The organism is Phycisphaerae bacterium (assembly GCA_018003015.1).
Classification (GTDB): domain Bacteria; phylum Planctomycetota; class Phycisphaerae; order UBA1845; family PWPN01; genus JAGNEZ01.
Window position 1 is genome coordinate 1 of sequence record JAGNEZ010000014.1, and the last position, 57,671, is coordinate 57,671.

Consider the following 57,671-nt stretch of genomic DNA (forward strand, 5'->3'; position numbering starts at 1 on the left):
TAGCCCTGCGGTTCGCGAACCTCACCGCCGGTGAACTCCGGGAGCAACGGCCGCCGGGCACGATTCGCCCGGCCGGGCCGTGCAATTCGGCACCTTCGTGCTGGCTTTTATGCAACTGGGGGGTCTATTGTCCACAATCAAGGCCGCGCGTCAAGCCCAAAGTCGCGAAGCAAACAAAGCGGGAGCAGAATGCGTCGGCCGGGTCCGGATCGGCGTGAACGGATGGTCTCGCCCGCCCGGCGGAGACGGTGGCCCGGGCGGCGGAGCGACCCGCCTTTCGAGCGAGTATCAGACCTAAGATACTGGAGCACAAAAGTTTACGTCCATCCGGGAGCTAATGCGCTTATCCCAGGTGGGCGGGTCGGGGCCTGGAATTGGCCGGGGCTCCTGGTGGGTGTCTGTAGCTCAAGGGATGGCGCGCCCAGCCGGACCTAGCGATACAGTCTGGGGTTTTGGCGCCAGTCCTTGTCCTTGTCGTGGCCCATGGTTGTCACCCGTGGCCGGCGTTCGCGGAGCCGGACGGACTCCAAGCCCAGCCCCCAGCTTTCGGAGGCGATGTTCTTGCCCACGCATTCCAGGCGTAAGGTGTAGTTGCCGGGCTCAGGCCAGAAGTCGAGGAGGTGAAATTCACTGCTGTCGATCTGGGCGGCGTAGAAGTCGAGGGCTTTGCCCAGTTTCACGCCGTTGAGCGAGGCCTGGTAACGGCCGAAGTCGGGGGCGGAGGTTGCGTTGAGCAGTAGCCGCACGGGTTCCTTCTTGATCACCTTGAAGGGTATCTCGAGCCAGCCGTCCTCGATGGTAGCGGGTTTGAAGAGCAGCTGTGCTTCCTTGTACAAGCTGGGCATGGGTTGCGGTCGGGCCTCGCCGGGCCCGTGATAGCGGGCGTCGGTAAAGTCCTTGGCGAAGACAATCGCCTGGTCCAGGTTTGGCAGGCGGCGTTCGCGGGCCTCCGGGGCGCGGGCGGTGAAGGTCGGGGTGCCGGTCTGATACCAGTAGGCCACGCTGGCGTAATCGTCCTCCCGCTCGTTCCAGCTCATGGCCTTGTAGTTAGCGTTCTCATCCTCCGACATCCAGCCCCAGTGCTCGATGGTGACTTTGATTCCCTTGGTGAACACAATGGGGTCGTTGATGTGCCAGCGATAGGAGCTGGTGTAGGTGCCCACGCCCCGCTGCTTGAAGTAAGGCACGCCGAAGTAAGGCGTCTTGCAGGGCTTCAAGCCCCAGGCGGAGAGGAAGTAGTCCTCGGTGCCGGTTCCCCAGATTGAGGGCTTTTCCTCGCCGTCGATGTAGATCTTCTCGTCACCTTCGCCGAACCAGGCGGGGCTGCGCATGCGGACGGCCAGGACGGTGCCCACGTAGTGACCTTTGCCCTGGGTTTCGAGGAGGACGTAGTCCTTGCCGTTCTCGACGGGGTACTCCTGGCGGTACTGGGCGTAGAAATAGGGGGTATCATCGGGCAGTGAATCGAGCTTGATCCAGTCGATGTTGTGATACAACCCGCGGAGCGGCTTGTCGCTCTGGTTGATGACCTCGATCCTGGCTGACTTTCGGAAGGGCATTCGCCAGTAGCAGTTGTACGAATCGGCGTCCTCGACGATGACCGGCAGGCTGATGACTTCGCTGCGAAAGCCGAAGGCGTTGGCGAAGAAGTCGCCCATAGGGGCCTCGACGGCGGGTTTGTCCTGGTCGTCCCAGTACATGCGCAACAGCATTTCCTGGTGATTGGCCGCTCCGTGGGGGGCACTTGGCAGGGCGGGTTCGGGACCTCGGAAGGTGAACCAGATGTGGGTGATGATGCCCGGCCCATTCGCGTCGAGGACGACTTGGGTCTGGCCCGGGGGCACATCGCGGGCATCGCGGTTGCTGAGCGGCTCGGTGGTACCGAGCAGTTCGGCCTTGGGGTCGTAGGTACCGTCGGGGCCTTTGCGGAACGCCGAGGTGGAGCGCATGCTGCGACCCTGGCTGGGGCGGGCCAAGCCGTCGAGTGGCCCTTGCTGGGCGGGTGCGGGGCTTTCGAAGATCAGCGCCGCAAGGCAGGCAGCCATCGTGCATGCGATCTTCCGTGCGGGTCTAGACCTTTCGTGTCTTCGGTTCATGTTCGGTCTCCTTCTCGTCTATGGCAAGTCATCCACAATGCAACACTCCGCCCATTTCGACATCGGTTACTCGGTCCGGCCCCGGTCGTCAGGACGGCCTGGTTCTCCGAGGATGGAGCAGGCCGAACCCGTCGTTTTCTCTTCGACTGATTCATCACGGTCGGGCCTTGGGTGATTCCGGGCGCAGGTCAAGCGGTGCTGGGCGGCTGGCCGGCTGTGTCGCGCCCCCACCGTCGCCTCTGCAGGGTTCACCAAGCACCGGCCACCCGGCCTGATCCCAGGTCAGCGGCCGGATCTGAAGCGTCGGCACGCCGAACATGTCGGCGTCATAGTAGTGATGTACCAGCCAGTGCTCGTCACCGTTTACCAGGACGGAGTTGTGTCCTGGGCCCCGGACGTGGCCTCGGCTGTCCAGGACCAGGGTTCCGCCGCCGTCGAGCATCGGCTTGCCGTCGCGATCGACATAGGGCCCGGTGACGGCCTTGGATCGGCCGACCATGATCTTGTAGGTACTCTCGACGCCCCGGCCGCAGTAGTCGAAGGAGACGAACAGGTAGTAGTAGGCTCCTCGCCGAACGATGCAAGGGGCCTCGACCGCCCCGGGCGAGGATCGAGCGGCCAGCGAATACAGGTGCGTGTCCGAGTGCAGCTTGCCGGTTGACCAGTCCAGGCGGCGCAGCTTGATGCCGCTCCAGAACGATCCGAAGGCCAGCCAGGGTTTCCCGCGCTCGTCGAGTACGAGGTTGGCGTCGATGGCGTTCCAGTTGTCCCGACCGGGCAGGGACTCGATCACTTTGCCATGATCGACCCACTTGTACTCAGGGCTGGCGGGATCCAGGGTCTCGTTGATCGCCAAGCCTATGCATGAGCGGTTCCGTCCCCAGGTGGAGGCGGAGTAGTACAGGTGATAGCGTCCGTTGAAGAAGGAGATGTCCGGCGCCCAGAGGCCGCGCAGGCCGGGGACCTCGTCCCGAGCCCAGCCGGGGGTTTCGTTGAAGACGGTGCCGATCCGCTCCCAGCGAACCAGGTCTCTGGACCTGCGGATGGGTATGCGGGCGCCGGTGGAGAAGATGTAGTAGATGCCTTCAGCGGCGATGATGTGCGGGTCATGGACACGGCGGATGTCCCCTTGCTGGGCGATGGCCGAGCCGGCCACCCCCAGAAGGGTGGCCAGGGCCGCCGTCCAGGTTGCACCGTGCGGTACGCGGAAGCGAGGGAGCGGAACTCGAGAGCCGCTCCAGGTAGCTCGCGGGTGGCTGTTCCTGGAGACTCCTGGCGATGATCTCTGAGCGTCGGCAACCGGCGTGACCGGTGTCTGGATCCGCACGCTACCCGGAAGTCTGGCTGGACGGATGCTATGTTCTGTGGTGGTGATGGTGCGGTCGACCAGCGGGCGGATGGGGGCGGGGGCGGGGGTGACATGGCTTCTGGGGACAACCTTCATTATCTGCTCCGACTGATGCGGAGGATACCCCGACCGGGCCTGGGTCCGCAACAACCGGGAGGAAGTGTGCGGACTTGGAGAGCCGATGGTGCGGAACGAACGAGGCACGGGAAGTGGAGAACGGGATTTCGATGTTGGGGCAGTGACTCGAACCAGCGTATCGTTCCTCAGGGACACACCGCGGCGAGGATCCCTTGTTGCTGTCGAGGATCCTGGCCGCGGATCATGGGTGTGATGGGCTTTGGGTGAGCCGCCTCCGCGATCGGCCTACTGACTGGAGTCCGGGCTGATGGGGAAGGGTTCGCTCACCACCACGCCGGAGAAGAGGTTGGACGGCACATCGCTGGGCTTGACCTGCTCCCTATAGAGCTCGCGCATCTTGACCGGGCTGGGCCCCTGCATGTAGCGGAGGGTGATGCGACGCGGATTCGGCCCGGCGGTCTCGGTTTCCTCGCCGGCACGAGCCAGCTCGGGAATTGGTGCCTGGGCGATTTCGAGGGTCCCGCCCGGGTCAACGGTTTTGAGGCGATCGAGCCGGAACGTTCCGGCCGCGGGATCGGGATCGGGCTGCCAGCGTCGGGTGTTCTCCTGGGTGCCGATGGTGATATCCCACACGAGCTGTGCGTGCCGGGAGCTGTCCGGTCCGAAGTTGAGATTGAGGGACAGAGGGCGATCCCAGGTGTTGTGTACTTCTGCCACGAGGTGGTGGTTCTGGCGTTTGAGCTGGAGATGGAGGGGTCGTTCTGCCATGCGGATGTCATCGGGTGCGGAGCGGGTCACCTCGACTGTGACCGGCTCGCTGGTGACCCGTCCGAAACCGGCCTCGGTCCAGGACTCGTCCTCCCACTGGGGCTGGTACTCGAAGCGAATGGTGTGCTTACCGGCGGCGAGCATAGGATATCGGGACCAGCCGCGGTTGAATTCCGGGATGCGGAGTTGGGCGTGACTTCCCGGTGTGATGGTGTGCGCGGGCGGTTTTTTGCCCGCCCGGAGATCGACGGCCTGGCGGATGTCGGCATCGCCGTCGATCGAGTCGATGCGCAGCTCCAACGGCTGGTGGTCGGGCCCTGTGACCCTGAGCCAATCGGCGGCGTCGAGCATTCGGCCGACCTGATCGGCGTCGGGTGAAGCCGGCCGGGTGGTGGGTGTTTTGGTCGCATCGGGCCAGGGGACCCGCATGGGTCCCTGGCCAGGGTTGTGGGCGTGAAGGATGAGGGTGAACGGTTCGTTCCAGGCCACGCGTGCTGGAACGACCTCGAGACGGACGCGGCCGCCGAGCATGATGGCCGCCTGGAGTTCGTTGAGCAGGGTTCGGGCGGAGAGGGCGGCCTCGAGGTCGTTTCCCTGGGCGGCGGTGTGCAATTCGGGGAAGGTGATTGGTCCCCAGGCGGCGAGTTGCCGGATTGCCTCGCGGCGTTTGGCGGGTGACGGATGCTTGAGTTGCCTGACGGCCTGGCGGATCTCTGCGGCGGACGGTTTGGCGGGGGCCGATGCCGTGGTGGTTGCGGTTCGGGAGGCGGTCCGGTTCGCGGTCTGGGCGACCGCTGTCGTGCCACCGCAGGTCAGCGACCAGGCCATTGCGGCGATCACGCACCGACACGCCGGGGACGTTCTGCTCATACGTTGTTCTCCCGGGTTTGGCCCCGGCGGCGCTGACGAGAGGGCTGCCTATTGGATGGGGTTTGGCCACTGTCCTTCTGGAGGCTCATGAGTTCACTTCGCTTGTGTTGCGGGGCGCGGTCTGGGGGCCGGCGATGCCCAATCTCGACCGAAGGAACTGCCCGGTGTAGCTGTTTTCGTTGCGGGCCACGTCCTCGGGGCGGCCCTCGACCACGATCCGGCCCCCGCGTTCACCGCCTTCGGGTCCCAGATCGATAATCCAGTCGGCCATTTTGATGACGTCGAGGTTGTGTTCGATGACCAGGATGGTATGTCCTTTATCTGCGAGGCGGTTCAGCACTCGAAGGAGGTTGTGCACGTCGGCGAAGTGCAGGCCGGTGGTTGGCTCGTCCAGCACGTACAGTGTATGGCCGGTGGGTGTCTTAGCCAATTCGGCGGCCAGTTTGACCCGCTGGGCCTCTCCGCCGGACAGGGTCGTCGACGGCTGGCCGAGCTTCATATAGGACAGGCCGACGTCATCCAGGGCCAGGACGATCTGGCGGATGTTGGCGAAGCTCTCGAAGAACGAGATGCTCTCATCGACGGTGAGGTCGAGCACATCGGCGATGTTTCGGCCGCGGTAGCGGACTTCGAGGGTTTCGCGGTTGTAGCGGGTTCCCTTACAGACATCGCAGGCCACGTAGACATCCGGGAGGAAGTGCATTTCGATGCGTTTGGTGCCCTGGCCCTGGCAGGCCTCGCATCGTCCGCCCTCGACGTTGAAGCTGAACCGTCCGGGGCTGTAGCCGCGGATTTTGGACTCGCGGGTTTTGGCGAACAACTGGCGGACGAGGTCGAAGGCCCCGGTGTAGGTGCAGGGGTTACTGCGTGGCGTTCGGCCGATGGGGGACTGATCGATTTCGATGACCCGGTCCAGGCGTGAGACGCCGATGATCTGTTCGAACTTACCTGGTCGTTCACGGGAGTTATACAAGCGGCGGCGGACGGCCTTGAGGAAGACCTCGTTGACCAGGGTGCTCTTGCCGCTGCCGGAGACTCCGGTCACGCAGATGATGCCGCCGAGGGGGAACCTGACGTCGATGGACTTGAGGTTGTTTTCCGCGGCGCCCTTGATCTCGATGGACTGGGCGAGGACGATTTTGCGGCGTTTCTGGGGGACGGGGATCTGGATCTCGCCGCGGAGGTACCTAGCGGTCAAGGAATCGGGATGGGCGAGAACCTGCTCGAGGCGACCCTGGGCGACGATGAGTCCGCCGTGGGTACCTGCTCCCGGGCCCATGTCGATGAGGTGGTCGGCTGCTCGGATGGTTTCCTCGTCGTGCTCGACGACGATGGCGGTATTGCCCGCTTGGACCAGTTGGCGGAGGGTATCGACCAGCTGGCTGCTGTCGCGGGGGTGGAGGCCGATGGTGGGCTCGTCGAGGACGTAGCAGACGCCGACCATGCCGCTGCCGACCTGGGTAGCCAGGCGGATGCGTTGGGCCTCCCCGCCGGAGAGGGTGGCACTGGCCCGGTCGAGGGTGAGGTAGCCCACGCCGACGTTGATCATGAAGCGGAGCCGGTCGGTCACGGCGTGGAGAATCGGGGTGGCGATGGTGGCCTTTTCGCCGCTCAGGGAAATGGTGGCGAGGAATGCGGCGGCCTGCTCGATTGACAGGCTCGCGACCTGGGCGATGTTTTTGTTGGCGACCTGGACGGCGAGGGGTTCCGCCCGCAGGCGGGCCCGGTGACAGGTTTCGCAGGGTCGCTCGCTGAGATAGGCGTGCAGTCGCTGCTTGAGTGATTCGCTTTCGGTCGATGCCCAGCGGCGTTTCAGGTTGGGCAGGACGCCTTCGAAGCTGGTGCCGTATTGGGCCTTGCTCTCCGGGGTGGTGCCGTTCATGAGGATCTCGCGGCGATCTGCGGGCAGCTTGTCGAACGGCACGTCGGGCGGCACGTGGAATCGCAGGCAGAACTCGTCCAAGAGGTTGCGGTAGACGACGTTCATGCGTTTGCCGCTGTGCCGCCAGGCGGTGATGGCGCCGTCGGCCAGGGACAGCGTGGGATCGGGCACCACCAAGTCGGGGTCGAATTCGAGGATATTGCCCAGGCCGTCGCAGCCGGGGCAGGCCCCGTGGGGGGAGTTGAAACTGAACATGACCGGAGACAGAGCGGGGATGCTGACCTCGGGGTGCAGTGGGCAGGCGAAGGTGGTGCTGAAGAGGTGATCCCTCCATTTGCCATCTGGCTGCTCTTCGGCGATGAAGACGGTCTGGCCGCCGAGGTTGAGTCCGAGGGTGATACTCTCGGCCAGGCGGCTTCGGACGTCGGGTTTCACCGCCAATCGGTCGACGACCAGGTCGATGATGTTCTTGCGGCCTTTGCGTAGGGCGGGCACGTCGCGGAGATCGCAGAGGGTGCCGTTGACGCGGACGCGTACGAAGCCCTGCTTCTGAATGCGGTTGAGCACCTCCTGAGCTGCTGCGGCCGGGCTCTTGGCTTCACCGGCGGCGGGGATTGGAGATTGGCCTTTGCGGGTTCGTTTCGCGTGAATTGCGGTGATCGGGGAACCCGGGGCGATGCCGGGGCCGTGCCGGCCGAGGAGGGGTGCGAGGATCATGATGCGAGTGCCGCCCGGCCAGGCCAGGACCTGGTCGACGATCTGGGACGGCTCCTGGCGATCGATCCGACGGCCGCACACCCAGCAGTGGGGTTCGCCCACGCGGGCGTAGAGCAGGCGGAGGTAGTCGTAGACCTCGGTGGTTGTGGCCACGGTTGAGCGGGGGCTGCTGCTGCCGGCCCGCTGCTCGATGGCGATGGTTGGCGGGAGGCCCTCGATGTGCTCGAGGTCGGGTTTCTGCATTTGCTCGACGAACTGTCGGGCGTAGGCACTGAGCGTCTCGATGTATTTCCGCCGGCCCTCGGCGTGGAGGGTGTCGAAAGCGAGGGAGCTTTTGCCCGAGCCGCTCAGGCCGGTGATGACCACCAGCTGGTCGCGGGGGATGTCCAGGGAGATGGCCCGCAGATTGTGCTGTCTGGCCCCCCGGATTCGGATGTAGCGATCGGTGTCCATATCCGGAACCTGCGGAGACAGGCCCATTCACTCGCCGGGCCAGAAGCCAGAAAACCGCCAGGGTACCAGCTTAGGACCCCGGGTTCGGAAAGGCAATACCTCGGTTCCGTCGTCTCGGACCGCGACGACGAGTCAAGAAATGAGGATAGAGAATCGAGAAAGCCCATGGTCGGTATCGGAACTCCTTGGGCACTATTAACCTCTTTTAGACTCTTATTTTCCCGCGTTGCGGAAAGTGGGGCGGCGGCGGTCGATCGGGTTGGGATCAGTGTCCGCACAAGGGGTCGCTGGGGGCGCCGCCGGTCCAGCATTGCTGGAAGATGCCGAAGTCGGTCTGATCCGCATCGGCGTCGTCGTCCAAGGAAATGCCGACGCAATCGGGCGGCACCGGCAGGTCGGGCCCGGCCGCGCAGCGCAGGAAGTGCCGCAGATCGTCGGAATCGACATCACAGTCCTGGTCATAGTCGCCGGCGGAGAAGCCGGCTGTCAGCAGGTTCGAGACCACAAACGGGCCGAGGTGGGTGACGCCGCCGGCGGCGTGTTCTCCGTTGTGTGAGACCAAGTGCAGGTGCCATCGGCCGGGACTGCTGGCGGTCAGGGAAAGCACGCCACCGGCCCAGACGGTGGGTGTTTCGCCGGTCGGCATCGCGTCGTTGGTGGTGTCCCAGAGGTAGTGATAATGGTTGACGCCGCCGGGACCGAAGACCGGCGTGCTGGTGAAAGTGAATTCCTGACCGGGGAGGGTGGCCGGGCAGTGGGTCGGCTTGCTGGGGGTCACCGCCGGGGATACGGGCCGTGTCCACTTGGTGGCGGAGACGAAGGCGGTCACCTTGCCGTCACCGTTGCGGCTTTGACCGGTGAAGGTATAGGGCGTGTTGGCGACCAGGGGGGAAGAAGGCCAGTAGTTGTTGGTCTGCACCCAGCCGGAGGTGGCGGCGGCGGTTTGATTCCGCCAATTCAAGCCGGAGATGCCGGCCGTCAGGTTGGCAGGTGTGTTGACCGATCGGACCTCGATCTGGTCAGTTGCCGCTGGGCCAAACTCCAGGGCGGCGACAGGTTCGATCGCCGTGTAGACGGTGGCCGCAGTGCTGGGATCGCTTTCACCGGCGCCGTTGTATGCGTGGACGTGCCGGCGGTAGGCGGTGTTGGCGGACAGGCCCGACTCGGTGGAGCTGGTCGCATTCACCCCGACCGTCCACCTCGGGGCATGAGCGTCGTCCTGACCCCGGAAGCCGTCCTCGTTATCCGACATGTCCAGCCAGGTCCAGGTGATGCTGTCGATTGTGCTGTTGCTGTGGCCGAAGCCGGACGGGGCCCGGGGCGGCGACGGCAGCCCACAGAGGGTGAACCGCACATTGGGCACGTTGGTGCTGCCCAGCACGGTAGGCAGGTTGGTTCCCACCCAGAGGAGGGGATCGCCATAGCGGCTGTCGGAGTAGGCGCACGCGGTCCGCACGCCGCCCGGGATGGAGGCGGTGCAATAGCCGCTGGTTGAGAAGCTGGTGTTGTTATGGCTGAAATCGACCATCAGGTTGCTGGTGCCGTTGTAGTTGAACGGCGTGGTGAAGGTGAAGGTGCGCCAGCCGGGTTCGCCGGGTGGCTCGGTGTTCTGATAGACGATCGTCCAGCCGGTGTTCTCGAGGGTGGCCTTGGTGTAGGCGTTCAGGGGGGTGTGCTTGATGCGGATGGTCCAGGCGTTGAGAGTCTGTCCGGGCACCTGGGTGACATCCAGAGCCAGGGCCGTGATCTGCCCGGCCGGCCCCAATTCGCTTGCCAGGTAGATGACCTGGATTCGACTATCGTGGCGGTAGGTATACATGGGGTAGTGCCACGTGGTTTGGTCGGTGCCCACGGTGACCGGTGCGCAGTGGGCGGCGTTGATGCTCACGGTGGCGAGGTTGGAATTGCCGCCGGTGGGCGGACTGCCCCCGTCGTTGGCGGTGAAGGTAAAACCATCCGAGCCGGCGGAGGAAGCGGTGTAGATGACCTGGTTGGCGCCGTTGGCCAAGGTATGAGGCGGGCTCGAGATCACGCCGGCTGCCGGGTCGCTCAACGAGCCAAGGGCAGGCAGTGACTGGATGATGTAGCTCAGGGTTGCGGGCGGATCGGGCAGACCCTCATCGACTGCCTGGAGGGTGATCGTGACGGGTGTGCCGATCACGACGTCGGCGCTGACGTCCTGCGCGGTCGGAGGGGCCTCGGAGGAAACGAAGTCGACCGGCCAGCGATTGCCCGAGTTGTTGCCGTAATCGGCGGAGGTCCCGGTGGTGACGTTCTGCTTGAAGAACGCCCGGCCGGGGTAAGACACAGACACGGTGTAGGCTGACGCGGACGAGAGTTTTGCCAGGGCGTAGATCCCACGGCTGTCGGTCGTGTCGATGCAGGCGGCGCCGCCGGTCTTCTGCCCGGTCACTGTTGCTCCGCTAATCGGGGCACCGGTCGTATCCAGCACTCGACCGCTAATGATCTCGCCGGAACCGCTGACGTAGACGTTGTAGACGCACTTGTAGACCGAGGTGAACGCCGGCGAGCTGTCGACGTCGGGCAGGTTGTACCAGGCGTCGGAGGAACCGCCCCAACCCATGTTGAGATGATGATACAGCGTGGAGGCGTTGTAGCCATACCCGTCGGCGACAATAGCGTGGCCGCCAGAAGTGCTGGTGATGCCGAGGATCACGGGGTATCCGGCGTCCAGGTTGGGGTTGATCATGCCGACCAGTCCCGGCCCGATGTCATTCTGGTTGTTGTAGCCCCGGACGGCGTTGCTGTAGCCGAACGTGGAGACGAGGCTGGTTTTGGCCTGCAGTGCGTCTGCCGACGAACCATCGGAACGATAGTCCATGCCGACCGACAGGCCCGCGTCGTAGGACAGAGCCCCGATGGCCTCGCGCTGAACGACGGTTGTGCTGCAGTTCGGGTCCGGGGTCATGTTCGCCCAGGCGTACGCCCCGCCGGCCCCGTCGCCTCCGCGGGTCGTGGCGGTGGTGGTGAAGCCGTCGACGGACAGGGTGAAAGAATGGGTGCCAATGCCCGCGATCGGATACTGATGAAAGCGCATGAGTTGAGCCATGGCGGTGGCCACGCAGCCGCACGGATACGCTTGGGGTGTATAGTAGTTGTAGCAGGGGCTGCCGCACTCGTCCTGCTGGTTCCATTTGCTCTGGAGCAGAGGGCTGATCCGGATGTCAGAGACGTTGGACAAGCCCGCTGCCCTTTCCGTGTCGGCGAGCTGCTCGAACCGGGCCCACTTGCGGTTGGCGGCTTGTGCCCGGGGATCAGCTGCGGCTGGAGTGAGCGTCTGGGACCGGCGGGCGGCATCGAGCCTCGCGGGCACATCGCTGGTGACGAGTGCGCCGAGCGGGTTGGCCGGTGACGGGTCGTAGTTGCCGTTCTCGACGAACGCGATCACCGGTTCAATCCGGTCGTCTGCGGGCACGATTACGAAGCCGGTGGTCTGGAGTGCGACCACGTGGTACTGCATCCGGCCGTCGGCATCGCGGAAGGTCTCCACATGGGAGACCGGTCGTCCGAGGGCCGCGTCCAGGGGGGCGGCGTTGCTGCTGAGCCAGCCGGCGGCCACCCGGCGAGCCCGATGGGGGTCGGCGGTTGCCGCCTGAACCGGAAGAGCCAGCGTTGCGCCGAGCAGGCCGAGCCACGCGCCGACGGCAAGCAGAGGGTGGATTCGTTTCGTATCCAGGAAGGTACGCTCCTCTCCGCCCAACGATGGCTGACCTCCATCCGCCGCCCGGCGGTCCAGGGAGGATCCCGCGTGGCAGGCGGCTGACCGCTGCAGCGATCGACTCATCGCCGCGACCGGCCGCCCCGTGCTCGTCTTCTCCGGCCTGGCCCGATCAGGCTTTCCTGACCGGCATGCGCACGATGGTCTTGAGTTTCTCCGGGGCCACGCGCCGGGGATCATTGAGGTAGATCTCATGCGCCGGGCCCAGGAGACGCAATTTGTTCTCCTTCGCGTACGCCTCCATCTGGCGGTAGATCAGCCCGACCTGATCATAGGGGCCGACGTGCAGAGTCTGAATTGCCCGGTCCTCCTTCCACCGGATGCGTTTGACCGCGCGGGTGTCAAGTCCTTTTCGCTCCATGAGGGTCTTGCGGGTCTTGGTGAGGTGGCCCGCGGTGACGGTCTCGGGCACGCGGAGGAGGAAGCGCCATTGCCACTGGTCGATGGCCGTCTTGTCCGGGGTGGAGAGATAGAGGCACTCGAGTCTCGGGATCTTGAAGTCCACCACGCCGTCGTACTTGAGCATGAACTTGGTGGTGTACGCGGCCGCGAACAGCTGGCCGATGGCCTGCTGGAAAGCGTCGCCGCCGGGTGTGCCGCGGCCTTGGACGGTGAAGAACGTGCCGGCCCCGGCCTCGACCTCCTGGATGCATTGTCTGGCGGTGTACAGGTGCTTGAGTTTCTTGCCGAAATCGATGGTTTGCATGTCGGATCTCTCCTGCCGCGGTGACCGGTTACGGAGGGATACCCACCTGGGCTCTCTCCTGTCATTATGTCGATGCCGCTCGAGCATCGCAAGCGCCGGAGGCAGTGGAGGAGCGCCCCCCCTCGTGGATCGGCTGGCCGAGGGCAAGTGAACGTGTGATCCAACGTTTGAGGAACTGGTTGAAGTTACCTGGGTTGGCGGCGACAATAGTACACGGTCTGGAGAGTGAGGGTCCTTCCAGGAGCGGAGACATGAGCTGGCGACTCGGGGATCTGGTGATCGGCGGCGAGATCATCAACACGAAGAACTACTCGACCCACGGCTACATCGCCCTGCGCGGGCTGGAGCAACCCATCCTGCTGCAGCTGACCGGGAACTGCGAACCTGATCTTGTCGGGCGGCATATGCGTTTCGAGGTCCGGTCGCGGGAGGGCCAGGGGAAGGGCTCTACCCAGGCCGCGGCCGGAGAAGACGAGGCGAGTCCGTGCGACTTGAACGGTCTGGCTCGTCGGCAGATCGGGCCGACCGGTATGATGACGACCAACCACAGGGTGAAGGAAGCCGGCTGCTCGATTCACGAGTTGATCATGCGCTGCAAGCTTGGCGAGCCGCCGCCGGTGCAGTGGAGGCGATGCCTGTACCTCGAGTGGTTCAGTCAGAACGGGCGGGTTCTGATCGAGATTCCCGATCCGATCATCGAATTTGTCGGCGAGGACGAGCCTGAGCCGCAGGAGGCCGAGTTGCCGGTGGACGCGCATGATTCGGACGGCTGGGAGGGCGGGGCTGATACCGACGATTCCGCCGCCGGTCCGAGCATCACCGAGGTCTGGCTCGACGCGGACGGCAGCGCGGATGTCCGGGAGGTGGCACCGGACGAGATGCAGGGGTGCGACGATTCACGCGACTGCCGGTGCGACTGCGGCGACCCCTACGGTCTGATCTCCGATGATCTTCAGCGGCAGCTGGATGCCCAGAGCAGGGAACTCGATCGGGCGATTCGCGGCGACACGGAGGATGCCGATGACGCGGACTTCACCCGGGACCTCGAGCTGATGGACGAGTGCATCGCCCGAGGCGAAGGTGAACCGGTGGGTAATCTGTTTGATCTACCGATCAAGATGCCGCTGCCCGACCAGCTGGCCGACGATGAGATCGAGTCGCACTTGAAAGCGCTGCTCGGACAGATGGCTCTGCACGGTGTGGCTCTGGACGTCTGCGAGCACTTCACCCCGCGGGACTGCTACCGGTTGCTGATCGAGGAGATCTGCAGGAACCAGAACGCCTACGCCGAGCTTCGCGGGACGCGGTGGGTGCAGCATTTCATGACTTCCGAGTACTGCGAGGCTTGCGAAGAGGAGATGCGCCGGCAATCGGAGGAAGACCGCCTCAAGGGCGGGCAGCCGCCGGAAGAGGGCGACGAGCGCGGGTAGTTGAGCCGGCGGTTTTGGACGCAGGCTCCATTTCGGTCGTGGTCGGCATGATGTCCGACTTCGGCGGCCGCCCCTCAATCGGCCGGCGGGGACGAGGGGGACTGTTCTTGGGGCTCCGGCTGGTGCCGCTGTTCGTCGACGACCATGAATGTCGCGGCCAGGAGGCAGAGGACGATTCCTGCTCCCTCGATCTGCCTGGGCAGGCGTTGCTCGATGGCCAGGGTGATGATGACGGTCAGCAGCGGGGAGGCATTCCCCAGCGGAGCCACGATCAAGGCCTTGCCGTACTTGAAGGCCAGGACGTAGGTCACGAAGCCGATCGCGTTGAGCGACTGAACGATGGCTGCCAGATACGGGCCGTGGAATCCCCAGTTGATCGGCTGGTCGAAGTCGGTCATCCACAACGTCAGGGGAATCAGGAGCACGGCCGTGACCGTATTGTAGAAGCACACGCTGGCGGAGTTCATGTGGTTGTTGGCCACTTTCATGAAGTAGGCCTGCACGCCCCAGGCCAGGAGGATACCGAGGGATGCAATGAGCCAGAGCGGGCCTTGGGCCGCCTCGCCGCCCTGCTGCTGCTGCGCGATGGTGAGCACGACGATGCTGACCAGGGCGAGGGTGACGCCGACGGCCCCGAGCTTGCCGGTTCGTTCGCCGAGCAGCAGGAACGACAGGATGACGGTAATGAGGGGTGCCAGGGCCAGGATCGGGAACACCAGATAAGGCGGGCCGCCGATGGCGATCACCTTGAACAGGGCCACCTGGCCGCCGCAGCCGGTCAGGCCGACGAGGGCGCCGTAGAGGATTGCCTTTCTGTGGGTAGCGATTCTGAATCTGTCGGCGGCCAGGATTCCCACGGCGGGCGGGATGGTCATGATCGCCCAGACCACATAGCTGAGGGTCTCGGGAAAGCCGTGCTCGGTGGGCTTGCCGAGAAATGCGCCCCAGATTCCCCAAAGAACGAACGTCGCGAAAGCGTACGTCAACCACATCGTGTGACACCCTTTCCGCCGGCCCGTTCGCCTGGCGGCCAAGTCGACACCAGTACCACGGGGCACCGGGGGCCGGGGCATGCGCCTTTCGTAGAGGTGGCTTCCCTTACCTGAAGGCCGCAGACACCGGCCCGGCCCCTTCACTGTAATCCGCAACGATCATTTGTGGAACCTCGGATCGAGATGATGGGAGTGGCAGGAGCACATCAGGAGCTGTTGCACTCCTGTCCGGGGCCGAGGAGCACGCGGCCGGTGGCGGCTTGGCGTGCCGCCTACGGTGTCTCGGCCAGTGGCTCGATGAAGACTGGGAACGGTGTCAGCCGAATGGCCAGGCGCCCGCCGGGCGAGGCCAGAATCTGAACGTCGGGCTCGGTCTGATCGACGCCGGTGATGCTATGGGTCACACGTACGCGGTCGGCGCCGACGGGCAGAATGGCCGTTCCCGAGCCGGTCTCCTGATCATGGTTGCGGGCGATGTGGTCGTCGTAGAAAGCGACGAGAACGCGACGGCCGCCCTGAACGGTGCACTGGTAGGCGTAGATGTAATCCGGGGTGGGCATCCGGCGGCAGGCGGTGATGCCCTGCAGCTTCTCGATCAGCTGTTTGTAGGTGAAGGCGGCGGGCCAGAGCTGGTTGAGCGTCCTGCTCTTGTATCCGCCGACATGCAGCGGGTAAGGGATGAGTGGTGCCTGGGCGTCGAGCACCCAGCCGTTCATCAGCTTCCTGGCACCGGCGTTCAAGCCGACCATGCAGCATTTCACGACCATGGCGGCCTGCATGCCGCGATACCAGCGGTTGACCTCTTTGAACTGCTTGTCGCGCGGGTCGCGCAGGATGCGGATGTAATCCAGGCTGCGTGAAGGCGTCGGGTAGGGATGGAGGGTGGTCATGGGCAAGATCATCGCGTCCAGGAGGGGATGAGCGGTGTAGATCTCCGCGCTCCAGATCGGTACCGTGGCTCGGCCGGCGCGGCGCAGTTCCTCCTGGCAACGGGCCACGACGCCGTAGTACGACCAGCGGGCGTCGAGGATATCGTAATCCGGCAGCTTGACGGAGTCGTGGGAGAACTTATCGGCGCGATCCAAAAAAGGGCGCATTCTCGAAGCGACCTTGGGCAACTGACCCTGGACGTAGTTTCGGGTACGGGCGTCCATCTCCTTGTCATAGAAGCCGTCGAGGTGATTGAAGCAGATGCCGGCGAGGATGATTTTCACGTCTTTGCTGGCTTGGCGAGCAGCCTGGGCCACTTCTTTCAGATGGGCGCCGTATTCCTCTACCGTACCGGCCCAGAACAACTCGTTGTAGGCCTCATTGCAGACCTGGTAGTGCAGGATGGGAAACAGCAGGCCGCGCATGTCGTCCACGCCGTCCCCGTCGTAGCGTTCGACCAGGGCTTGGACGAACTCCCGGAGATCCTGTCGGTGCTCGGGTTTGGGGACGTAGTCGCCCGCGCCGCGGGGGATTGCCGCGAGCATTCCGCCGAGATAGGTGAACTGTTCCCCGCTGGGCTTGGCGTTGGCCCACTGCGAGACGAACCGGAGGGACATCATGATATGGACGCCGTACTGCTGCCACTGGCGCACGGCCTCGTCGAGCGCGGTCCAACTGTACGCGTGGCGGCCGTCCTTGGGCGCGTTCGGCTCCAGGTCACCCCAGTTGATGCGGGAGAAGTTGGCCCAGCGCACCCCGACGAAGCCTCCGAGCTGCCTGACCAGTTCGGGCTTGCGGAATTCCCGGTCGAGGGCGAAGACGTAGTCCAGGCCGAAGGGGGAGTCCCGGCCTTCTGCGACGTAGCGATTGAAGTCCGAGCCACCAACCGGAGGCACGACGGACGGTTGGCCGGCACCGGTCTCGGCCGGGCAGATCACCGGTGAGAGGGTTCCGATCGAAAGGACGGCGCAAAGGGCAGTCTTCATGGTACGTCCTCCGTAGGATAATACGCGGTCTCCTGGCGCGAGGTTACACCTTGGGCGGGACAGTAGTCTCCGCCGGCTGTCGCGTTGGGTATTCAGCCGGCAGCTGTGGCGAGGGGTGGCCCGTGTTTGGAGTCCGGGCGGGAGGTGCGTGGGGGCGTCCGAGGCAATGGGTCTTGCCGGCAGCGTTGACGGCCGCCATCGTCGCCCGGTCGGCAGTGCTCAGGCATCGTCGGAGTGCAGGCAAGCCCGGTTCGAGCGGGCGTTTGCCGGCAGCGGAGGCGTTTCGCCGTTGAACCGTCGGCCGGGTCGGTTCTGGGCTCATTTGCCCGCGTCAGGCGGGTGGCAAGCCCATTGCTCGGCGCCAGGTGCTGATCTGACCGAGGTGAACCTGGGTATGGCCGATCATGTAGAAGTTCAGAGCCATGCCGATCTTGGGGAACAGATCGCGGAGGCGGCCCTCGGCGGGATTAGGAGCGTCGAAGGCTTCATCGGCGGTTGACTCGATGGCCGCGATGGCCGCCCGGTAGCTTCCGAAGAAGAAGGTCTTCATCTTCTCGAGGGGCGGGTACACCGTGCCGGCGGGGTCGTTTTGGCATTCGGCCCCGAACTTGAACAAGGGTTCGTAACTGGCGGGAAGGGCCGTTAGGCCCTCCGGCAGCTTGAGGTACTGCATGGTGCGCACCGGGTAGAGCGACAGGTGCCCGAGCACGAACGCGGGGTGGTTGGATTTGACCACCACGCCGCCGGGGCTGGCGAACCGGGCGTAGTTTTCCTGGGTCACCTGGTCAAGCAGCCGCTCCGCGTACATCTGACTGAGCTTGGCTCCGGCGGCGATGATCGATCCGACTCGTCCCATGATTACTGCTCCCAAGCAGCGCCGGCCTCGGCTCGAGCGAACGATCCGAGAGGGTTCCGAAGACAGGCGGCCAGACGACCGTTCGACCGGCACGGTTCCCGTTGCACACGACCCGGGCGGGCGTTGCGGAGCTGAGTATACGCCCGATGCGGGGGGCCGCAACATGGGGTGGTAGGAATTGACCGAGGTGACGCTCCTGGTCCAGTTCCGACGCCGGAATCCGACGGTGCTCAAGCGGGACCACATGCTGTTTGGCGAGGTCGAGGGTGCCGGGGCGTTGATCGGTGGCGTCATCGGCGTGCGGCCGCTGCGGGGCGGCTGGTGGGGTGAGGGCGAGGTCAAGTTGCACCTCGACGGCGATGAGAAGTCCCCGATGATCGGCGGCGCCGGCGTCGAAGACTGCTTCTGGGCCGTCTGGGGCATGGCATGTTATCAGAAGCCCTGGCGCGGGTGCACCCTGGGTGGCTAACCACAGGAGCAAGAGCGGCGTTCGATTCCCACCACGGTCATGTCGTCGTCGGGGGCGATGCTGCCCTCGGTGTGTTCCACCTGGGCGGACAGGGTAGCGATGCAGGTTTCGATGGGCATACGTACCAGCTCGCGGAAGGATTCGGTGTACTGGACAGTGCCCTGGGTTCGGTCCCGGTGAGCGATGATCGAATCCTCGATCCCATCGCTGTAGATGATGAACTTCTCGCCGGGTTTGAGTACGAGGCTGGTGCTGGGAAAGGTCTCTTCGGTGAAGACGCCGAGGAGGCCGCCCACGGTGAGGACCTCGTTGCACTGTCCGTCGGCGGTCACGTGGATTGGATGAGGATGCCCGCCGCGGGCGAAGGTGAGCTGGTTGTCGCGCGTATCGATGATGCCGTACAGGGCGGTGACGAACTGGCAGTTGGGCAGTTCCTGGCGGGCCAGATCGACATTCAGGTTGGCCAGCACCTCGCTGGGGGACGTCAAGGTGTAGCTGTTGCGATCGATGCGTTTGCCGACCACGTCCTGCTTGATGAACATGGTCAGGAGTCCGGCGGCGATGCCGTGCCCGACGGCGTCAGCGAGGTAGAAGCCCAAGTGGGTTTCATCCAGCCGCGCCACGTCGTACATGTCGCCGGACACCCAGGCTGCCGGCTGGTACATAGCCGCGAAACGAATATCGCCGACCTCGGGGAAGGTTTTGGGCAGGAAATCGCGTTGGAGGCGACTGGCCAGCCGGAGTTCCTGGTCGACGGCGACGAACTGTTGATTGAGCCGCTTGCCCAGTCGCTGCATGTTGGCCACCTGTTGCTCGAACTGGCTGAATAGGGGCCGGTACTGGCGGATGGTGGCCACGCGTCCCCAGAGTTCATCGGCGGGGACATCGGGCGGAACGAGGAGGAACGCGCCTTCGTCGAGGCGTTGCTGGCCGGTCGCGCCCTCGGAGAGGACGACCCCGGTCAACCGATGGGCCAGAAGGGCATCCCCGAGGAGTTCCAGCGAGGCTCGCCGGGCTTCGGTGAGGTTTGCGTTTGCGTGGCCGGGCGGATCACTGGCCGGATCGCAGACCACGACTGCATCGGTCATGGAGAGCAGCGACGGATCGCAGGCCTGATGGACGCTCGTGGCTTTGAGCACGGTGATGTCACGGGTGGCGAGCAGTTCGCGCAGGGCCAGCGGCCACTCCTCGGACTCACTCAAGACAAGCAGGCGCAGGGGTCCAGTTGCGGTCGACCTGATCTGTTCCGATAACGTGGCCAGTGGCGTATCCTCTAGGTGCAGAAACGGGACCGCGGGCGGCACCCCTTCGGGCCGCCGCGGCTTACCGGATTCTCCCAGAGTGAGTTCGACCTTTCAGGGCGAGGCCTTGAGAATGGAGTCGGAGATTTCGACCTTGTCGCCGCGGGTGATGCCGAGTTCTGCCAGCCGGCCGGCTCGGACCTCGAGGGCGAAGCGGGCGGGTTCCACCGACGGGTAGAGTCGCGTCTCGAGGGGGGCCATGGTGTGGGTTTTGACGATTGTGCCGTCCTCGCGGATGTAGGCGATATCCAGCGGAATGATCGTGTTTCGCATCCAGAAGGAGCGCGGCAGGTCCTCATCGAACACGAAGAGCATGCCTCGATCGGCCCCGTTGGGGATTCCGGCGGCGGTATCCGGCGGGATCGCGGCGAGCTCGTCCTGCTGGACCTGCATGAGCCCCAGTTCCTGCTCGGCCGGCGAGAAGGCCAGCCAGACCTTGAACGTATGTCCCTTGATCTGAATCTGGCCAGTCTGCATGGACTCCAGCTTGTTCTTCATGGTCGAGTCCTGGGAGCCGCAGCCGGCCATGCAGGTTGCCCCTAACACAAAAGCCAGCGTCGCGAAGTCACGCCGCCGGCCGATCGCTGCCCTTGCTTCCCTTTTCTTCATCGGAGCGAGTATACCTTCATTTCGTTGGATGGGGAAGGCTCGCGTTCGTCGCCGCGGCCAGAAGGGTTCGCGCAGTGCCGATGCCAAGGGTCGGAGAGGGACCTGACCGCGCCGGGCGCTGTCGAAACCGATCCCTGATCCGACCTTCATCAACGTGTCAAGGCAACGAGACGCAGCCAACAGGCTGTGAGCCGACCAGGGCGACCGGGACGTCACTGTTTGCCGTCCGGTGGTCAATCGGCCAGGACGGGTTGATCAGCAGTGAGACCCTCTTGCCGCACCAGGTGGCGCGAAACAGTGTCTTGATGGTCTCGAGTACGCCGAGCTCCTGTTGCTCGGCGGTTCGCATGATACTGGCGTTCGAAATAAATGGACCTGTCCCGGTATTCGAGCTTAGAGCCGTTTCAGGCGGATGTTCCGCAGGGCCGCGCCGGTATCCCAGGCAGCGATTCCCAGCGGCCGGGCCGGTTCCTGCTCCCACCAGACGGAGAACTTGTGCTCGCCGCGTTCGAGGTCGATCATCTGCTTGTCATCGATCCAGGCATCGATTCGCGAGGTCGTGACCCGAAGGCGGATCTTGTACCAACGGTTGTTCTCGAAAGTCATCCCCTGGGTGGTCACGTTCTCGACGGCCGCGTCATTGTCAACGTTCGACAATCCGACCACGGACCCGCCCCAGCCGCCGATGATCCAGGTGCAAGGCTCATTGCCGACCGGGAAGGTCAATCCGCAGAAGAAATCGTTGCCATCGGTGCGCATCGCCTCGAGCGAGACCTCATAGTCGTCGCGCGGTACCTGGCCGTTCCAGCCGACGCCGGTCTGGAGCGAACCCCGTTCGAGCACGATGGTGCCGTCTTTGACCCTTACTTGCCCATGGTGTTCGAAGGCCCCGTCTTTGAGTACGCGCCAGCCGGCCAGCGACTGTCCATCGAACAACGGGGTGGTCTCGCCGGGCCCGGGCGCGGGGATTGGGCTGGCGCGGGTCGTCTTGTCCTGGGGAGTCGAGGCACAGCCGGCCAAGCCGGCGACCAAGAACATGGCGACGAGCCGCCCGCTGCAGCGATTCAAGCAGGTTCGGTTCATGCGTTGGCTCCGTTCAGCAGTGGGGCATTGTGCCACATTCGCGGTACAATGCCAACCCGGCGGCTTTCGGAGTACTGCATCAAGAACAGGAACAGCATGCTCATGACTGCGACGGACAAGAACCAGGATCAGCAGCGGGCCGAGAGCCTGGGCATCGTGCCGGCCGTTCGGCGGCCGATCAAGATCGTTTTCCTCGGGGCGGGCAGCTTCTTCTTCCAGCGGCTGCTGACGGACGTGCTGGGCATTCCCGGCGCCGATCGCGGCGAGATCGCCCTGGTGGACGTGGATGCCGAGCGACTGGAGCTGGCCGACCGGCTGGGCCGCCTGATCGTCGACAAGATGGGCAAGGCCTGGGTGGTGACTGCGTGCGCCGACCGCCGCCGGGTGCTGGCCGGTGCCGACTACGTGATCAACTGCATTGAAGTCAGCGGCGTTGAATGTGTGCGGTTCGACAACGACATCCCTGCGAGGTACGGCATTGATCAGTGCATTGGGGACACCATCGGGCCCGGGGGGCTCTTCAAGGCCCTGCGTACCACGCCGGTCTTCCTGGAGGTGCTGAAGGATGTCGAGAACCTGTGCCCCGGCGCCTGGGTGCTGAACTACACCAACCCGATGAGCATCCTTTGCCTGGCGGCCGCCCGGTCGAGCAAGGCGAAGGTCGTCGGGCTGTGCCACAGCGTCCAGGGCACCAGCCACGACCTGGCCCGCTACGCCGGCGTGCCGTATCACGAGATGCGCTGGGCCTGTGGCGGCATCAACCACCTGGCGTGGTTCACCGAGCTGAGCCGTGACGGCCGCGATCTCTATCCTGTGCTCCGCGACAAGGTCCTCAGCGACCCAGCCCTCTACGAGCAGGACCCGGTCCGATTCGATATGATGCTTCACTTCGGCCACTTCATCACCGAGTCGAGCGGGCATCTCAGCGAGTACCTGCCGTATTACCGCAAGCGTCCCGAGCTGATCCGCAAGTACTGCCGCGACGGCTACAAGGGCGGCAGCGGCTTTTACGCGGACAAATGGCCGACGTGGCGCCACGAGTGCGACGAGAAGCGCCGCAAGCTGGTCACCGGGCAGGAGGATCTGGTCATCGATCGGAGCTGGGAGTACGCGAGCTACATCATCCAGGCCATGGAGACCCATCAGCCGTTCGTCGCACACGCCAACGTGCCCAACACCGGGCTGATTGAGAACCTGCCCGGGGACGGCGTGGTTGAGGTTGCCTGTCTGGTGGATCGCAACGGCGTGCATCCGACGCACTTTGGCCCGCTGCCGCCGCAGTGTGCCGCGGTCTGCGACTGGAACATGCGGATGTACGAACTCGCGGTCATCGCGTGCATCGAGCAATCGCGGGAGGCGGCGGTGCACGCGCTGATGCTCGATCCGCTGACCGCGGCGGTCTGCTGTCCCGCGGAGATTCGCAAGATGGCGGAGGAGCTTCTCGCCGCCGAGGCCGCATTCCTGCCGAGGTTCTGACACGGTCGACGACTCGTTCGGTCTCAGTCAGGTATCGGCCGCACGGAGACTACTGCCTGGTCTCCCGCCAGGCCATCGGCCGACGCCTCAAGGGTGATGCTGCCGGGCTGGCCGGTGGGGCGCAGGATGGCGAGGCATCGGCCACGGAACGTGGTGCGAACCGGTGCCCGGAAGCTGGCCGCATCCGAGGGATTGCCGCTGCCGACGGCGGCAAGTTCCCCTGGCCCGCGGACCATGAAGTGGACCGGCACGGCGGCATGCGGGACGAGCTTCCCGGTCTCGTCGATGACCTCCACGGTAACGAAGGCAAGGTCATTGCGATCGTTGCCGAGGGTGTGGCGGTCGGGGGACAGACGCAGCCCTTTGGGCGGGCCGGCGGAACGGAACGACAGGGTTGCGGCGGGCTGACCCTTGACCAGCCCCACCGCCCGAAGCTCACCCGGAGCGTGGGGGACCTCGAACCGGGCGGTCAGTTTGGTGTCGGCCGATACCAGCTTTGTACCGACGGTCTGGCCGTTGAGTTCGAGGCGGACGGCTTCGAGGCTTGAGTACACGGTCACCTGCATCGGCTTGCCTTCCTGGCCGGGCCAAGTCCAACTCCGCTGCTCGTCGGGCCAACCCCAGTCGCTGACCTTTTCGGTGCGGCCTTGCGGGATCGGGGCGTGGACAGCCATCTCCAGCGTGCTTCGGCCCCAGACCACATCACGGAAGTACGACTGCGGCTTCTTGAAGCCACAGACATCGATGTCGCCGCAGTAGGCGTTGAACCATGGCCAGGGCCTCAGGAAGCTCTGCTTCTCGTTGTCGAGCACGGCGTGGCCGATGCCGGCCTCGCCGAAGTAGTCCATTCCGGTCCAGACGAAATCGCCGATCACGCAGGGGTTCTTGAGTACGGCCTGCCAGTTCTCGAATGCCTCCCTGGGGTACGATTCGGTACCGGCGATGATCCGTTGAGGGAACTGCTGATGATCGGGCTCGTACTGTTGCCACTTGTAGTTGTAGCCGCCGACGTCAAGTACTTCGAAGGCCTTGTGGGTATCCGACCACGGGCGTCCGGCATGATCCCAGAAATGGCAAATGGCCGCGGTCACCGGCCGGGTGGGATCCATGCGATGGACCGCTTCGGCCAGTCGCCGGCCGATCTCGATGCCGGACGGGTCGGCCCGCTCGTTGATCTCGTTCCCGATGCTCCAGAGGATGACGCTGGGGTGGTTGCGGTCGCGGAGGACCATGGCCGCCAGATCGCGATCCGAGCACTCCTTGAAGAACCGGGCGTAATCCTGGGGTTTCTTGGGGCGCTCCCACATGTCGAACGCTTCATCGATCACGAGCATACCCAGACGATCGCAAGCGTCGAGGAACGCGGGCGACGGGGGATTGTGGCTGGTGCGGATGGCGTTGAAGCCGTTTGCCTTCATGATCTCGATTCGTCGCTCCTCGGCCCGATCGATGGCTGCCGATCCCAGCGGGCCGTTGTCATGATGCAGGCATCCGCCCTTCAGCTTGACGGGTTTGCCATTGAGCTTGAAACCGGTGACTGCATCGAAATGAATGGTGCGTATGCCGAACGTGGTTTCGGCCTGGTCCACGCGCTTTCCGTCGATGAGCACCTCCACGGCCGCGCCATAGAGCGTGGGCGTCTCCGGTGACCACAGCTTGGGCGACGCGATCTCGATATCCTGCTCCGTTTCGGTTTTGCCGTTTGCGGGAATGACCACGGTGGCGTCCGCGGACTTGAGGGTGGAGTTTCCACGGTCGGCCAGCCGAACGCGGACGATGGCGGCGATCTCATCGCTGCGCGAGTTCTGGATGGTTGTGGCCACGTTGACCGTGGCGGTTTCCTGCGTGATCTTCGGCGTCGTGACCGCGATTCCCCACTCCGCCACGCGTACGGTATCCGTGACGATCAGCCAGGTGTGCCTGTAGATCCCGGAGCCGGAATACCAGCGGCTGTTCTGTCCCAGGTTGCGAACGCGCACCGCCAGCAGGTTGGACTCGCCGATCGGCTTGAGCCACCTGGTCAACTCGAATGAGAAGGGGGTGTATCCGTACGGATGGCCGCCCAGGTGATGACCGTTGATCCAGACATCCGAATCCATGTACACGCCGTCGAAGCGGATGGAGACGATCTTGCCGCGGTCGGCCTCGTTGATCTTGAAGTGTTTGCGGTACCAACCGATGCCGCCGAGGACGTGGCCGGTGGACTCGGCCCCGGGGCTCTCGCGGGGTGCGAACGGCCCGACTCGGATCGCCGGCAGGTCGTCACCCTTGCCGTCGGGGCCGGCACCCGCCGGCTGGCTGGCGGGCGTGGGCGGGAGGTCCTCGATGCTCCAGTCGTGGGGCACATCCAGGGTCCGCCAGCCGGAATCGTCGAAGTCTGGTTTCTCCGCCCCCGGCGAATCAGCTCTCAGGAACCGCCAGTCGTCGTCAAAGCGGCGGTCGCGCAGATCCCGAGCCATTCCGGTGGACGCCGCCAGAAGCAGCACGAGTGAAGGGATCATCCGAGCCATGCCATACCTCCTTTCCACGTGTTCGAGGACATATCCAGCGGGAGTCCGCGAGGACACGTGATCCGCCCCGGCACCTCTCATCATGGTCCCCGACCGTGGCGAACACCATGGGCCTGTTCTACGCATTCTTCCAGGGAATTCAAGCATAGCGTTGGCCGCAACCGCACCGTTTCTGGGGCGAGGGCCGGCGTGAAGTCGTCGATCACCGGGCTGGTGGTGCCTTGCGGCAACTGGATGACACCCTCGTCGAGTTCGATTATGGTGAGTCGGCTGGCGGTGTCATCTGAAGGCACGCCTTGGCGGCGTGAACGCCTCCGAAAACCACAGCGGCCCTACTCCGAAACAGGATGAGAACACATGATCCGGAGAATGGTGGCGATCATCTCCCTGACGGTCCTGAGTCCCCTGGCCGCGATGGGCGAACCGACCGCGGTCGTCTCGCTGAACGGTGAGGACTGGCTCTTGGCCCCGGATCCGCAGAATATCGGGCGCGACCAGTCCTGGTTCAACGCGGCCCGGCCGGAGGCAAAGCGAACCCAGGTTCCCTGGATCATTCAGGATGCCTTTCCCGGCTACCACGGGGTGGCCTGGTATTGGCACGACTTCACCGCCCCGTCCAATCCTCGCCGGGGCGGACGATATCTGCTGCGTTTCTGGCAGGTGGACTACATGGCCGAGGTCTGGCTCAACGGCCAGCCGGTGGGCGGGCACGAGGGCGGCGAATCGTGCTTCCTTCTCGACGTCACCAAGACGGTCAAACCCGGCGCCGTCAACCGCCTGGCCGTGCGGGTGCTGAACCCGACGAACGAACCCATCGACGGCATCGTGTTGAGCGAGACGCCACACCGCAACAAGGCCCTGCCCTATGGGCCCGGTTCCGCGTGGGATCAGGGCGGCATCATTGACGATGTCGAGTTGCTGGTCACTGCTCCGGTCCGGGTGGCCGATGTGTTCGTCAGGCCGGACTGGAAAACGGGGGTGGTTCGTATCGAGGCCACGATCCAGAACGCGGGTGCTGCGATTGCCGGCCATCTGAATTTCACGCTCGGGCCAGCTGCGGGAGGCGGGACAGTGCTTTCCGCCCGGATTGACCGGGCACTGCCGAGCGGCGAGACGCTGATCGAAACGCAGCTGCAGGTTGAGAAGCCGCGGCTGTGGGAGTTAAAGGAGCCGTTCCTGTATCGGCTGACCACGCGGGTGAACGCTGAGGACTCGGAGTCGTTTGACGAGCACTCTGTCCGCTTTGGCTTCCGCGACTTCCGGGTCGAAAACGGCGCGTTCCGTCTCAACGGCAAGCGGGTATACCTGCGTTCGTCGCACACCGGCAACTGCACCCCGATCGGCCTGGAGATGCCCCACGATCCCGACTACCTGCGTCGCGATCTGATCAACGCGAAATTCATGGGTTTCAACATGATCCGGTTTATCTCGGGCGTGGCCAAGCGTTACCAGTTGGATCTGTGCGACGAGATTGGGCTGATGGTCTACGAGGAGGCCTACGGGGGCTGGTGCATGGCCTACTCGCCCAAGTTCGCGGAGCGGTACAACGAGTCGATTCTGGGCATGATCCGCCGCGACCGGAATCATCCGAGCATCACCATTTTTGGTCTGCTCAACGAGACGGGCGACGGCCCGGTGTTCCGTCACGCCGTGGCCCTGCTGCCGCAGGTGCGGGCCCTGGACGACACGCGGCTCATCCTGCTCAACAGCGGGTCGTGGAACGTCGGCGGCAGCGTGGCCGGCATCGAAGCCTGGCACAACGAGGGCCGTGCCGACCCGTGCGTCACCTACAACGGCACGAAGGAGGTCATCAAGGCACTGGGCATCACCTGGTCACCGGGTCAGTTGGCCTTTCACCCTGGCCGCGACGGTGAATATGCGGTTGTCCGCTGGACCGCACCGGCCGACGACCAAGTCGATCTCTCGGCCGTCTTCACCAGTATCGCCGAACACGCCACCACCGACGTTCATGTACTGCTCAACGGTCAACCGCTGTACGAAGGGTTCATCCATGTCAAGGATGCCGGGCCGAAGCAGTCCTTCACCTCGCGTGTCGCGGTGAAGGCGGGCGACACCCTCGACTGGGTGTGTGGCTACGGCAACGGCGACTATGGTGCGGATACGACCGCCTTAGCCGTGACGCTGCAGACCGGAGGTGGAAAGGCCTACGACGCCGGGGGCGACTTCTCTGTCAAGGCGAATCCCAGCGGCGCCTGGAGCTACGGGCAGATGTCGCCCGGCCCGGCCCCTGCGGCCGCATCGTTTGTCCGCTTTCCCGTTGGCCAGGTGGAAGCACGCCAGGGGATGGTCAGCAATCCCGGCTCGGACCAGTGGCAGGCCCTTCTCGACGACCAACACCCGTATCAGCGTGTTCCGCACACTGCCGGCATCATCCACGCGCTGCGTACCCTCCACGGCAAGGGGCTGCCGCTGTTCATTTCGGAATACGGCATTGGCAGTGGCTGCGACCTGGTGCGACTGGTCCGCCTCTACGAGCAGGCCGGCAAGCCGGAGGTCGAGGATGGCAAGCTCTACCGGTCTTTCCGGGATCAGTTTCTGGTCGACTGGGAGCGATGGAAGATGGCCGAGGCGTTCGGACGGCCGGAGGATTTCTTTGCCCAGAGCAACGCCCGCATGGCCGGGCAGCGGCTCCTGGGCATCAACGCGATCCGTTCCAATCCGTCGGTCATCGGCTACAGTCTGACCGGGACGCTCGACCAGGGCATGACCGCGGAGGGTCTCTGGACTACGTTCCGTGAGCTCAAGCCGGGGACAGCCGATGCGGTGTTCGACGGCTTCGCGCCGCTCCGCTGGTGTTTGTTCGCCGAGCCGGTCAATGTGTACCGCAAGGCGCCGGTGCGTCTGGAGGCGGTGCTGGCGAACGAGGACGTTCTGGCGGCGGGTGGGTACCCGGTCAAGTACGAGGTCTTTGGTCCGGACGGTGTCCGGGTCTTCGAGAAGACCGTGACGGTGAGTATTCCATCCCGCACCGCCGATCGCGAGCCGCCGATGGTCATACCGGTCTTCGCCGAGGACGTGGTCCTCGACGGGCCGGCCGGTCGGTATCGCTTCACGGCCACTTTTCAGCGCGGGGCGGCTGCGGCCGGCGAGTCGATCGAATTCTATGTCGACGACGCGGCTGGCATGCCGGGCGTGGAAGCAGACGTGGCCCTGTGGGGCGAGGACCCCGACCTCGCCAAGTGGCTGACCGAGCATGGTGTTCGCAGTCACCCGTTCGTCGTGACGGCCCCGGGCAAGAGCGAGGTGATCCTCTCCGGCGCCAGGGCGCCGGGCCCGGACGCGGCGGCCGCGTTCCGCGAACTCACCGAGCGGGTCGAAGCCGGATCGGCCGCGGTGTTCCTCTGCCCGGAGGTCTTCTCGGACGGCAAGAACAGCACCGCCTTCCTTCCGCTGGCCAACAAGGGTGGGGTCGCCGGGCTGCCCTCGTGGTTGTATCACAAGGAGGAATGGTGCAAGCGGCATCCGATCTTTGACGGTCTGCCCGCCGGCGGGCTGATGGACTACACCTTCTATCGGGAGGTGATCCCGGACATGGCCTTCGTGGGGCTGGATCCGCCTCGGGAAGCTGTCGCCGCGGGCACCAACACCTCTCAGGGCTATTCCGCCGGCCTGTTTGTGGCGGTCTACCCACTGGACAAGGGGCTGATCGTCATCAACACGCTGAACGTGCGCGGCAACCTCGGTCGCGATCCGGTTGCGGAACGCTTGCTGCGCAACATGTTGCGGTATGCGGCCGGCAAGTCCGGCAAGTCGTAGGAGAGGGCACGCTGGCGACACGAAGCCCTGGGGTTGAGAAGTGATCGCCGGGCCCTGGCGGTGCGGGCCGGGAAAGGCCCGGGACGACTGTCAGCGCGGGTGAGTGTCCATCGCCCCCCGCGGCGTCACTCGTCAGCCGGCACTGCCGGAAAGGACACGTGCGTCTGGTGAATCCGCCACTCGTTGCCCCGGCGGACCATGACGGCCGTGAACCGACCGCGGAATCCGACATCCTCGCCGCCGACCTTGACCGATCCGGCGCAGACCGCGCGGCACCAGGCTACCGAGCCTTCCCCGAAGATCTCCAGATCCTCGGCGTTGGCCTCGACATAGCAGTACTGCTCGAACGCTTCCTCATGCCACTTGGCGATCGCACGGGGACCGGTGTAGTACTCGTGAGCCTCCGACCCAATGGCGGTGATATCGTGATCTTCCGCGTAGGTGGACATCACCATCTCCCAGTCGCCCCGCCTGAAGCCGTCCAGGTAGCGGCAAAGAGTCGCCTTGACCCCTTCGACGATATCCGGGGCGGTGCCGACCGGATGTGGACGTTGCGAGTTATGGTAATGACCGCATTCGCAGTTCACACATGTTCCGCTATGTGCTTCGCTGATCGTCATCGTGTTACCTTCGCATTCCTCAGCCGGCGAACTGCCCAAGGCGGCCGCGAGATCGACCACGATCTCCCCCGGCTCATCTTGTTTGAACATGATGCTGCCCGCCGGGATGCGGCCCTTTCTGCCCTCGGTGGGCGTATGCTGTGTCCATGCCAAGCATACGATACGTGTTCTTGGGTTGCGTGCCGCAACGAAGGGGATTCGAGAGTGGCTGGTGGAGAACCACGCCCGATAAATGCCGGCTCCGGATTGCTCTTCCGCGGGCGAGTGGAAGGTGAGGCGTGAGCGTCTTCCTGAGCGGGAGGACCAGGGGATGGGCATGCCTCGATGCCCGTCAACGCCGACGGTCCATGCCGCGTGGCCACGGGCCTCTGGGACGGTCAGATCACGGCTTCATTGGCTCAACTGCCGGTCAGAGCGAGTGCGTGGCGGCGGCACTCCGAGCGACAGCGGTCCGGTGACCTTCTTTCGCCGTCTTTGCCTGTCGGTGTGTCGCTTCGCGGCGTTGTCCCGCGGAACGTCAGAGGCTCACCTGCTTTCCTCGGCCTTGGCGGGCTTCTTATCCGCCGGCGGAGGCAACTCTGCCACTCGGATGTTGCGGAAGCTCAGGTTGGTCGTGGGATCGTGACCTTGCAGGCTGATGCAGCCCTTGCCGAGCCGGCTGCCGTTGCGGGCACTTTCGGCCGGGGGTTTGGTGTCGACGAAGTCGGCGGTCTGGTATCCGTTGACCCAGGTGGCCGAGCGAGGTCCAGCGACGATGAGTGTCATCGTGAACCACTCGTTGTCGTTGGACACGACTTTTCTGGAAGGCTGACGGTTGTAGATCCCGCCGGTGCCGTAATCGACAGGCTTGGTCCGATCCTCGTTCTTCTCGTCACGAGCCTTACCCTTCACGTAACCCTTCCACTCGTTGCGGATCTGGGCCTCGTAGCCTTGCCAGAACTGACCCGGTAGTGCGCGATAGAAGACGCCGCTGTTGAGGTGCTCGCCGTACGAGATGATATCGAGCTGAAGGATGAAATCGGCCCACTGGTCCTCGGTCTGGATCTCGCCCCCACCGTCCTTGATGTTGAGCTCGCCCTTGTCGGTCACCGAGAACTTCGACGGGTTCCCCGGTACGGGCTTCCAGCCCGTCAGGTCCTTCCCGTTGAACAGCGACTTGGTGCCGAGTGGCTTGAGGTAGACGTTGCGCAGCCCCAGGGTTTCGCCGTCCGCGTTCCTGAAGCCGATCGGTGTGCGGCTGGTTCCTGTTCCGGTTGTGGTATTGACGGACGAAGCCTCTTGGCCCTTGGCCGACATGTTGACCTTGCCGTCGGTACCCACCGTGACCTTGTACTGTGTCCAGCTTTTTCCGCTCGGACCGGGCACGGTGAGGTTCAACGGCTTGCCGTTGAGGATGACCGAGGCCCCCTTGGGGCCACTTCCCTGGAACTGAAGCTCGAAGTCGCCGAACTCGGTCGTTGTGGTTGCCGAGGCCGTCTTCTCGCCGCCGACCAGGAGCGTGCCGTCCTTGATCTTCACGTCACCTTCCGTCTTCCAGCCAAACGGTGTCTCGCCGTCAAAGAGCATGATCCAGCCTTCCTCGATCTGGGTCCTGCTCAGCGCGTTCGGCTTGCTCGGAGCAGCGTCATCGGCACCCGTCGCCGGGGCCGCCAGGATGGCCACCACTACCGCCACCCCCATCAGCGTTCGGACACATCGCATGGTCGTACCCTTCCGTCGTTTGACCTGTCGTTTCGTTGCCCGCCGCGGCACTCCGCAGCCCCTGCGGGCTCTCTCATGGTACCCTGGCCGACAGGTCGACGAAAGCTCCCGGTCTTTTCCCTGATGTAAAAAGGTCGGGATTGCGTCTACGCGTGGAATGGCAGTACGGGTATAGTGTCTTAAAGACCCGGGGGTGGCTTTTCGAGAGGAGGACTGTCATGGGCCTGTGGGACAAACTCAAGGGCGAACTCGTCGACATTGTGGAATGGCTGGACAGTAGTCACGACACCATGGTCTACCGGTTCCAGCGTTACCAGAATGAGATCAAGTACGGTGCTCAGCTGATTGTGCGCGAGTCTCAGGTGGCGGTCTTCGTCAACGAGGGTCAGCTCGCGGACGTGTTCCTTCCTGGCACCTACACGCTGGAGACGCAGAACCTGCCCATCCTGAGCACGCTGCGGGGCTGGAAGTTCGGCTTCAACAGCCCCTTCAAGGCCGAGGTTTACTTTGTGTCCACCCGGACGTTCACCGACCGGAAGTGGGGCACCAAGAACCCGGTCATGCTTCGCGATCCGGAGTTTGGGCCGGTGCGGTTGCGGGCCTTCGGCACCTTCGCCGTTCGGGTCAAGGACGCTGGGGCGTTCATTCGCCAGATCGTCGGCACCAACAGCCGCTTCACGGTCGACGAGATCGGCGACCAGTTGCGCGATTTACTCATCTCCCGTTTCGCCGATGTGCTCGGGGAGAGCAAGCTGCCGGTTCTGGACATGGCCAGCAACTACGACGAGATGGGCAAGTTCATCACCGGGCGGATTCAGCCCGATTTCGAGCGTTTCGGGCTGGACATCGTCATGGTGCTGGTCGAGAACGTCTCCTTGCCGCCGGAGGTGGAGCAGGCCCTGGACAAGCGTACCAGCATGGGGGTGATCGGCAACATGCAGGCGTACACCCAGTTCCAGGCAGCCAACGCCATCACCGATGCGGCCAAGACACCTGGGGGCTTGGCCGGTGCGGGTGTCGGCATGGGGATGGGGCTGGCCATGGGTGGCCAGGTCGCTCAGACGCTGGGCGCGGGTGCTCAGGCTGGCGGCCCGGCGGTTCCACCCCCGTTGCCGGGCGCGGTGTCGTTCTATCTGGGGCTGGACGGCAAGCAAGCCGGCCCGTTTGATCAGCCAGGTCTTCAGGCTCAGGTTGCCGCCGGGCGACTGACCGCTGGGACGCTGGCCTGGAAGGCGGGGATGGCTCAGTGGGCCCCCGCCGCCCAGATTCCCGAATTGGCCGCCATGCTCGCCAGCGTGCCCCCGCCGCTGCCTGGGAATACCGGGAAGTGAGCGATTAGAAGTGAGACCCTAGGGGAGGATCTACCTGGGCTCCCCGGTATCCGAGTATCTCGGCGTTGTGGCGTGGACGCCTGGTTCGAGACTTCCGCCCTGGGTAGCCTCCCTGGTTCGGTGTTTTGACGCTTTGGTCTTTCGGAGTTTCGCCTCCCGCGTTTCGGCTTTTGGCGTTAGGCGTTTCCGGCGGAGGAGCCCAACCAGCGATGGATCCCACCACCAGCGAGCCCACCATCCAGCGTGAGTTCCCCTGTGTCCAGTGCGGTGCCCATCTGGTTTTCGCCCCCGGCACTGCGGAGCTGGCCTGTCCCCATTGTGGCACGCGGAACCGGATCGCGGAGGACACCGCGGCCATCGAGGAGTGTGACTATGGCGCGGCCCTGGCGGAGTTGGCCGCGGGCGAGCCCTTGCAGGAAACGCTGGCGGTGAAGTGCTCCCGCTGCGGGGCAGAGAGCACCCTTCCGCCGAACGTGACCGCGGACAAGTGCCCCTTCTGCGGGTCTGCCATTGTGGCGGAGGCCGCCTCGCGCAAGCTGATCCGCCCGGGGAGCGTGCTGCCCTTTCACATCACCCACGAGCAGGCCCAGGACGCCTTTCGCCAGTGGATCGCTTCGCTGTGGTTCGCGCCCTCTGCCCTGCGCCGGGTGGCCGACACCGAAAACATATCGGGCATCTACATGCCCGCCTGGACCTACAACAGCGACACCACCAGCCGCTACAACGGCCAGCGCGGCGACGACTACTGGGAGACCGAGACCTACTGGGACACCGATTTCTACACGGAGAATCTGAACGGCCAGAGTGTCACCCGCACGCGGCAGGTGCAGAAAACACGCCAAGTGCGCAAGACCCGCTGGACCTCGGTCCGCGGCCAGGTCGCCCAGTCTTTCCTCGACCTTCTCGTGCGGGCCAGCGAATCTCTCCCCGAGCAGTACTTTGACGCCATGCAACCCTGGGACTTGAACAACCTCGTCCCCTACAAGGACGAGTACCTAGCCGGCTTCGTCACCGAGAGTTACCAGGTCGACCTGCCCACCGGCTTCGAGCGGGCCAAGGAGGACATGCAGGAGCCGATCCGCCAGACGATTTGCGCCGACATCGGCGGCGATCACCAACGGATCAGCAGCGTCTCGACCCGCTACTTCAACATCACCTTCAAGCATCTCCTGCTGCCGCTATGGCTGAGTGCCTACGCCTACGGCGACAGGAGCTACCGTTTCATGGTCAACGCCCGCACCGGTGAGGTCCAAGGCGAGCGGCCGTACAGCTATTGGAAGATCGCGTTCACCGTGCTGGTGGCCATCGCCGCGGTTGCCACGACGGCGATTCTGATGAACATGCCGAGGTAAACGCGGGCGACTGGCAAAGTGGTTCCGCGATTATCGCAACTCGGCCTTGTTTGTTCGGGTCGACCTGATGCCCCAGGCGGGGATGGTGAACACAGAATACCCTGGAGGAAGGCACCGTTCTATCCACCACTATACGAAGACAAGGCCTGATCCTGTTCAGGCGCTGGGCGGCTGGTATGCGTGCCCGCCGGGCCGGTCCTGGTCGGCCTCGTCCAGGGGGGGCCGATCACGCCGCTGGCCATCCTGCGGACGGTGAGATTCCACAGGAACCGATTTCGCCGGCTTCCGAGTCGACGTGGAGGGCCTACACGTCCCTGATGGGGCCCGGGCGAGCTCGCGGGTCGTCCGAGGACCATTACCGCCCGGACGGTTGGCATTTCGGGCAGATGAACGTACTCCGGCCGGCGGCGGTCAAATGCTGGATCGGCGTGCGGCACTTGGGGCAGGGACGGCCAGCCCGCTGGTACACGCGGTGGCGGACCTGGAAGTGGCCAGGCTCGTTGTCGGCGGTACGATAGTCGCTGATGCTCGAACCGCCGGCCTCGACCGCCTGTTCCAGGACCCGCCGCACACACTGCCACAACCGGCGTACCGCGGCCGTGTCCAACCGGTCGGCTCGGGTCAGCGGATGGACCCCGGCTCGATGCAGCGACTCGTCGGCATAGATGTTACCGATCCCACCGATCGGCCGCTGATCGAGCAGCAGGGCCTTGATCTGCCGGCGTTGCGCGATGGCATCGCGGAATTCCTTGAACGAGATGGTCAGGGCATCAACACCCACGGGCGGTAATCGCCGTCCGATCCAGTTTTCCACTGTCTGCGGGGTGACCAGCAGCCAGAGCCCGCCGAAGCGGCGCGGGTCGATGAAGCGCATTTCCACCCGCCGCCGCTCGAAGCCGATCCGAAGATGGGTGTGCATCTCGGCCGGCGTATCGCGATCGACTGCGATCAGGCGGCCGGTCATGCCCAGATGGACGACCAGGGTCCTGCGGCCGGCCAGTTCAATGTGGATCTGCTTGCCCCGACGTCCGACCCGTTGGATCCGTCGGCCGCGCAGGAATGCGCACACCGGCACGCCCTCGCCATGAACGATGTCGCCGCGGCCCAATACGACTGATGCGATCCGGCAGCCGGTCACGTGCCGGGCCACGCCACGGGCGACGGTCTCCACTTCGGGCAGTTCGGGCATGGGAAGCAGTCAGCGTTCGGCCTTCAGGGGTGAGCAAGAACAGAGGTCGAACCTCTTTTGACGATTCCTGCTCATCGCTCGAGATTGTAGCATCTGCTTCGGTCTTGACGAGCGGACGCGGGCAGTGCGGTGAGAGTTGCTCTCACGGCCAGCCGATCCGCGTGCCTTCGACCCATTCGACGTGGCCGTCGGCGAAGATGGCACTCGTGCCGCCGCCTTTGCCGCCGGCCCGGTGACTGTTGACGTTCACTCGCCCGACGTGGGTGGAATCGCCCTGAAAGACGATGTGCTCTCCCTGGGCGCAGAACACGGCGGTCAGTTCGCCCAGCGAGCCGCTCTTGGCTTCGCGGGCGTAGCGGCCATCCCAGACCCGATGCTGCAGGTTTCGCTTTTCGTCGGTGTTCACGCCCTGGCCGTTCGGCCCGATCATGTTCCAGACCACGTTCGAGTACTTGACCACGCCCGCTTTGCTGGTGCCGGGTGACGGCCACGGATTGCCCGGCGTGGTGCCCTTGATGATCGGCCGCCACAGCCAGGTCTGGTAGTGCTCGTGCTTGCCTTCCCAGGCATAGTACCGGAATTGCGTGTCTGTGCTGACGTGGACTTCGCCCGCGCCCCGGCCGCGGGCAAACGGGCAGACGAAGAACTCCGGGATCATGGTGTCCTCGTACTCGCCGAGCCAGCCGGTCTCGGGGTACCACACCATTTGCGGATCGAACTTGCCGCCCCTGGTGTACTTGAACCACTTGCCGCTCGCCAGGTACTGGCGTAATGCCACTGAAAGCCAGCATGCCCGTGCCGGGGCGTCGTGGGCTCCGCGGCCGTAGGCGTAGTAGTTGTACATGATGGGCACGCAGCCGCGGTACTCGGCCTGGTATTGGGCGGTCATGTTCGCGATCTGCTTGGAGTTGGCCCTGCAGGTGGTGAGCTTGGCCAACTCGCGGGCTCGATTCAAGGAAGGAACCAGAATCGCGATGAGCAGTGCGATGATCGCCACCACGACGAGCACTTCGATGAGCGTGAATCCCCGAGTGCGGTTCATGGTCGTCTCCTCACGGATCGGCGAAGACGCCGCGCCCAGCCCAGGTCGTCGCGTTCCCCGCCGAGCGCGTCAGAATGCAGGGACACTCAGGATTATATCGTTGCCGGGCGGTGCTGAACACCGTGGGGGTGGCAACAAGATCATGATCACGATTCCGGCGGGTTTGGAGATGCGGACTGTCCGCATCGTTCGGGGGGCGTTCGCGATCGTGGCCGCACGCGAAGGCTGGGCGGCCTTTCGGGGTCAGTCTCTGCATCCGGGCATTGCCGGTTCACCCTCGCCGCGGTAGCAATGTTGAAAGACACCAAAGTCGGTCTGATCGATATCGCCGTTGCAGTCAAGGTCCATGCCTTCGCAGCCGGTGGCGACCGAGATCATCGGACCCGAGAAGCAGGCCTCGAATACGAGCAGGTCGGCGCCGTCCACGTCCGTGTCGTCATCCCAATCGACCGGCTTGATGCCCTCGCCCTCGTCCGGGATTCCATTACCGTTGCAGTCGAGGCAAGTGCCGCGAGAGATATCGAGATTGTCTTGTACGCTGTTTCCGTTGCAGTCGACGGCTTGGACGATCTGCGTGCAGGCTGCGAGACAGACCATCGCCACAAGACACACGCCATAGTCCAGCGTATTTGAGGTGGTCATTGTTTGCCTTCCAAGGCGTTGCGAGGAACGCTTCCCGAGGCGACTACCGTTCGGGGCCCGGGCCCTATGAAGATGAGTGATCGGTCTGCTTCGAAGGGATCGCGTTCAATTGAACGCGGGAAGCCCCGACGATCCCAGTCTATCGCAATCATGACCGGACTTTAACGGAGAGGTAAGCTCTGATGCTGAGGAAGTGATTCACTCTGGCTCTCGGGTACGCTGAGAGGGCCTTGCGGTCAATCGGAAGCCGGCAAGGTCACGGTAAAGGTGGTGCCCACACCCAGCTGGCTGGCCACCTCGATTCGACCGCCGAATTCCTCGATGATGTCGCGGCTGATGGACAGACCCAGGCCCAGGCCGCGCTGGTCGGGTTTCTCCGCGTTGGTCTTGGTGGAGAAAAACGGATCGAAGACGGCGTCGAGGTGTTCTGCGGGGATCCCGCAACCGCTGTCGCGGACGTTGATCTGAACCTGACCTTCGGCGGTCGGAGCCGCATCGACGCTCAGCCGGCCGCGGCGGCCGAGCATGGCCTGTCGAGCATTGCTGACCAGGTTCAACAGGACCTGCAGGAGCTGGTTCTCGTTGGCCCGGACGGTGAGTTTCTCGTCGATCTGGAGGTTGAGCTGGATGCCGTCCTTACCCAGGTCGCGGCCGAGGCATCCGATGGCCTCTTCGACCACTTGGTGAAGGTTGACCGCTTTGATGACCGTATCGCTCTGGCGGGCCAGACCGACGACCCGGTCGATCATCTGGCGCATGGCTGCCGCCCGATCGAGGGTCTTGCTGAGGGCCAGGCGCATGAGTTCGGGGTCGTTGCGATCCAGGGCGTCGCGGCAGTAGGCCACCACCGGGGTGAGCATGTTGTTGAGCTCGTGGGCGGTCATGGCCGCCGTGGTACCGAGGGTGGCCAGCTTCTGGGAGTGTCGCAACCGGGCCTTGAGCCAGTCGAATTGTTGGGCCAGCTGATCGATCTGGGCTTGTAAGGAATAGGTGTCGGTGGCTACAGTGGCGGCTTCTGGCGGGCTGGTTGGGCTCGTGGCGGTGACGGTCTGGGTGCGTGAGGGGGATGAACCGGACGGCGGAATCCGCCGGGGTGTCTCGGCGTGAGGCGTGGACATACCGACTCCTGGAGCTCTGGATGAGACTTGCTCATATCGGCAGCCGGGCCGAGGAAACTTGAGGGGGGTTGCGGAGATGGAACTCAGTGGCCGATTGGATGCCCTGCTGACGCTGGCGGAGCGTGTCGGAATCGAGGTCCGGCCCGAACCGATGGGTGGGGGCGGTGGGGGACTGTGCCGGGTCAAGAACCACCGCATTCTGTTCGTAGACACGGCGGCTGATCTGGCCACCCGCTACGACCGGACGCTGGCGGCCATGGCTAGCCAGCCGGAGCTCGACGAGCACTTTCTGCCCCCGGAAGTCCGCGACGACCTTGAGCGGCAACGCCGAAGCGCGGCCGTGTGAGCCGCCCGAAAGCCCATCGCCCGGCTGACGGTCATGTCCAGGGATGGTTACAGGAGCTGTTCCGGCAGTCTCTCTTGCACCGGTTCGGGTTGCGGGGCCGTTATGCCCGCGATCAAGTCCTGGAGTTCGGCGAACACCGGACAATCCGGGTCTGCCTGAAACAAGACCTGGTTGCCGCGAGCCCACCGCCTGACGATCCCGGCCTGGACGAGCCTAGTCAGTTCCCGCTGCACGGCCCCCAGCCCGGTCCCTGCCTGACGGGCCACTTCGCGCAGGTAGAAAGACTGCTCGACCTGGTGGAAGAGAAGGAGGAGCAGGTAGCGACGTGTCTTGCCGAAGAGAGCGGAAGCCAAATCATTGTCCATGGATTCGAGGCTTTTCGTAATCATTATGATTACGATTGTATCTATTATGAGTACAAAAAGCCATGAAGAAGGCTTTGAAGGGGGCGGTGATGGGTATCACTGCGGGCTACTGATGACTTGGGGGATTCTCGGGGGGTTTGAGCGGGTCGGCGGGATCGATGGTTGGGGGAGGGTCTGGGGTTGTCGCGGCCGGGCGTGCCGGACTGGCGGTGGCCGTCTCGGTGAGGGAGGGAGCGAGCTTGAGGTCGAGCCGGGTCTGGATGACGTCGCGGGAGGCCTGCCAGGTGGTGTAGCTGGCGAAGGCGAAACCGTGAAGCAGTTGCGAGAGCTGGCGGAGCAGGGTGAGGGGTTGGGCTGCGGCCGCCGAGGCGGTTTGGACGGGCATGGGGATGTCGACATCGCGGCTTTCGCCGTCGCGGAGGACGGTGAGTCGGACGCAGTCGTCGTGTTCGCGTTTAGCCAAGCGGTCTTTCAGGGATTGGAGCGGGCGATCCAGATCGAGTTTACGGCCATCGACGGCGGTGAGGCGATCTCCGACCTGGAGGAGTCTGGCAGCCGGGAAGTCGGGCAAGACCTCGGCGACCTCGACCTCGCCGTTGGCGCTCCCGGGGGCAGGCAGGATGCCGAGTTGGACCTGGGGAATCTCCGACTGGCGGCGGAGTTGTTGCCACCATTTGGGCTCGAGCATCTCGGGATAGTTGCGGCCGATGTAGTTGAGCCAGGAGTCGATGACCTCGCTGGCTGCTCCGGGCTGGGCGAGGAGGACCATGTCGGGGAATCGTCGGGGAGGCTGGGCACGTCGCATGGCCTGCTGCAGGGCTTGGGCGGACATCAGCGGTGACCGACCGCGGCGTGCTTCGACGATCTGGCGGACGGTCTCGCGGTGAGTGCCCATAACCAGCCAGCCGTCGTAGACGATCCAACTCAGTTCGGTGGCCCCGAACAACTCACGGTACAGCCCGGGAGGGAACAACCGTCCGAGGGGGATGGAGCGTAAGGTCCCGCAGGCGGCCAGGGGGGGGTCGACCTCAAACTCGCCGTTGTTCCCGTGGACGCTCCAACCTCGTCGGAGGGTTTCCTCTTCAATCTGGACGGCGTTGTCGGACGTGGGGGGCAGGTTGACGAGCCGCAGCAGGTTGCGGGTCATCTGCCGGAGGGTGTCGTCGACCTTGTCCGAATCGTCGGTCTGGACCGCGAAGGCGAAGGTTGGCATGAGCAGCGGATTCCCGGTTCCCTTGCCCTTGGGATGGACCGGAATGCGAGCGATGACGCACACGGTATCACCGACCAGGTGGCGGAGGAGGTCGTTTTCGAGTTTGCCAGGGGGCAGACCCCACTGAAGGACTTCGAGGTAGAAGCGCTGGGGTGTCTGGGCGGGTGCGGCCATGAATCGCCGGTACTCGTTCACATAGCCAAACGGATAGCTCCATGCGAAGACGGCCGAGGGCGGCAGAAAGAGCAGGGCTTCCACCGGAGGCGTATGTTGTGGGAACTCCTGCCCGGCGGCCAGACGGCCGGTCGTCTCGAGAATCACGCCTTCGTCGGTCAGGACGGCTCCCATGGCGAGGGATCGCACCGGTGGACTGAGAATCGGCCACCAGTCGCCGGTGGGCTGGGTGGCGGGTCCGCTTCGCCGCTGGTTGGTGCCCAGGTACAGCACCACCTGGGAGTTGGGCGGCACTTCGGAGACCCGCTCGCGGAATTCCACGAGGTCCGCCAGGGCGACCCCGTGGTCGCTGGAGAGCAGCGTCAGGCATCGGGCGTGGAGGCTGCCCTCGCGTGTTTGCCGGCCGACGATGAACACGCGCCCGTCGCCGGTGATCTCGTAGCCGAGATCCAGGCGGTATTGGCGCATTCCAGGGATTGACTCGGCGGCGGGTATCCGGGTTTTGAGTTGGTTTTCCAGGGCTTCGGGACGGCGTGGCTGAGCGACGAGTACGGCTGAATCCAGTGCTGTCCAATCTTGGGCGGCGATGGCCAATCGGCCATCGAGCAGCAGCATAGCGGCCCGTTCGTCCCCGAGGCCCAGGGCGTCGGAGAACAGTTTGCGCCAGCCGGTGAAAGCCGGGGCGGTAGTGGTCGCCTCGCCTGACGTCCGGACCTGAGCGACCAGCAGGGCCAGGACATCGCTGAGGGCGGCTCCAGCCGGGATCGAGCTGAGGCTTTGGGTGTCCTCGATTTCGAGGAAGAGCCGAACGTCGACCGGGACATAACTGGCCAGAAGGGCTGGGGGGCGGCGGTCGTCGCTTACCGGGGAGGCGCCCGATGCGAACCCGGGCAGACACCCAGCCAGGCAGATCGACATGTAGAAGGGCAGCGTGCTCATGGACAACCGCGACTCAGAGTCTCAGACGCCCTCAGTCCCCCCCCGCGTGGTGTCTTGTCAGAGCCGGTCAGACGGAAGCCATCGGCGTCAGATAGGGCCGGGCCTATCGTCCTCGGCCTGCGGAGGGGGCGGCGAGGGTAGGGCCGGTACGGCTGCAGGGAACGGAGCCATCAACGGGCTGACATCGCTACCCACCTTCCCGAGCGAAGGGGTGAAACCGTCCTCAGGATAGCGTTCGCGGAATTCGGCGGCAAGTTGATCGCTCATGCTGTCGAACGCGAACATGATCAGCGCCTCCATGTCTTTGGCACTTCGCCGCGTTCCGTCCACCGTGTTCTTGGTTCCTTCGACGACTGGGGCCAGAAGATAGTCGAGAAACGAGGTGGCGGACATGGTTGGCGTTTGTTCGAGCTCGGCTTTCTCTCGCGGGGTTAACGAACGGTGGGCTCGCTGCATCGCGGCCTGCCGGAACGGGGCAGGAGGAGCGATCATCTCGGAGGCGATGGCGGTCGGTTTGACCGACGGAGCGTCGTCCGTTCCGACCACGGGTGAAAACACCAGAAAGGCGAGAACGACACTCGCGGCGGCAGCCATGGGAGAGGCGACGTAATACAGCAGGCGGCGCCACCGGCGACCGGAGGCGACCGGGGCCGCACGACGAGCGGCCATGACTCGATCGGTGAACGAGGCGGCGAGCTTGGGCTCGCGGCGGTCCAACCGGATCACATCGCCGCAGGCTTCGAGAATGGCCATTTCGGCCTGGCACTCGGAACACTGCAGGAGGTGAGCGTGCAGTTCCGCCCGGAGCGACGGGGGGAGTTCGTCGTCCAGGTGACGATCGAAGAGTTGACGGGCGTGTAAACAGGTAATCATGACGCGGCTTCTCTCAATGCCTGGATCTGTGATGGATCCTTGACCATTGCTGCCAACGACTCACGTAATCGCCCTCGGGCCCGGTGCAAGTGGCTCTTGGCCGTGGCGACCGGAATTCCCAGGGCGCTGGCGATCGCTTCGCAACTCATGTCCTCGCGATAGAACAGCAGGACCGCCGCCCGCTGCTGAACGGACAGCTCATCCACGGCGGCCCAGATCTGATCCTTCAACCGGCGGGCCTCCTCGCTTTCAGCGACTTGGTCCGACACGTCCGGCTCCGACGACGGCATTGCGGCGTAGTCCAACTCGCAGGTTTTGGACTTGCGTCGGCGGATGTGGTTCAGGCACAGGCGGTAAGCGATCGTGAACAGCCAAGTGCTGAACCGGTATTCGGATGAGAATGAGTCCAGCGAACTGAACGCCCGGAGGAAGGCATCCTGGCACACCTCCTCGGCCTCGTGGTGGTTCCTGAGGATCCGCCACGAAAAGGCGAAGAGACGGTCCTTGTGGGCCTCTACCAGCAGGCGCGCGGAGTCTTCACAGCCCTCACGGGCCTGACTGACGAGCTTCTTCTCAGCCCGTCGGGTCAGCTTGGCCTCTCCGCTTTCAGCCTGCCTGGCGAACATGCCTTGCCCCGCGGTGACGTATGTTCGGTACTCACATGATTATACCGCAATCCGGTTGGCCGGTTGCAACCCCGGTTGCGGGCCAAGTGGCACGGCCCGTCACCCTCCGGTAAGATACCCACCGGACACCAGCGCCCCTGGATCTGCTATCGGCACAAATGGTGGCCGGATCATGACTTATGGCAAGAAAAAGCCCAGACAAGACCCGACGCCGCATTCTCAACAAGAAGGCCCGGCACGACTATCACATCCTCCAGACGTTGGAGGCCGGGATCGTGCTGACCGGCAGTGAAGTCAAGAGTCTGCGAGCCGGGGCCGCCCAGCTCCACGAGTCCTTCGTCCGGATAAACGGTACCAAGCTCACCCTCTACGGCTGCCAGATCGACCGCTATCCTCCGGCGACCGACCGCAACCACGAGCCGCTTCGCAACCGCCGGTTGATGCTTCACAAGCGGGAGATTCTGAAGCTGACCGTGGAGCTGGCCCAGGCTGGCACCACGCTGATCCCGCTGAGCATCTACTTCAACGACCGTGGACTGGCCAAAGTCGAGCTTGCTCTGGTGACGGGCAAGCGGGAGTTCGACAAGCGTCAGGACTTACGCAAGAAGGAGCACCGGCGCGAGATGGACCGGGCGATGAACAAGCGGGCGCGGTAAGGGTTTGGTCCCAGCGAATGACGTCGTCGCTGAGCCGCCGGGTCAGATCCGGATGTTGGCCGGCGAGGTTGATGGACTCCTTGCGATCGTTGGCCAGGTTATAGAGTTCGGGGCGTGACCGGTCGCGGAAGACCAGCAGTTTCCAGTCTCCGTCGCGGATGGCCAAGTCCGGCCAGCGGTTTTTCGGGCCCGGGCGATCGGGCGGCCGGACCCACATCAGGGGCTGGTCGCGTTTGGGTGTGGCGTGGCCGAGGAGCGTATCGGCCATGTTCAGTCCATCGAAACGGGCGCCTGAGGGGGTGCGGACATCGGCCCAAGTGAGCAGTGAAGGCGGCAGATCCATGGCGGCGAGGACGGTCTTCTCATTGGCCGAGCCGGCGACGGCCGCGGGGATGGAACGGTGCCAGACGATAAGTGGACTGCGAATCCCCCCCTCGTAGAGCCGGGCCTTGCCGCCGCGCAGGCCGCCGGTTGAGCCCCAACCATCCTCGGGACCATTATCGCTGCTCAGCAGGATCAAGGTGTTTTCGCGGAGGGCGGCATCCGCCCGAATAGCATCGAAGAGCCGCCCGAGTTGGCAGTCCATCTCTTCCAGGACGCCGGCGTACCTTGCCGCGGGGGAGTTGTCACCTCGCCTGCCGGGCGGGGCCTGGATGGGGGTATGAACGTCGTCCAGCCAGAGGTTGATGTAGAAGGGGCGGTTCTGCCCGGCAGCGGTTTGAATCTCCTTCAGGGCCCGGTCCACGTAGTATGCGGTCACTGCGTGGCGATCGATCCAGTGAATTGGTCCGCCGGCGAGTTCGGCACTCATCCGGGTCGGAACGTGCACGAAGGGCCGGCCATCTCGTCCCGGTTCGAACCGAGGAAGGACGCGTTCGCCGAGCCCCTCGAAGTTGGTGAGTGACGCGTTGAAGCCGTACCGGCTGATAGGTGGGGCGTCGCCCACGTCGCGTTGTCCGCCCATGTGCCACTTGCCGACGTGGGCGGTGTAGTAGCCGGCTTGGGCGCAGCACCGAGCGAGGCTTGGCGCGGTAGGGGCGAGCCAGTCGGCCAGCCCCCGCCGGTTGTTCATTGCCCGCGTGTCGAGGTAGGAGGTGATCTTCCAGCGGCCGGGGTACTGACCGGTGGTGAAGGCCACGCGTGAGGGGCTGCAGATGGGGGCGTTGACGTAGAACTGGGTGAAGCGGATGCCTTCGCGGGCCAGGCTGTCGATCATCGGTGTGCGGGCGTGGTTTCCCCCGTAGCAGGCGAGGTCGCCGAAGCCCATGTCGTCGATCAGGATGAAGAGGATGTTGGGGCGTCGGGCGGTTTGGCCGGTGGAAGCCGGGAGCGTGTTCTGGTCAAACAAGAGGAGCAAGCCCAGTGCCAGCAGGATTCGATGGCCGCCATGCGCGTGCATTGGTCGATCCTCCGATCAGGATGATCGCGTACCGGGGCTTCTGTTCTGCCGCCGGTCATTCCGACGACCCGGCGACGCCTGATAACTCCACACAACTCCTAGGAGGGAGATGGCCGGGTTTCAGTCGCCGAGCTTGAGCAGCTCGACGCTGATGATATCGGGATTGCCCTTGGCGATTGCCGACACCAGGGCGTTTCCGGGATTGCGATCCAGCTGGATCCGGCAGCACGCGGCCAGGGCACCGTCCAGGATCAGGTTGTGCACTTCCTCGATATTAATGTCCGCGCGGCGGATCTGGTCCATCACGAATGCCAGCACGCCCACCCGGTCGTAGTGGCGGACGACGAGCTGCCACTGGGCGGGGGTTCGGGTGGCGGCATTGACGCAGTTGATCGCCTGGCCGGTCCTGATGAACGTGGCGATGATGCGAATGGCCTCCTCGGCGATCGCTTCCTGGGCCTGCTCGGTGGAGGCCCCGACATGGTGAGTGCCGTAGAGGTTAGGCAGGTCGAGGATCGGATTGGTGAAGTCGGCGGTTCCCTCGGCGGGCTCGGGGTCGAACACATCGAGGCCGGCGCGGAGTTTGCCGGCTTGAAGAGCGGCTCTGAGGGCGGCCTGATCGACGACCTCGCCGCGGGCGGTATTGATGAGGATGGCGCCCGGCTTGAGAAGCGCGAGCCGTTCCGCCGTCACCAGCTTGCGGGTTTCCGGCTTGAGGGCCACGTGCAGGGTGACGATGTCGGCGCGGCGGAACACGTCGTCAACCGTCGGGCAGCGCTCGACGCCCATGTCCTGGGCACGTTCGTCGGTCAGGGATCGCGACCAGGCGATGATCCGCAGGCCGAAGGCCCTGGCCCGGACGATCACCTCGCGGCCGATCTGGCCGACGCCGACGACGCCCAGAGTCTTGCCGTAGATTCCGTCGGCCTTGGAGAACTCCTTCTTGTTCCACTGGTGGGCGCGCAGGGATGCGACGCTTTCCGGTATCCGGCGGTCGATTCCCAGGAGCAGGGCGAAGACCAGTTCCGCGACCGCGATCGAGTTCTTCCCCGGGCAGTTGGTCACAAAGACGCCGCGGGCGCTGGCCGCCTTCACGTCAATGGTGTTTACCCCCGCCCCGGCCCGGACGATCAGGGCCAGTTCGTCGGACGCTTTGATCGCCTCCCCGCTCACCTGTTTGCTGCGCACGATCAGGACCTTGTATCCCGGGATCACCTTGGGCAGATCTTCCGCCTTGACCGTGGGGTTGTAGGTCACCTCGCAGCCGAGCTTGGCCAGGCGATCGAGGTGGGCCTCTGAGAACTTGTCAGCGATCAGGGTCTTCATCACGGTCCTCCTGCATAGGGATGATGCCAGTGAACGACGAAAGCACATGGCGAATCATACGTGATTGCCCTTCGCCTCCGGCTTGCCCGAGGTTCTGGGATCGGTACGGAAGAGGCTAGTACCACCTCACGCAGCCCAGGACTCCCTCTTCCACCCGGAGACCGGCCTTCGGAGTCGACTCCTTCATGATACCATCCGCGCGGCGTTCGGCAAGTGACGGAGGTGGCGGGAACGCTTTCAGTTCGGGGGCGGACTGTCGTCGGGCGATTGCTGCTTGAGACAGCCGAGGGTCTACTCGTGCACGACGATGACACCACCGGCCAGGGGTGTGGCCGCGTCGCCGGTCGGCTCGGCGCCGGGCTGATTGTCGTAGACGACGCCGGCCTCGTTCCAGATGCTCAACCGGACCGCGTCATTTCGGTCGTCGGGTTGCGTGCGGCCGGCGACGGCCGTCAGGATGAACTGGTATCCCTCCCGACCGTTGACGGAACCGATTCCGGCAAGCTGGGCCTTCCGCTCCGTCACCACGAGCCACTCGAGATCGTCGGAATGGAAACGCAGGTCACCGGCCTTCTGCAGGAACTGGACGTTGCCGTGCGGTGTTGTCGCGTTCTTTTGATACTTGGCGTTGAAGCTCAGGACGGCCTTGCCGACCGCGTCGGGACTGGCCGCGCAGGCCCCAAGTGGTGAATGGAACCAGCCGCCGCCGGTCATGAAACCGCGGTCTGGATCATAGATCACCACGAAGGGTCTAGCGTCTTGGATTCCTGACGCCGTCTCTGCGGATCCGGCGTTGCCGGCGGCATCGGTCACGGTGAGCTCGACGGCGTAGATGCCCGGCCTGGCAAAGGCATGAACCGCCGCGACCGTTGCGGCTTGCGGATCGAGGATGCCGGGAACGTTCACTTCCTCGGCGACCGAGACCAGGCGCCACTCACTTGTGCCGACGGAACAGTTCTCGACGAACGACCCCGCGAGAGTGACCTCGCGGTGAACGGGGTACGACGTCCAGGACGCCGGCGAAGTGATGTTCACGAGGGGTGGGATCAGGTCGACGACGGTGATCGCGACGGTGCAGGCAGCGGTCGTGCCGTCTGCATCCGTAGCGGTCAGGGTCACCTCGTGGTTGCCTGGCTCGAGCCATCCGCCGGGCGCGGGCACCTGGGTCAGCGTGGTCGGGGCCTGCCCGCCGGTGACGACCGCGCTGCTGGTCAAGTCCGGTACGGGTGCCCGGCATTCCTGGTCGACCGCGATCGGTTCGGGAACCGGCGGACAAGTGATGGCCAGCGGTTCCGAGCAGAGCTCGACCACGGTTGCCTCGCTGTCGGGCGAAGAGATGCCGCAGTTGCCGACGGCCCGGACGGCATATCCACAGGTCCCGCAGGAAGCGGCCGCATCCGTGTACGACTGGCTATCGGCTTCCAGGGTAGCGATCGTCTCGCCGGACGCCCCATTGCACCAGCGGCGGACCAGGTAGCCGACCTCGCCGGCTGCATTGTCGGTCCAACTCAACTCGACGGTGCTCGGGCCGGTCACGACGGCATTCAGGTGGCTTGGTGCCCTCAGCCCGATCATCTCACCGCCGAACAGGATGACCCGGTCGCCGGCGGCGTCGTACACCGCGGCGGCGCCGCGGCGGGGGCCGGGGCGATCGCCGGTCGTGGCCAGTTCACGCCAGACGCCGTTTTCGAGCACCCAGACATCGTCGAGGCCGGTGTACGTTCCCGATCCGCAGGAACTGGCGACATAACGCAAGCCCCCCAGGACGATCATTCGTTGGCGGAGGGAGTCGAACACAACCGCCGCCTGCCCGCGAGCGGGTGGAGACACGGGAGTGGTGATTGGGGTCCACGGCCCGGATCCGTTCTGCAGGGACAGGGACCACGTGTCATTGTAGAGCGTGCCGGCCGATCCGCCGCCGAGCCCGCCCCCGAACAGCATCAGGCCGCCCGATTGCGGATCGAACGCGACGGCGGCCATTCCCCGCGGCCCGGGAGCGGGGCTGAGAGCCCGTTCCGACCAGACCAGGGTGTCGGGATGGAGCATGTGCACATGGTTGTTGAAGAAACTCGTGATCTCGGTGATCGGACCGCCCCCGAAAACGCAGTAGCGGTCGTTGACCGAATCGTACACCGCGGCGTGCGAAGTCCCGAAGAGCTGATACGGTTGGATCACGCCCGAACCTGCCGAGGGAAGCAGCTGCCACGCGTTGGTGGTGAGGTCGAGGACATCGAGATGGTCGATCGCATGGGCAACGACGAATCGATCCCGTCGGGGATCGTACCAGCCTGGCCGGTAGGTGAATGGCCCGTCCAGGGCTGCGGTCTGCAACCGGATCCAGGCAGCGGAACTGCCGGCCCCGAGTTCCAGCGCCCAGGTATCGGCAAAGGCGGATGCACCCTCGCCGCCGGACACCAGCATCCGGCCGCGTGACGAGTCGAAGGCATGCGGGAAGTGTCGGCGAGGGGCGGGACTGCCGGCCACCGGATCGGGGACAGGTGCCAGTCGCAACCAGGTATCGTCAGCCAGATTGAGCTGCCAGACCTCATTGAGGCACTGGGCCTGCCCTTGCCCGACCAGCACCCACAGCCAAAACGCGACCGCAACCCCCGTCGTGGCACACCTCATGACGGTCCTCCCTCCAGATGCCTGGACCAGCCATACCGGTTTCCGCGCGTCGTCCCGGCCAAGTATCCAATACGTTTCGCCGCGGTGCGCGGAGCATGGAGGTATAAGGGCTGATGGGCCTCTGCTCAGGCGCGGGAGTCCATCTGCGCCCGTTCAGCCCGATAACAGCTAACCCTGGGATGAGGACGGCTTGCCCCGCGTCCGGAATCGCCGGAGGGCTTCAGCTGCCAGGATGCCGGCGCAACCCGAGGCGAGATCCACCACGTCCCCCAGATCAGGCAGATGCGGATGGAGCGGATCACGAACGGCGATCAATTCGAGCAGTTCGACGGCCAAGAGGAGGCACATGCAGCTGGCGGCGGACGCTCGGAACGAGAGTCCACGGCGTAGCAGGAGATGGAGAGCACCCAGGAACAGGAATCGAGTCGGCAAGTCCAGGGGGACACCCGCGATGGCATATCCGGAGAAGAAGCCGAGGAATCGTTTGGCGGCTCGCACCGATGCGACCAGGGAGTCCGGCCAAGGAATAGTCATGGTGTTCATCTCTATCCGGGCCGATCCGGAAACGCAACCGGTGACCGCCGGGCGAGCGCCGCCGTGTGCCAGGATGTGCCCGGTGGGGCCGGCTCGGGCGACGGGCTTCGGCGCGATGTGAGACGGCGGTGTACCGATCGCGCCAGCGGTAGTGACCGAGACTCTGCTCGGCTGGCGGCGGCCCGGACACGATTCGTCGACGGTTCGGCGACTCTGGGTGACCAGACGGCGTCGCTCCCTTGCCCCTCGGCCGATGGTCCTATACCTTAGGCCTCGAGCGTCGCCGGAACACTCGTCGTTTCCCGTGTCAGGAGCGTGTCGTGCGATATCTGAACTCGGCCGACTACGCCATCATCGCCGCCTACTGTCTCATCCTCATCGCCATCGCCGTCTATCTGAAGCGTATGGCCTCGCGGAGCCTGGAGGACTACTTCCTGGGTGGCAAGCAGCTGCCCTGGTACGTGCTCGGCGTTTCCGGCATGCTCAATTTTGTGGACATGACCGGAACGATGGTCATTGTGTCGTTCCTGTACATGATGGGACCGCGCGGTCTGTACATCGAGTTTCGCGGAGGAGCTTGCCTGGTTCTGGCCTTCATGCTGCTGTGGACGGGCAAGTGGCACTATCGGTCGCAGTGCATGACCGCGGCGGAATGGAACATCTACCGATTCGGATCGACCGCTGGGGCCAAGATCGCCCGGTTGCTCGGCGTGGTTTTTGGCACTGCCTTCACCGTGGCGATGCTGGCCTACCTGATCAAGGGAGCGGGGAGTTTCCTGTCGATGTTCCTTGATTTGCGGCCTGAGGTCTGTGCGGCCATGATGGTGGCCCTGACCACGTTGTACACACTGATGTCCGGCTTCTACGGTGTGGCCTTCACCGATCTGTTCCAGTCGGGCATCATCCTGATCAGCGTGGTCGCGATCACCCTGCTTGCCGTGAGCAGGATCGCGGGTTACGAGGGTGACCTGGGGCTTCTGGCCACCCAGGTCACCGGCAACGCTCAGTGGATGAGTTCGGTCCCTCACGTTCGCACGGCCATGCCACGGGGGTACGAGGACTTCGAGCCGGTGCTGATCCTGGCCGGGGGATATCTGTTTCGGCAGGTGCTGGGCGGCATGGGCACGGGGGCGGATCCCCGCTACTTCGGGGCCCGCAACGAGCGGGAATGCGGTCTGCTGACCTACTTCTGGACCTGGCTGATGACCTTCCGCTGGCCGCTGATGATGGGGTTTGCGGTGCTCGGCATCTTCCTGGTTCACGACCTGTTTCCCGACCAGAAGGTGCTGGCCGAGGCGGCGGTCACCATCCAGCAGTCGCCCGAGGTTGCTCAGCGGTACGGGGCCGACGTCGGCAAGAACCGTTGGGACGACGTCATTGCCAACGTCACCCAGCACCAGGATCAGTTTCCCGTGCTGGCCGGCAACCTGAGAAGGCTGTTCGGTGGCGGCGAGGACTGGCAGGAGAAGGCCATGCTGGTCGGCTATGAAGGGGGAGTCAACCCCGAACGGATCCTGCCGGCGGTCATCCTGATGAAGATACCGGCCGGCTGGCGAGGCCTGTTTCTGGTCGCCCTGGTGGCGGCCGCGATGTCCACATTCTCGCCCACGGTGAACATGTGCGTGGCTCTGTTCACCCGCGACATCTGGCAGGGCTTCCTTCGTCCGAGGGCATCGACCCGGGAGCTCATCGCGTCGAGTTACTGCTTTGGCGTGGTTCTGGTTCTCGGCGGATTCGCCATGGCGTACACCTCGGAGAGCATCAACGACATCTGGGACTGGATCATCATGGCCCTGACCGCGGGTTATGTCATTCCAGGCCTGCTAAGGCTGTACTGGTGGCGGTTCAACGCAGGCGGCTCCAACATCGGCGTGGCGGTGGGCCTGATCGTCGCCATCGGCCAGCGAGCTCTGAAGCCCGATATGCCGCCTGTGGACAAGTTTGTTCTGGTGACGGGTCTGTCGCTGGTCGGAACGATCATCGGTACTTACTGTTTTCCCCCGACGGAGCATCGGATCCTGGAGCATTTCTACCGGACCACCCGCCCATTCGGCTTATGGGCACCGCTGAAGGCGTCGCTGGCCCCCCAGGTGCGTAGAGCCATGGAGCGCGAGCACTTCTACGATATCGCGGCGCTGCCTTTCGCCCTCGGCTGGCAGGTCACCCTGTTTCTGCTGCCGATGCAGCTGCTGATCGGAGCATGGCGCTCGTTTGGTGTTACGCTTCTGATTTTCCTGGTCTGCCTGGTCGGGGTCCATTTCCTGTGGTACAGGCAGTTGCCGCCAGCCAGGCCCCGGAAGGAAGAGGTCGGCGACGGAAGCCTCACGCGGCCGCCTTCCGAGCTCACGGCTGAAACGGGCTGAGAGGTCCTGGGGGCGGTCGAGAGGCCTTGGAACGTAAGGCCGGACTAGGCGATCTGCCGATCGACAATCGAGTCCAAGGAGTTGGCCCATGGCGATGTCCCAAGAGAAGCAGAAGACGCTGTTGGCGGTGCTGGCCATTGTCGCCACCATTGTCGCGGTTGCGCTGGTCTGGTCCAGTCTGGTAAGGACGAGGGGGAACGTTGAGACGGACATCAAGACCACGGTCCTGTGCGCCAATCCCGACTGCGGCTACTACGGGGAGACGTCCCTCTCGCAGCTGGAGGACAAAGGTGGCACCGACGCCGCATCCCCGGAGTCAACAGGGTTCAAGTGTCCCAAGTGCGGGCAGTACGCCCTGCGGGCCAACCCGCTCATGTGCACCAAGTGCAAGAAGCCTTATCTGATGAGGATCGGGCCGACGGGGGCATACGACCGCACCTGCCCGCGGTGCAAGACGGAGAACTGATCGGCTTGGCAGTCGCAGACGGTCCATCGGCCCGGGGAGGCCGCCGAAGGGAGAGACTCCGTCGATGGGCCATGTGGAGGGCGCATCGACGCTGGGGTGACCGTCAGTGCGGGGTGGACCATCGCTATCGGGGCGGGCTGTCAGCGCTTGGGCAGGTAGCCGCCGCCCAGCGCCAAGTTAACCGGGTACATGTCGTTCGGGTAGCGGTTCCATCGCTTGGCCTCTGCGATATCTGCGTGGCCATCCCAGAAGAGGATGTTGCCCTTGCCGAGATGGCGGGTACTGAGGCGATCGCCGCTGTTGCTGGAGATGTTTCGCAGGTAGCTGTGCCCGTCGTTCAGGGCGTTGCTGTTGGCCAGATAATACTCCGAGTTCCGATCTCCAAAGCCCTGGTACTCCTCGTACATCAGGACCACCCGGTTGGGGGTAGACATGAACTGGGAGACCCGCGGGAATGCGGTAGACTTGAAGGCCCCTGCCTTCAGGTGGTCAGGATTGACGAAGTCGCAGGAGAGCAGCTGATCCGTGTCGGCCACATGCTTGCCGTCGATCTTCTCCTGCAAGTAGTCGTGCGGGTCCATCAGGCGAACGTAGCTGTGAATCGCATGATTGCCGTAGGTGCCGCCGCTCCCGATAGCGCTGCCGCGGCGAATGCGGTCATCGACCGGGCAGAAATACGTCTCTCGGTTCTTGAGGTATCGATAGAGGTCGCCGTATTCGACCCACCGGCGAGAGTCAGAGAACCGCACACCACCGCTGACGGCATAGAGCGTGGGGTTATACTTGATCTTCGGCTTGCTGTGGTTCACGCCGTCATAGAGCCACCAACTCCAGTGAGGAAAGACGCCATTTCGCGCTTCCTGGGCGTAGAAGCAATGTCCATTGTAGAGTTGGGCAAGCCGGGTTTTACACACGAGAATATTGGACTGGTCACGGGCCCGCTGCAGCGAAGGAAGCATGATGGAGATCAGCAGGGAAATGATCGCGACGACGACGAGGACTTCAAGTATGGTGAACGCTCGCGGGTGGTGAATCGACGTACCCGTGCCAGCAGGCAGAAGCCTCTTGGTGACCCCATGACAAGGAACCCGCATCGCGCTGACCTCTTTGCCCCCGACGTCCAGACCGACGACCGGGAACCCAGACATGCGGCGACTACGCCGCGCCGCCGCTACTCGCTTTGAACTGCATTCGGTCGCTCGAAATGCACGGCGACCGCGCTCCGGGCTTATTATAACACACCCTGCTAAACGACGCGAGCACTTTTCGCCCATTTTCCTGGTATATCGGGCAACCGGCCTGCAACAGACAGAGCCGCTGTGAGATCGGCATGCGTTCCGCCTGTGAAATGCTGAATACACCGCAGACTCCGATCCTCGTCCACACCTATGCTCGGCAAGAACCTCCACGGACATGACTGCTCAACCCAGGCGCCCATGCATGCCGGGCTTAACATTGGAGGTCATGACGAGCGTTCATTCCGACGCATATTTGATAATATCGGCAAAATAGTTATTCTGGGAAACCTCTACCGGCCATTCTCCGGGAGGCGACTTCTGGCTCGCCTGGGGACCCGCCTGATGATGCGTATCTGAGGGGCTGATCCGCTTCTCGCCAAACGGACCCAAATGCGCTTGCAGAGGACTAGTTTCAGCCTTACCTGAGCCCGTGAGCAGCCGTCCGCGGTCGATCAGGAGGCTTGATCGCCACCCAGGGCTTTGTGAGAATGCGGCGGCCCAAAGCTCCTCAGGAGGTGATCGATGGCGACCCTGATTCGTTCTATGGGTCTACGGTACGGGGGAGCAGGGCGGCGGGAAGGCGACGGGCAGCTTCATGGGATGTTAATGGTAGGTAACCGGCGCCGCCCGAGGCCCAGGCAAGGTTCTGGCCTCGGCGATCCTACCCCATAAGCAGGCTCAGAAGGTCGCGGTCGGTCTGAAGATGGATGACTTGATGGCGGTTCTGATCCGCAGCGGCGCGGTCAACAGAAACGAGGTGCCCAGATGTTCGAACGATTCAGCGATCATGCCCGCAAGGTCATGGCTCTGGCCAATCAGCAGGCCCAGCGTCTCGAGCACGACCACATCGGGACGGAGCACATCCTCCTCGGGCTGGTCAAGGAAGGCACCGGCGTCGCGGCCAACGCCCTCAAGACGCTGGGTGCGGATCTCGATCGCGTGCGGCACGAGGTGGAAGGCATGCTCACGCCCGGCGATCAGGGGCCCGGGTCGGGTAAGCTTGCCCAGGTACCGGCCGCCAAGCGGGTTATCGAGTACGCGATCGAGGAGGCCCGGCTGCTCAACCATCGCTACGTTGGCAGCGAGCATCTGCTGATTGGGCTTCTCCGTGAGCAGGAGGGCTTGGCGGCCCGGGCGCTGATGAACCTGGGCGTGCGGCTGCACGATGCCAGACTGGCCATCGCCGACCTGCTTGGCGAGGCACCGCCGGAGCCGCTGGCCGTCCCATCCGACGCCCACTTGCCTCCCTTGACCGGGGCAGGGCTGCGGTTGCAGGCCCTGCTCGTCTCCATCGACCAGCAGTGTAACCAGTTGATGGCCGGGCCGGAGGGAGACGCGTCCTCATTGCGGAACAGACGGGCCCGCGCTCCCGAGATCAAGACGATTCTCCTCGACAGGATCGAGCAGTTGACCGGGCAGGCTCGCGGCTTCTGGGAAGAGCTCCGGGAAAAGTGAGAGATTCTCGTTGACGCCTGTCTGCTCACGCTCGTATAAGAGGCGGGGCGATTCCAGACGATCAGGAGTGCTTAAGTGAGTCGGACCGGGACCACGTTTGCTCTGCCCTCGGACCCTCCACGGCGCTGGCAAGCGTGGTTTGTACCGCTCGTGCTGATTGCCCTGACCGGCCTGCTGCTCGCCGATCCCTGGCCGTACGTCAGCCCGGCGGGTCCGGCTGCAGTCGTGCCCGCCTCGGCCACGGACATCACCCCGGTCCGCCGACCGATTCTCAAGCCCGAGACGGTCGTTGCGGGTATGACTTACCGCTGCAGCGAATGCCACAACCTGTTTCCTTCGCCCGTCGAGACCGACCGGCCGTTGACTCAGCACCGTGCAATCGTGCTCGAGCACGGGATCAATGGGCGCTGCTTCAACTGCCACAACCGCGAGGATCGCAACGCCTTTGCCGACGACCGCGGCGGCCCGATCCCCTTCGATCAGCCGCCGCTGCTGTGTGCGAAATGCCACGGACCCGTCTACCGCGACTGGACGCACGGCGTGCATGGCCGGACCAATGGCTACTGGGATCCCGAGCTTGGCCCGATGGAGCGTCGCAAGTGCGTTGAATGCCACGATCCGCACAACCCGGCGTTCCAGCCGATGCAGCCGGCGCCCGGCCCGAACACGTTGCGGATGGGCGATCAGCGATCGGAAGCTGAAGGACGGGGCGAGACCAGGAACCCGTTGCTGATCTACCGCCAGCGGTTGCCGGCCGGTCGCGGGGATGAGGCAAAGCCACGGGGGCACCGCCCATGAGCGAGGAGGACAGCCAGTCGAGCGGACCCGGTCTCACCCGGCGAGGCTTCTTCCGCAAGAGCGCGGTGGCCGCCACCGGTGCCGCGGCCATCGCCGCTGCGGTCTCGCCCTTGCGGAAGATGTCGCCCGACGACATCCCGACGCTGGAGCGCTTCCTGCAGAAGCACTACAAGGAGATGACCCCGGCCGAGATGCAGACCGCCCTGGATCGCATCGCCCGCGAGGTCGAGAATCGTTTTGCTGTCCGGCCGAGCCTCAGCGACGTCAAGCCCATGGTCGGCGTCGAGTTCGTCTATGCTCTGAACATCAGCCGGTGCATCGGCTGCCGGCGATGTGTCCATGCCTGCGTCAAGGAGAACAACCTGTCGCGGGCCCCTGAGATCCAGTACATCCGCGTCCTCAAGATGGAGAAGGGCAGCATCGATCTCGAGAGCTCGGACCATCATTACGATCCGCCGGTCGTGCCCGAGCACGACAGCTACTACATGCCCGTGCAGTGCCACCAGTGTGCCAAGCCGCCGTGCGTCAAGGTCTGCCCGGTCGAGGCCACCTGGCAGGAGCCCGATGGCCTCACGGTCATCGATTACGACTGGTGCATCGGCTGCCGCTATTGCGAAGCGGCCTGTCCTTACTGGGCCCGGCGGTTCAACTTTGCCCAGCCGGAGTTGGCGGCCAAAGACCTCAATCCGGACATGAGCTACCTGTCCAACCGGCCGCGGCCAAAGGGCGTCATGGAGAAGTGCACTTTCTGTCTGCACCGCACGCGGGTCGGGAAGCTGCCCGCCTGCGTCGAGGTTTGCCCGACCGGATCGCGCAAGTTCGGCAACGTGCTGGACCCCGAGAGCGAGGTGAGCTACATCCTGCGGCACAAACGGGTGTTCGTTCTCAAGGAAGAGGTCGGCACGCTCCCCCGGTTCTTCTACTACTTCGACGAGCGCGGAAGCCGCTACCACGAGTCGGTTGAATCCGGCCAGGCCACGGAACGGGGTGGAGGTGGGGGATGAAGCGATACCTCACCTTCCTCCGGCAGTGCGCCCAGATCAGCTTCGTCGGCGACTGGCGCTACTACACCTGGATGACCATCCTGACCGTTCTCTCGCTGGTCGGCCTGCACGCCTGGTGTACGCAGCTGGTGAACGGCCTCGTGACCACGGGCATGACCGACCAGGTGTCGTGGGGGGTGTACATCGCCAACTTCACCTATCTTGTGGGCCTGGCGGCCGCGGCGGCCATGCTGGTCATTCCGGTCTACATCTATCGCAACATGCACCTTTACCACGTGGTCATCTTCGGCGAACTGCTGGCCGTCGCAGTGATCGTCATGTGCCTGCTGTTCGTGACTGTGGATCTCGGCCGGCCGGATCGCTTCGCTCACCTGCTGCAGCGGTTCAATTTCCCGGTTTCCATGCTGACCTGGGACGTTATCGCCCTCAACGGCTACCTGATCCTCAACCTGCACATCTGCGGGTACCTGATCTACTGCGCCTACTGCGAGCGGGAGCCGTCCAAGGTCTTCTACGTGCCCTTTGTGTTCGTGGCCATCGTCTGGGCGGTGAGCATCCACACCGTGACCGCGTTCCTGTACGTCGGGCTCGGCGGCCGGCCGTTCTGGAACTCCGCGATCATTGCGCCCCGCTTCCTGGCCAGTGCGTTCGCGGCCGGGCCGGCGTTCATCATCCTGACGCTGCAGATCGTGCGGCACTACACCCGGTACCACGTTGGCGACGACGCCCTGCTGACCCTGCGACGGATTGTGCAGGTCGCCACGATCATCAACATCTTCCTGCTGGGTTGCGAGCTGTTCACCGAGTTTTACTCCGACTCGGCCCACATTGCCTCGTCGCGCTACCTGTTCTTCGGCCTTCACGACCGGCACGCGCTGGTCCCTTGGATCTGGACGGCGGTCGCGTTCAACGTCCTGGCGACAATTCTGCTTGTGCTGCCCGCTTCTCGGGGCCTCAAGGTTCTGAACGTGGCCTGCGTGCTGACCATCGTGGGCATCTGGATCGAGAAAGGGATGGGGCTGATCGTCCCGGCGTTCATCCCCACTCCGCTGGGCGAAGTTGTCGAGTACGTGCCCACCCTGCACGAGGTCCAGATCTGCCTGGGCATCTGGGCGTTTGGCCTGTTGCTGTATACCCTGTTTGTGCGTATGGCGGTGCCGGTGCTCTCCGGCGAGCTGACCTATCGCAGGGACCATG

The 57,671-nt window shown here is 64.3% G+C and carries 42 protein-coding genes and 1 pseudogene (1 of these 43 running past the window's edge); 14 read left to right on the plus strand and 29 right to left on the minus strand.

From position 1 onward, the window contains the following. Positions 1–431: 431 nt before the first annotated feature. The 6 genes from KA354_08450 to KA354_08475 all read right to left on the minus strand — a co-directional run bounded on the left by KA354_08450 (position 432) and on the right by KA354_08475 (position 12,657). A complete protein-coding gene (locus KA354_08450) occupies positions 432–2,096 on the minus strand; it encodes a DUF2961 domain-containing protein (GenBank protein ID MBP7934661.1) in 1,665 nt (554 codons plus the stop codon). A gap of 154 nt (positions 2,097–2,250) precedes the next feature. Next, the gene (locus KA354_08455) at positions 2,251–3,540 is read right to left on the minus strand and encodes an arabinan endo-1,5-alpha-L-arabinosidase (protein MBP7934662.1); all 1,290 of its coding nucleotides are present in this window, start codon (positions 3,538–3,540) and stop codon (positions 2,251–2,253) included. Between the two features lie 267 nt (positions 3,541–3,807). Next, a complete protein-coding gene (locus tag KA354_08460; protein ID MBP7934663.1) occupies positions 3,808–5,160 on the minus strand; it encodes a hypothetical protein in 1,353 nt (450 codons plus the stop codon). Positions 5,161–5,245: 85 nt separating this feature from the next. Further along, positions 5,246–8,212, minus strand: a complete 2,967-nt coding sequence (gene uvrA, locus KA354_08465) for an excinuclease ABC subunit UvrA (GenBank protein MBP7934664.1) — start codon at positions 8,210–8,212, stop codon at positions 5,246–5,248. Between the two features lie 265 nt (positions 8,213–8,477). After that, complete coding sequence (locus KA354_08470) at positions 8,478–12,017, minus strand: C10 family peptidase (GenBank protein MBP7934665.1); 3,540 nt, start codon at positions 12,015–12,017, stop codon at positions 8,478–8,480. 46 nt (positions 12,018–12,063) lie between these two features. Beyond that, the gene (locus KA354_08475; GenBank protein ID MBP7934666.1) at positions 12,064–12,657 is read right to left on the minus strand and encodes a GyrI-like domain-containing protein; all 594 of its coding nucleotides are present in this window, start codon (positions 12,655–12,657) and stop codon (positions 12,064–12,066) included. 251 nt (positions 12,658–12,908) lie between these two features. Here KA354_08475 and KA354_08480 point away from each other — a divergent pair, with 251 nt between their 5' ends. Next, complete coding sequence (locus KA354_08480; GenBank protein MBP7934667.1) at positions 12,909–14,087, plus strand: hypothetical protein; 1,179 nt, start codon at positions 12,909–12,911, stop codon at positions 14,085–14,087. Positions 14,088–14,161: 74 nt separating this feature from the next. Here the strand turns inward: KA354_08480 and KA354_08485 are convergent, their stop codons facing one another. The 3 genes from KA354_08485 to KA354_08495 all read right to left on the minus strand — a co-directional run bounded on the left by KA354_08485 (position 14,162) and on the right by KA354_08495 (position 17,851). Then, positions 14,162–15,079 carry a DMT family transporter gene (locus KA354_08485; protein ID MBP7934668.1) on the minus strand — a complete coding sequence of 306 codons (918 nt, stop codon included), beginning with the start codon at positions 15,077–15,079 and terminating at the stop codon, positions 14,162–14,164. Positions 15,080–15,351: 272 nt separating this feature from the next. Next, a complete protein-coding gene (locus KA354_08490; protein ID MBP7934669.1) occupies positions 15,352–16,995 on the minus strand; it encodes an SGNH/GDSL hydrolase family protein in 1,644 nt (547 codons plus the stop codon). A gap of 331 nt (positions 16,996–17,326) precedes the next feature. Continuing rightward, positions 17,327–17,851, minus strand: coding sequence for a DinB family protein (locus KA354_08495; protein ID MBP7934670.1), 525 nt, complete (start codon positions 17,849–17,851; stop codon positions 17,327–17,329). A gap of 244 nt (positions 17,852–18,095) precedes the next feature. Between KA354_08495 and KA354_08500 the strand changes: the two genes are divergently transcribed. After that, positions 18,096–18,320 (plus strand): DUF2961 domain-containing protein, encoded by a 225-nt coding sequence (locus KA354_08500; protein ID MBP7934671.1) that lies wholly within the window; start codon positions 18,096–18,098, stop codon positions 18,318–18,320. On the opposite strand, the gene KA354_08505 is transcribed toward KA354_08500, so the two are convergent. From KA354_08505 to KA354_08520, 4 genes are all read right to left on the minus strand, one after another. Continuing rightward, complete coding sequence (locus KA354_08505; GenBank protein MBP7934672.1) at positions 18,317–19,522, minus strand: SpoIIE family protein phosphatase; 1,206 nt, start codon at positions 19,520–19,522, stop codon at positions 18,317–18,319. The two genes, KA354_08500 and KA354_08505, sit on opposite strands and share 4 nt — an antisense overlap. Positions 19,523–19,675: 153 nt before the next feature. Next, on the minus strand, positions 19,676–20,230 hold the full coding sequence (locus KA354_08510; protein MBP7934673.1) for a DUF192 domain-containing protein: 555 nt from the start codon (positions 20,228–20,230) through the stop codon (positions 19,676–19,678). A 157-nt stretch (positions 20,231–20,387) separates the two neighbouring features. Further along, the gene (locus KA354_08515; GenBank protein ID MBP7934674.1) at positions 20,388–20,579 is read right to left on the minus strand and encodes a hypothetical protein; all 192 of its coding nucleotides are present in this window, start codon (positions 20,577–20,579) and stop codon (positions 20,388–20,390) included. 44 nt (positions 20,580–20,623) lie between these two features. Then, positions 20,624–21,313: a DUF1080 domain-containing protein gene (locus KA354_08520; GenBank protein MBP7934675.1), complete on the minus strand. Its 690-nt coding sequence runs from the start codon at positions 21,311–21,313 to the stop codon at positions 20,624–20,626. A gap of 102 nt (positions 21,314–21,415) precedes the next feature. Here KA354_08520 and melA point away from each other — a divergent pair, with 102 nt between their 5' ends. Next, positions 21,416–22,789 carry an alpha-galactosidase gene (gene melA / locus KA354_08525; GenBank protein MBP7934676.1) on the plus strand — a complete coding sequence of 458 codons (1,374 nt, stop codon included), beginning with the start codon at positions 21,416–21,418 and terminating at the stop codon, positions 22,787–22,789. A gap of 23 nt (positions 22,790–22,812) precedes the next feature. On the opposite strand, the gene KA354_08530 is transcribed toward melA, so the two are convergent. After that, complete coding sequence (locus KA354_08530; GenBank protein ID MBP7934677.1) at positions 22,813–25,299, minus strand: DUF4982 domain-containing protein; 2,487 nt, start codon at positions 25,297–25,299, stop codon at positions 22,813–22,815. 357 nt (positions 25,300–25,656) lie between these two features. Between KA354_08530 and KA354_08535 the strand changes: the two genes are divergently transcribed. After that, positions 25,657–29,076, plus strand: a complete 3,420-nt coding sequence (locus KA354_08535) for a glycoside hydrolase family 2 (protein ID MBP7934678.1) — start codon at positions 25,657–25,659, stop codon at positions 29,074–29,076. A 125-nt stretch (positions 29,077–29,201) separates the two neighbouring features. Here KA354_08535 and KA354_08540 read toward each other — a convergent pair whose 3' ends face one another. Both KA354_08540 and KA354_08545 read right to left on the minus strand, forming a co-directional pair. Continuing rightward, positions 29,202–29,786: a nuclear transport factor 2 family protein gene (locus tag KA354_08540; protein MBP7934679.1), complete on the minus strand. Its 585-nt coding sequence runs from the start codon at positions 29,784–29,786 to the stop codon at positions 29,202–29,204. A 435-nt stretch (positions 29,787–30,221) separates the two neighbouring features. Next, positions 30,222–31,397 (minus strand): DUF1080 domain-containing protein, encoded by a 1,176-nt coding sequence (locus KA354_08545; protein ID MBP7934680.1) that lies wholly within the window; start codon positions 31,395–31,397, stop codon positions 30,222–30,224. A gap of 218 nt (positions 31,398–31,615) precedes the next feature. Here KA354_08545 and KA354_08550 point away from each other — a divergent pair, with 218 nt between their 5' ends. Both KA354_08550 and KA354_08555 read left to right on the plus strand, forming a co-directional pair. After that, positions 31,616–32,728 carry an SPFH domain-containing protein gene (locus tag KA354_08550; GenBank protein ID MBP7934681.1) on the plus strand — a complete coding sequence of 371 codons (1,113 nt, stop codon included), beginning with the start codon at positions 31,616–31,618 and terminating at the stop codon, positions 32,726–32,728. A gap of 209 nt (positions 32,729–32,937) precedes the next feature. Beyond that, a complete protein-coding gene (locus KA354_08555; GenBank protein ID MBP7934682.1) occupies positions 32,938–34,080 on the plus strand; it encodes a hypothetical protein in 1,143 nt (380 codons plus the stop codon). A gap of 355 nt (positions 34,081–34,435) precedes the next feature. Here KA354_08555 and mutM read toward each other — a convergent pair whose 3' ends face one another. From mutM to KA354_08575, 4 genes are all read right to left on the minus strand, one after another. Next, positions 34,436–35,269 (minus strand): bifunctional DNA-formamidopyrimidine glycosylase/DNA-(apurinic or apyrimidinic site) lyase, encoded by an 834-nt coding sequence (mutM, locus tag KA354_08560; GenBank protein ID MBP7934683.1) that lies wholly within the window; start codon positions 35,267–35,269, stop codon positions 34,436–34,438. 142 nt (positions 35,270–35,411) lie between these two features. Then, a complete protein-coding gene (locus KA354_08565) occupies positions 35,412–36,311 on the minus strand; it encodes a prepilin-type N-terminal cleavage/methylation domain-containing protein (protein MBP7934684.1) in 900 nt (299 codons plus the stop codon). A gap of 243 nt (positions 36,312–36,554) precedes the next feature. Continuing rightward, positions 36,555–36,953: a hypothetical protein gene (locus KA354_08570; GenBank protein ID MBP7934685.1), complete on the minus strand. Its 399-nt coding sequence runs from the start codon at positions 36,951–36,953 to the stop codon at positions 36,555–36,557. A 236-nt stretch (positions 36,954–37,189) separates the two neighbouring features. Continuing rightward, complete coding sequence (locus tag KA354_08575) at positions 37,190–38,071, minus strand: sensor histidine kinase (protein MBP7934686.1); 882 nt, start codon at positions 38,069–38,071, stop codon at positions 37,190–37,192. 76 nt (positions 38,072–38,147) lie between these two features. Here KA354_08575 and KA354_08580 point away from each other — a divergent pair, with 76 nt between their 5' ends. Then, positions 38,148–38,417: a hypothetical protein gene (locus KA354_08580; GenBank protein MBP7934687.1), complete on the plus strand. Its 270-nt coding sequence runs from the start codon at positions 38,148–38,150 to the stop codon at positions 38,415–38,417. A gap of 47 nt (positions 38,418–38,464) precedes the next feature. Here KA354_08580 and KA354_08585 read toward each other — a convergent pair whose 3' ends face one another. The 4 genes from KA354_08585 to KA354_08600 all read right to left on the minus strand — a co-directional run bounded on the left by KA354_08585 (position 38,465) and on the right by KA354_08600 (position 42,607). After that, positions 38,465–38,806, minus strand: a complete 342-nt coding sequence (locus tag KA354_08585) for a winged helix-turn-helix transcriptional regulator (GenBank protein ID MBP7934688.1) — start codon at positions 38,804–38,806, stop codon at positions 38,465–38,467. 82 nt (positions 38,807–38,888) lie between these two features. Then, positions 38,889–41,108, minus strand: a complete 2,220-nt coding sequence (locus KA354_08590; protein MBP7934689.1) for a PDZ domain-containing protein — start codon at positions 41,106–41,108, stop codon at positions 38,889–38,891. Between the two features lie 87 nt (positions 41,109–41,195). After that, positions 41,196–41,981 (minus strand): zf-HC2 domain-containing protein, encoded by a 786-nt coding sequence (locus KA354_08595; protein ID MBP7934690.1) that lies wholly within the window; start codon positions 41,979–41,981, stop codon positions 41,196–41,198. Then, the gene (locus KA354_08600; protein MBP7934691.1) at positions 41,978–42,607 is read right to left on the minus strand and encodes a sigma-70 family RNA polymerase sigma factor; all 630 of its coding nucleotides are present in this window, start codon (positions 42,605–42,607) and stop codon (positions 41,978–41,980) included. The genes KA354_08595 and KA354_08600 overlap by 4 nt, the downstream gene beginning before the upstream one ends. Positions 42,608–42,786: 179 nt before the next feature. On the opposite strand from KA354_08600, the gene smpB reads away from it, so the two are divergent. After that, entirely contained in the window at positions 42,787–43,263 is a 477-nt protein-coding gene (gene smpB, locus KA354_08605; protein MBP7934692.1) for an SsrA-binding protein SmpB, read from the plus strand. Here the strand turns inward: smpB and KA354_08610 are convergent. From KA354_08610 to KA354_08625, 4 genes and pseudogenes are all read right to left on the minus strand, one after another. Beyond that, positions 43,262–44,662 (minus strand): annotated as a pseudogene (locus tag KA354_08610) (sulfatase-like hydrolase/transferase). The gene smpB and the pseudogene KA354_08610 sit on opposite strands and share 2 nt — an antisense overlap. A gap of 120 nt (positions 44,663–44,782) precedes the next feature. Continuing rightward, complete coding sequence (locus KA354_08615) at positions 44,783–45,988, minus strand: hydroxyacid dehydrogenase (protein MBP7934693.1); 1,206 nt, start codon at positions 45,986–45,988, stop codon at positions 44,783–44,785. A gap of 291 nt (positions 45,989–46,279) precedes the next feature. Next, positions 46,280–48,616 (minus strand): hypothetical protein, encoded by a 2,337-nt coding sequence (locus KA354_08620; protein ID MBP7934694.1) that lies wholly within the window; start codon positions 48,614–48,616, stop codon positions 46,280–46,282. Positions 48,617–48,784: 168 nt separating this feature from the next. Continuing rightward, positions 48,785–49,150, minus strand: coding sequence for a hypothetical protein (locus tag KA354_08625; protein ID MBP7934695.1), 366 nt, complete (start codon positions 49,148–49,150; stop codon positions 48,785–48,787). Between the two features lie 404 nt (positions 49,151–49,554). Between KA354_08625 and KA354_08630 the strand changes: the two genes are divergently transcribed. Continuing rightward, complete coding sequence (locus KA354_08630; protein MBP7934696.1) at positions 49,555–51,513, plus strand: sodium:solute symporter; 1,959 nt, start codon at positions 49,555–49,557, stop codon at positions 51,511–51,513. Positions 51,514–51,601: 88 nt separating this feature from the next. Continuing rightward, entirely contained in the window at positions 51,602–51,979 is a 378-nt protein-coding gene (locus KA354_08635) for a hypothetical protein (protein MBP7934697.1), read from the plus strand. A gap of 140 nt (positions 51,980–52,119) precedes the next feature. Here the strand turns inward: KA354_08635 and KA354_08640 are convergent, their stop codons facing one another. After that, entirely contained in the window at positions 52,120–53,073 is a 954-nt protein-coding gene (locus tag KA354_08640) for a type II secretion system protein (protein ID MBP7934698.1), read from the minus strand. Positions 53,074–53,982: 909 nt separating this feature from the next. On the opposite strand from KA354_08640, the gene KA354_08645 reads away from it, so the two are divergent. From KA354_08645 to nrfD, 4 genes are all read left to right on the plus strand, one after another. Further along, positions 53,983–54,672, plus strand: coding sequence for a hypothetical protein (locus KA354_08645; GenBank protein ID MBP7934699.1), 690 nt, complete (start codon positions 53,983–53,985; stop codon positions 54,670–54,672). 75 nt (positions 54,673–54,747) lie between these two features. Then, the gene (locus KA354_08650; protein ID MBP7934700.1) at positions 54,748–55,470 is read left to right on the plus strand and encodes a hypothetical protein; all 723 of its coding nucleotides are present in this window, start codon (positions 54,748–54,750) and stop codon (positions 55,468–55,470) included. Then, a complete protein-coding gene (locus KA354_08655; protein MBP7934701.1) occupies positions 55,467–56,474 on the plus strand; it encodes a 4Fe-4S dicluster domain-containing protein in 1,008 nt (335 codons plus the stop codon). Before KA354_08650 ends, KA354_08655 begins: the two co-directional genes overlap by 4 nt. Further along, positions 56,471–57,671 carry the 5' portion of a polysulfide reductase NrfD gene (gene nrfD, locus KA354_08660; protein ID MBP7934702.1) on the plus strand. It continues 47 nt past the right edge of the window, so 1,201 of the gene's 1,248 nt are visible here — the first part of the coding sequence; the start codon lies at positions 56,471–56,473; its stop codon lies off the right edge, out of view. Before KA354_08655 ends, nrfD begins: the two co-directional genes overlap by 4 nt.

Coding starts and splice junctions, on each gene's coding strand:
- KA354_08450 (MBP7934661.1), bottom strand. CDS start 2,096: ATGAACCGAAGACACGAAAGGTCTAGACCCGCACGGAAGATCGCATGC.
- KA354_08455 (MBP7934662.1), bottom strand. CDS start 3,540: ATGAAGGTTGTCCCCAGAAGCCATGTCACCCCCGCCCCCGCCCCCATC.
- KA354_08460 (MBP7934663.1), bottom strand. CDS start 5,160: ATGAGCAGAACGTCCCCGGCGTGTCGGTGCGTGATCGCCGCAATGGCC.
- uvrA (MBP7934664.1), bottom strand. CDS start 8,212: ATGGACACCGATCGCTACATCCGAATCCGGGGGGCCAGACAGCACAAT.
- KA354_08470 (MBP7934665.1), bottom strand. CDS start 12,017: ATGAGTCGATCGCTGCAGCGGTCAGCCGCCTGCCACGCGGGATCCTCC.
- KA354_08475 (MBP7934666.1), bottom strand. CDS start 12,657: ATGCAAACCATCGATTTCGGCAAGAAACTCAAGCACCTGTACACCGCC.
- KA354_08480 (MBP7934667.1), top strand. CDS start 12,909: ATGAGCTGGCGACTCGGGGATCTGGTGATCGGCGGCGAGATCATCAAC.
- KA354_08485 (MBP7934668.1), bottom strand. CDS start 15,079: ATGTGGTTGACGTACGCTTTCGCGACGTTCGTTCTTTGGGGAATCTGG.
- KA354_08490 (MBP7934669.1), bottom strand. CDS start 16,995: ATGAAGACTGCCCTTTGCGCCGTCCTTTCGATCGGAACCCTCTCACCG.
- KA354_08495 (MBP7934670.1), bottom strand. CDS start 17,851: ATGGGACGAGTCGGATCGATCATCGCCGCCGGAGCCAAGCTCAGTCAG.
- KA354_08500 (MBP7934671.1), top strand. CDS start 18,096: ATGCTGTTTGGCGAGGTCGAGGGTGCCGGGGCGTTGATCGGTGGCGTC.
- KA354_08510 (MBP7934673.1), bottom strand. CDS start 20,230: ATGAAGAAAAGGGAAGCAAGGGCAGCGATCGGCCGGCGGCGTGACTTC.
- KA354_08515 (MBP7934674.1), bottom strand. CDS start 20,579: ATGCGAACCGCCGAGCAACAGGAGCTCGGCGTACTCGAGACCATCAAG.
- KA354_08520 (MBP7934675.1), bottom strand. CDS start 21,313: ATGAACCGAACCTGCTTGAATCGCTGCAGCGGGCGGCTCGTCGCCATG.
- melA (MBP7934676.1), top strand. CDS start 21,416: ATGACTGCGACGGACAAGAACCAGGATCAGCAGCGGGCCGAGAGCCTG.
- KA354_08530 (MBP7934677.1), bottom strand. CDS start 25,299: ATGGCTCGGATGATCCCTTCACTCGTGCTGCTTCTGGCGGCGTCCACC.
- KA354_08535 (MBP7934678.1), top strand. CDS start 25,657: ATGATCCGGAGAATGGTGGCGATCATCTCCCTGACGGTCCTGAGTCCC.
- KA354_08540 (MBP7934679.1), bottom strand. CDS start 29,786: ATGTTCAAACAAGATGAGCCGGGGGAGATCGTGGTCGATCTCGCGGCC.
- KA354_08545 (MBP7934680.1), bottom strand. CDS start 31,397: ATGCGATGTGTCCGAACGCTGATGGGGGTGGCGGTAGTGGTGGCCATC.
- KA354_08550 (MBP7934681.1), top strand. CDS start 31,616: ATGGGCCTGTGGGACAAACTCAAGGGCGAACTCGTCGACATTGTGGAA.
- KA354_08555 (MBP7934682.1), top strand. CDS start 32,938: ATGGATCCCACCACCAGCGAGCCCACCATCCAGCGTGAGTTCCCCTGT.
- mutM (MBP7934683.1), bottom strand. CDS start 35,269: ATGCCCGAACTGCCCGAAGTGGAGACCGTCGCCCGTGGCGTGGCCCGG.
- KA354_08565 (MBP7934684.1), bottom strand. CDS start 36,311: ATGAACCGCACTCGGGGATTCACGCTCATCGAAGTGCTCGTCGTGGTG.
- KA354_08570 (MBP7934685.1), bottom strand. CDS start 36,953: ATGACCACCTCAAATACGCTGGACTATGGCGTGTGTCTTGTGGCGATG.
- KA354_08575 (MBP7934686.1), bottom strand. CDS start 38,071: ATGTCCACGCCTCACGCCGAGACACCCCGGCGGATTCCGCCGTCCGGT.
- KA354_08580 (MBP7934687.1), top strand. CDS start 38,148: ATGGAACTCAGTGGCCGATTGGATGCCCTGCTGACGCTGGCGGAGCGT.
- KA354_08585 (MBP7934688.1), bottom strand. CDS start 38,806: ATGATTACGAAAAGCCTCGAATCCATGGACAATGATTTGGCTTCCGCT.
- KA354_08590 (MBP7934689.1), bottom strand. CDS start 41,108: ATGAGCACGCTGCCCTTCTACATGTCGATCTGCCTGGCTGGGTGTCTG.
- KA354_08595 (MBP7934690.1), bottom strand. CDS start 41,981: ATGATTACCTGTTTACACGCCCGTCAACTCTTCGATCGTCACCTGGAC.
- KA354_08600 (MBP7934691.1), bottom strand. CDS start 42,607: ATGTTCGCCAGGCAGGCTGAAAGCGGAGAGGCCAAGCTGACCCGACGG.
- smpB (MBP7934692.1), top strand. CDS start 42,787: ATGGCAAGAAAAAGCCCAGACAAGACCCGACGCCGCATTCTCAACAAG.
- KA354_08615 (MBP7934693.1), bottom strand. CDS start 45,988: ATGAAGACCCTGATCGCTGACAAGTTCTCAGAGGCCCACCTCGATCGC.
- KA354_08620 (MBP7934694.1), bottom strand. CDS start 48,616: ATGAGGTGTGCCACGACGGGGGTTGCGGTCGCGTTTTGGCTGTGGGTG.
- KA354_08625 (MBP7934695.1), bottom strand. CDS start 49,150: ATGACTATTCCTTGGCCGGACTCCCTGGTCGCATCGGTGCGAGCCGCC.
- KA354_08630 (MBP7934696.1), top strand. CDS start 49,555: ATGGCCTCGCGGAGCCTGGAGGACTACTTCCTGGGTGGCAAGCAGCTG.
- KA354_08635 (MBP7934697.1), top strand. CDS start 51,602: ATGGCGATGTCCCAAGAGAAGCAGAAGACGCTGTTGGCGGTGCTGGCC.
- KA354_08640 (MBP7934698.1), bottom strand. CDS start 53,073: ATGCGGGTTCCTTGTCATGGGGTCACCAAGAGGCTTCTGCCTGCTGGC.
- KA354_08645 (MBP7934699.1), top strand. CDS start 53,983: ATGTTCGAACGATTCAGCGATCATGCCCGCAAGGTCATGGCTCTGGCC.
- KA354_08655 (MBP7934701.1), top strand. CDS start 55,467: ATGAGCGAGGAGGACAGCCAGTCGAGCGGACCCGGTCTCACCCGGCGA.